Below are 55,850 nucleotides of genomic sequence, written 5' to 3' on the forward strand. Positions count from 1 at the left end.
GAGCGGCTCTCGCAGGTCGCCATCACCATGTCGGGCGGCGAGCAGCAGATGCTGGCGATTGCGCGGGCTATGGTGGCGCACCCCAAGCTCATCATGCTCGACGAGCCCAGCGAAGGGATCATGCCGGTGCTGGTGGACGAGATGTTCGAGCTGTTCGCGGCCTTGAAGCGAGGGGGCAAGACGCTGCTGCTGGTCGAGCAGAACGTGGAGCTCGCGCTGTCGATCGCGGACCGCGCCTACATCATCGACCAGGGGCGCGTGGCGCATCACGCGCGGGCCGATGTGCTGCTGGCAGACCGGGAGATCCAGGAGCGGTACTGCTCCGTGTAGCTACCCGGAGAGCGCGTGGCGCAGCCGCGCTCACATAGAACACCGCCGAACGATGTGCGCGCGCCACATTGGTTTCGCGCTCCGCTCTGCCCAGACTGTGGTCGCCCGCCGCCATTGCCTTGGAGGCCGGGTCAAAGACGGCCGGCAGCCGCGCTGACGGCCATGACAACAGAGACAAACGGAGACATCACCATGATTCGCCACTTGCGCGCCGGCACCGCCTGCGCCGTCCTTGCCCTGCTGCAGCTGAGCGCCTGCGGCGGCGGGGGGAGCAACAACCCCGTGTTCACGCCCATCCCTCCGGTCGCGACGACGCCTGCGACCAACCCGCCCCCCAGCGAACCGCCCCCGGTCTCGACCTCTGCCCTGCAGCGCGCCACCGTCTACGGCAGCGTGCTGGGCACCGACGATGCCGCGGCGACCGGCACCTACAGCTGGAAGGGCGTGCCCTTCGCCAAGCCGCCGGTCGGCGAGCTGCGCTGGAAGGCGCCGGTCGATCCGACGCCGTGGGCCACGGTGAAGACGACGCAGAAGCTGGGCAACGCCTGCGTGCAGACCGGCCGCCTCTACGGCCCGGGCCAGAACAACCAGTACGACGCGACCATCGGCGCCTCCATCGGCAAGACCACGGGCGCCGAGGATTGCCTGTACCTCAACATCTGGGCACCCTCGACGGCGGCGGCGACCGACAAGCTGCCCGTCATCGTCTTCGTCTACGGCGGCAGCAACATCACCGGCTACACGGGCGATCCGGTCTACGACGGCGCGGCGCTCGCGAAGGCGGCCAATGCGGTCGTCGTCACGGTGAACTACCGTCTTGGGATCATGGGGTTCCTGGCCTCGCCGCAGCTCAAGACCGGCGCCGATGCGAACGACGACTCGGGCAACTACGCGATCCTGGACCTCATCAAGGGCATGAAGTTCGTCAACGCGAACATCGCGGCCTTCGGTGGCGATCCGGGCAACGTCACGCTGATGGGCCAGTCGGCCGGCGCCGTCAACATCTACGCACTGATGGTCTCGCCGCTGGTGGCCAACGCCAAGCCGGCCCTCTTCCAGCGGCTGGTTCCGCTGAGCGGCGGCATTGCGACGGCCACGACCCAGCCGAACCAGGTCAATGCGCTCCTGAGCGCCCTCTTGGTGGCCGATGGCACCGTGCCGGACACCACCGCTGCGGCGACCTACATCGCCGGCCAGAGCAATGCCGATCTCGCCGCCTACCTGCGGTCCAAGAGCGCGGACACGCTGCTGCAGACGGTGCTGAAAAAACTGGTGCCGCTCGGCCTCTCGGCGTCCAACCCGTTGAACGACGGCACGGTGGTGCCGGTCGATCCGATCGCGGCGATCAACGCGGGCAAGTTCCTGAAGGTGCCGGTGCTGGCCGGCTACACGCGCGACGAGACCAAGCTCTTCCCGCAGAACCTGGCCACCTCGCCCGCGTTCGGCGGCATCAGCGGCCGGCTCATCGACGATCCGACCGTGTTCTCGATGGCCTACAGCTACGACCCGAACGCCGCGCCGACCACCTCGCTGGCGCAATGGATCCCCGGCCAGTACCTGCCCGTCACGACGCCGGTGACCGGCTTCAACGCGCGGACCGACCTGTACAACCAGTACTTCTTCATCGCGCTGCGCAAGCAGATCTTCCCGGTGCTGCAGGCGCAGAACGTGCCGCTGTGGTGGTACCAGTTCAACTGGGACAAGTCGCCCGCGCCGTTCAACGACATCTTCGGCGCGGCGCACACCTTCGACCTGCCGTTCGTGTTCGGCAACTTCGGCCCGTCGCTCTATTCGAAGTTCGCGAACTCGAAGGCCAACGAGCCGGGGCGGCTGGAGCTCTCTGACGCGATGATGAAGAGCCTCGCGGCGTTCGCCCGCGGCGGTGACCCCAACAACGCAGCGCTGGGGGTCAACTGGCCGCAGTACCCGGCGATGCTGAACTTCGACGCGTCGCTGACGGCCAAGGCGATCACGGTGCAGCCGTAACGCCCTACCGTTGCCGGCATCGTCAGGCCGGTGCCGGCGCGGTGTCCAGGCCGCTTTCTCCCGCGATGTCGTGGAACAGCTCGCGCGAGGCAAAGAGCCAACGCCCGCCGGCCTTCACCAGCCGGTCGGCGTAGGTGCCGGCCACCGCGATCACCGGCCCCGCGGCGCTGTCGCGCACCACGAGGAAATTGGAGCGCACCTGCGCGGACGCGCCCGCCAGGTCGATCACGATGTTGCAGGTCAGGTGCTTGCGCCGCGCGCCCTCGCGCGGCACGGGCACGAGGCCGTCGAGCAGCGCTTCGATGGCCGCCCTGCCCGCGGCGTGGCCGTTGCGGGAGATCCATTCGCCGTCTTCCGCGAAGAGCTGCGCGAAGGCGCCGAGGTCGCGCGCATCGAGCAGGAAGCAGTAGCGCGCAAGCAGTTCGCGGATCTCCTCGCGGTCTTGCAGTTCCATGAGCGTCATGGCGCGAATCCCTCCTTCGCGCCGACGGCATCGCGTGCCGCAACGTCATCGGCCGGCACGATGGGATGGCGTGTCATCGTGAGACACACCGTCACACCGATCAGCAGCAACGCGCCGGCGATGAAGAACGCCACGTCGTAGCTGCCGGTGAACGACACCACGTAGCCCGTGACGATCGGCGCGAGCACGCCGAACAGGTTGCCCCCCGTGACCAGGAAGCCGTGCGCCTTGCCGGTGTTGGCGGGGTTGGGCAGCAGGTCGCTCGCGAGCGCGATGTTCAGGCCCACGGAGCTCCCGATGCTCGTGAGCGACAGCGAGAACAGCGCGAGGATCAGCGTGATGTCGTTGATCCACGGCGTGGCCAGGATGCACGACGAGCACAGCAGCATGACTGCGACCAGGTTGCGCCTGCGGCCCGAATTGACCGGCGCGTTGCGCAGCAACCGGTCGCTGAGCCAGCCCACGAAGATCGTCCCGGGCACCGCGACCGCGTAGGGAATGGCGGTGTAGAAGCCGGTCTTGAGCACGCCCAGACCGCGCGTGGCCTGCAGGTAGCTCGGCAGCCACGAGAGGAACAGGTACACCGTGTACACCGCGCAGCCCTGCACGATGAACAGGCCCCACAGCGTGCGCGAGCGCATCAGCGCCGAGAGCGCGTCGCCCTTCGCCGCCTGCACCGAACCGCCGCGCTGCGCGAGGATCTGCGCGCGCTCTTCGGCGCCGATGAAGCCCGCCTCCTCCGGCGACCGGTACAGCAGCAGCCATGCAGCCACCCATGCGAAGCCGATGGCAGCAGCCAGGTAGAAGCCGCCGCGCCAGCCGAGCTCGCCGACCACGTAGCCCATCACGAGCGAACCCACGGCCGGGCCGGCGTAGCCGCCGCAGTTGAAGACGGTGGTCGCGAGACCCCGCTCGCGTGCCGGCATCCATTCGCGGATGGTGCGCGCGCCCGCCGGATAGGTCGAGGCCTCGCCGAAGCCCAGCACCAACCGCGAGAGGCACGCGCTGACGAAGCCGCCCGAGAGCCCCGTAAGCACCGTTGCAGCCGAGAAGATCGCCATGCCGGACGCGGTCGCGCGCCGCGTGCCGATGCGGTCCACGAGCGCGCCCCATGGCAACACGAACAGCAAGTACGACCAGAGGAAGGCCGAGAACAGATAGCCCAGCTGGATGGTCGAGAGGCCGAACTCCTTGGCGATCGGCTGCGCCGACACCGAGAGCACCACGCGGTCCACGTAGTTGATCGAGCAGCCGGTGAAGAGCAGCAGGTAGATGAGCACGCGGCCCGGTTTGAGCGTCACGGTGCGCCTCCTTCTTGGGCTTCGGCGACCACGCGGAACATGGTCCGCTTCGTGTTCGTGAAATGCGGCCGTGCGATGTCGCTCCACGCGGTGGCGCGCACCGCGAGCCAGGGCGGCGAGCCCAGCACGTCGTCGCGCAGCAGGTCGTAGCAGGCCAGCGACAGCGGGCCGGCGCCGTGGTTGAGAAAGCGCATCGCGCGCACGCAGCCGGGCACCGCGGCGAGCCCGGGCATGTGCTCGGTGTCGTACCAGCGCGAGATCTCGTCGAGCCAGCCCGTCTCGGGGTCGGTCTCGACGACGTAGTGAAAACGCGGGCGCTCGCCGGTGGAGGCGCCCGCGAAGTCGCGCATCGCCTCGAGCGGCGATGCGCGCAGCTCGCTCGCCCAATCGCATCGCGCCTGGAACGCCGCGGCGATCGCTTCGCCATCGGGCGCCTCGGCCGCGTGGGACTTCAGGTAGACGTAGGCCTGCGATCCATCGAGGCTCGTTGCCGCGCGGTGCAGCGCGAGCGCGGCGCCGTTGCCGGCACAGAACGCGCGCACATCCACATCGATGCGCGAAGCCGCAGCGGGCGCGGTGCACATCTGCAGGAGAACGAAATGAGGTTTGCTGTCTTGCATCGCCATCAATCGGGTTTGATCTTCTTGGCGCGAACCACGGCCGACCACTTGGCGCTGTCGCGCGCCAGCAGCGCACTCAGTTCGGCCGGGCTCGACGGCGCGGGCTCGGCGCCCGATGCCATGAGGCGGCTCTTCACGCCCTCGTTGGCGAGCGTGCGGCGCAGCGCCTGGTTCATCGCGTCGGCCACGCCGGCCGGTGTGCCCTTGGCCGCGAACAGCGCATACCAGTTGTCCGAATCGACGCCGGGAATGCCCATCTCCAGGAAGGTCTTGACCTCGGGCAGCAACGGGTGCCGCTTCGATGCGGCGATGCCGATGGGCTTGAGCTTGCGGCTGGTGATGAACGGCAGCAGGCCCGGGATATCACCGAAGAACCCGTCCACATGGCCCGCGAGCACGTCGGTGATGGCGGGCGCGGCGCCCTTGTAGGGCACATGCAGCAGCGGCGTCTTGGCGGCGTCGGAGAGCAGCTCCATCGCCAGATGCGGCACGCTGCCGGTGCCCGATGAAGCGAGCGTCAACGGCTGCTTGCTCTTCTTCGCGGCGGCCACGAATTCGGCGCCCGTGTTGTAGGGCGCGTTGGCGCCGACCACCAGCACCTCGACGTTGCGCACCACCAGCGAGATGGGCGTGAGGTCCTTCGCCGGGTCGTACATGAGCTTCTCGTACAGCGACGGATTGATGGCGACCGCGCCCACGCTGGTGAGCCACAGCGTCTGCGCATCGGGCGCCGAGCGCGACACGTACTCGGCCGCGATGCCGCCGTTGGCGCCCGCCCTGTTCTCGATGATGACCTGGTGGCCGGTTTCCTTGCCGAGCTGCTCGGCGATCGCGCGGGCCACGAAATCGACAGGCCCGCCCGGCGGAAACGCGACGACGATGCGCGTGATCTTGTCCTGCTGCGCGCGCACGGGAAGTCCCGTGGCCGTGAGCGCGGCGGCGGCCAGGCCGTGCAGGCAGTGGCGCCTGTGAACGAGCATGTTCTTCATTCGGTGTCTCCTGATCTTTTTAGGAATGTCAGTCGCAGCGCACGGACATGCCGCCGTCCACCACGATCTCGGTGCCTGTGACGAAGCGCGCTTCGTCCGAGGCGAGAAAGAGCGCCGCCGCGGCGGTGTCGCGCCCGTCGCCCATGAAGGGCAGCGGAATGCGCGCCTGGCGTTCCTTGAGCAGCGCCTGGACGTCGCCGCCCGCGCGCTGCCCGGCCAGCCGCGTCTCGACCATCGGTGTGTGAAGCTGCCCCGGCACCACCGTGTTCACGCGGATGCCCTGCCCCGCGTACTGCACCGCGAGCACGCGCGTGAACTGCATCACCGCGGCCTTGGTGGAGGCGTAGGCGATCTGCGCAGAGCCGGTCCAGCGCGTGGCCGACGTCGAGGCGAGGTTGACGATGGCGCCGCCGCCCTGCGCCAGCATGTGCGGCAGCACATGCTTGCAGGTGAGGAACACGCTCTTCAAGTTGTGGTCCACCTGCGCATCCCACACCTCCTCGGACATCTCGACCGGCCCGCCCTTGGCCGAGCCGCCCACGTTGTTGACCAGCACGTCGATGCGCCCGAAGCGCGCGATGCACTGCGCGACCATCGCCTCGATCGATGCGGCCTGCGTCACGTCGCAAGCACCCGTCGCGAACACGCCGCCGGCCTTCGCGATGAGTTCGGCGGTCTCGCGCATGCGGTCGACATCGCGGTCCACGCCGAACACCTGCGCGCCCTCTTGCGCGAAGCGCACCGCGATCGCGCGGCCGTTGCCCCATCCGGGGCCGACCGAGCCCGCGCCGGTGACGAGCGCGACCTTGCCTTCGAGGCGGCGCGCGGTGGGTTGGAAGAAATCTGCTGCTGTTGCTGTTGCTGCTGTGGTGGTCATGCGTCGAACCGGTAGAAGTCCAGGGGATTGCGCACCAGGATCTGTTCGCGCAGCGCCGCATCCGGCGCGATCTGCGCCAGTGCATCGACAAGCACGCCGTCGTCCGGCACGTGGTGATGGTTGGGGTGCGGCCAGTCGCTGCCCCAGAGGCACCGCTCGGGAAACTCGTGGGCCAGCAAGCGCGCGAGCGCGATGCCGGCGACGTAGTCCGCGCCAGCCGAGATGCGGTCGATGCCGCTCAGCTTCACGCGAAAGAGCGGGTTGCGCAGAAGCGCGCGCAGCGCCGCGAAGTCGGCATGGTCCGCGCCGAGCGAGGCATCGACGCGCCCCATGTGGTCGATGACCACCGGCACCGCGCTGCGTGCGAGCGGCGCGGCCAGCGTGTGCACCAGGCTGCTTTCGAAATGCACCTGCAGGTGCATGCCCAGTGGCGCGAGCCGGCGCGTGAAGGCGACGATGTCGTCCACGCCGGCGGAGGCGCCCAGGTGCTTCATGAAGTTGAAGCGCACGCCGCGAAAGCCCGCCGCGGCCAGGCGCGCGAGCTCGGCATCGGCCACATCGAGCGGCACCAGCGCCACGCCCAGGTAGCGCCCGCCGCCCGCGGCGATCGCGTCCTCGATCACGCGGTTGTCGAAGCCGTGCACCAGCGACTGGACGATCACGCAGCGGTCGATGCCCAGGTGCTTGTGCAAGGCGAAGAGTGCTTCCTTCGGCGCGTCGGCGGGCGTCCAGTTCAGCGATTCGGAAAAAGGGAATTGCGCGGCCGGTCCGAAGATGTGCACATGCGCGTCGCAGGCGCCCGGCGGCAGCCGCAGGCGCGGCGCCGAGGGCTGCGGGTTGTAGGTCAAGGTAGTTGGCATGTCGTTGTCTCTCGAATGAATTGTCTGGCGCTGCCTTTGGTCCGGGTCCTGCTCTTTTCGGATACCAGCTATCCGTAAAATGCATCGCACATGGACCTCTCGCGCCTCAACTATTTCGTCGCCGTCGTCGAGGCGGGCAGCTTCAGCCGCGGCGCCGCATCGCTGCACATGTCGCAGCCCGCACTGAGCCGGCAGATCCTGCTGCTCGAGGAAGAAGCCGGGCAGCCGCTGCTCGTTCGCACGGGTCGCGGGGTGGAAGCGACCGAGTCGGGCCTCGCGCTGCTGGCGCATGCACGTTCGATCCTGGAGATGGCCGAGCGGGCGCGCGCCGACATGCAGGAGCGCCGCGCGAGCCCGCACGGCCGCGTCGTGGTGGGCCTGCCGCCGCGTGTGGCGCACGTGCTCGCGGCCGACCTGGTGGAGCGCTTTCGCGAGAAGTTTCCCGATGCGGTCATCAGCGTGGTCGAGGGCCTGAGCATCCGCCTGCGCGAATGGCTGGTCGCGGGGAAGCTCGACCTTGCAATCCTGTTCGATCCGCCCCCCTCGGCACAGATGCAGGAGGAAACGCTGGCGCGCGAGCCGCTCGTCGTGATCGGCCCCGCGCCGCTGCCGCGCCGCATGAAGCTGGCCGACGTGGCCGCCCTGCCGCTGGTGATGCCCAGCGGCCCCAACGCACTGCGCCAGTTGCTCGAGCGCGAAACCAAGCCGCGCGGCATGCCGCTGTCCATCGTCGCGGAGGTCGATTCGGTGCAGACCGTGCTGTCGCTGGTGGCGCGCGGCGTGTCGTACACGGTGCTGCCGCAGAGCGCGGTGCGGTTGTGGACCTATGACCAGCCCCTGCATCGCGCGGCCATCCATGCGCCGGCCATCCGCAACCGCATCGTGCTGGCCATTCCGAAGGCGCGGCCCGCGACGCGCACCAGCCGCTGGGCGGCGCAGGTGCTGCGCGAGCTGGCGCTGGAACACTACGGAAGCACCAAGGCCGATTGAGGCTCAGTGCCCGATCTCGAGCGCCACGAGGAAGCGCGACACCATGTTGTAGGCGCCCACCGTGACCATCGCATCGACCACCTGCTGCGGCGTGAAGCGCGCGCTGACCTGCTGGTAGAGGGCAGCCGGCACCTCGATGCTGTTCGTCATCGCATCGGTGAGCTCGATGAGCAGCGCCTCGTCGGCCGACAGGCCCGGGCCGATGGACGCCGGGTCCGACAGCGCATCGACCGCCGCCTGCGAGGCGCCCGCCTGCAGCGCGATCGGCACGTGCGCGTCGTATTCGTAGCGCGCGCGGTTGAGCACCGCCACGCGCAGGATGACCAGCTCGCGCGCCGCCGCGGGCAGGCTGTTGTGGCGGCGCACGGCCGTCAGCAACTGCTCCCAGCCATGCGCCATCGGCGGGCTGTTGAGCAGCACCTGGTAGAGCGGCGAGACGCGGCCGCGCTGCCTGGCGATTTCCGCTTCGAGCGTGGCGAGTTCGGGGCGGCTTCCGGTTTCGACGGGAGAGATTCGCATGATGGTTTCGGTTCGAAGATGAAAAGGTAAAAAAGGTCTGCGCTCAGATCATGGGCGTGGCCGCGCCATCCATGGCGATGGTCGCGCCGGTCACGTAGCTCGCGCGGTCCGAGGCGAGAAAGACCACCATGTCGGCGATCTCGCGCGGCTCGGCGGGCCGGCCGATGGGAAGCGTCGCGCCCGGTGCGGCGGGCGCGGGCCGGCCTTCGAGCGCGGCCAGCCGCGCCTCGGCTTCCTGGCGCTGGCGCAGCCGTTCTGTAGCCACTTGGCCTGGGTTGAGCGCATTGATGCGCACGCCTTGCCGCGCATACGCCGCCGCCATGCCGGCGCTCGCGAGCAGCAGCGCGGCATTGGCGGCGCCGCCGGCCAGGTGCGTCGGGTTGGCGACCTTGCCGCCCGCGCCGACGATGTTGACCACGCTGCCCGAACCGCGCAACGCCATGCGCTGCACGGCCGGCGCCATGACGTGGATGTAGCTGAAGAACTTGGCCTGCATCGCGTCGCTCCACGCCGCGGCATCGAGCTCGTCCGGCGGCCTGCGCTTGGCGGCGCCGGCGCAGTTGACCAGCACGTCGAGCGGGCCCGACGCGGCCTCGATCCCATCGAGCGCGGCGAGCGCCGATGCGGGGTCGCGCAGGTCGGCCGCGTGCCATGCGACGCGGCCCTGCGTCTCCAGCGACAGCGCGGCCGCGCGCAAGGCGGTGTCGTTGCGCGACAGCATCGTCACGCGCGCGCCTTCGGCCAGAAAAGCCTGCACGCACGCGAAGCCGATGCCGCGGCTCGCGCCGGTCACGAGCACGTGGCGCCCGGCAAGTCCGAGGTCCACGCGCTCAGCCCCGCTTTTCGAGCAGCCCGCCGTCCACCGGCAGGATCACGCCCGTGATGTAGCGCGCCTCGTCGGACGCGAGGAACAGCGCCGCGTTCGCCACGTCCCACGCCGTGCCCATGCGGCCCATCGGCACCAGCGCCTCGCGCTCCGCGCGGATCACGTCGCGCGAGACGCCGCGCTCCTGCGCGCGGCGCTCGATGGCCATGGGCGTGTCGATCAGGCCCGGCAGGATCACATTGGCGCGGATGCCGTGGCGCGCGTTCTCCATCGCGATGTGCTGCGTCATCGTGTTGACCGCGCCCTTGCTGGTCTTGTAGGTGATGCTCGGCCGCGCCGCCAGCGACGAGGTCGATGAGATGTTGACGATGCAGCCCGACTGCCGCTCGATCATGTGCGGCAGCACGTGCTTGCAGGTCATGAACATGCCCTTCAGGTTCATCGCCATGATGGCGTCCCACGCGTCGGCGTCCATATCGACCGTCTTGCGGTCGCCCTTGGAGCGGCCCACGTTGTTGTGCAGGATGTCGATGCGGCCGTGGCGCTCGATGCATGCGGCCGCGATCGCCGCGCAGTCGGCCTCGCGCGTGATGTCCGCGCGCAGCACCGAGGCGCTGCCGCCCAGGGCGGCGACGGCATCGCGCGTGCTCTCGGCCCATTCTTCGTTGATGTCCACCAGCAGCAGCGTCGCGCCCTCTCGCGCGAAGCGCTCCGCGGTCGCGCGGCCGTTGCCCACCGTGTCGCCGGGCTGCTGCCCTGCGCCCACGATGATGGCGATCTTGCCTTCCAGTCTTCCTGTGCCCATGTCGTTCCTGTGTATGTGATTCGCCGCCTTGCTTGCAGCGGCGTTCAGTCGATCGTGATGTGGCCGTCGGTGACGACCTTGCGCCAGCGCGCTTCTTCCGCGCGCATGAACTTCGTCATCTCCTGCGGCGAGTTGACGGCCACGGTCAGGCCCTCGTTCGCCAGGCGCTCGCGGTACGCCGGCGCCTCGGCGGCCTTGCGCAGCGCGGCGTTCAATCGATCGAGCACCGCGGGCGGCGTGCCGCCCGGCGCGAAGATCGCGTACCAGACCTCCGCGCTGTAGCCGGGGATCGTCTCGGCGATGGTGGGCACGTTCTTGTAGGCGGCCGAGCGCTGCGGCGAGGTCACCGCCACGGCGCGCATCTTTCCGCTCTCGACGAACTTGGCGACACCGCCGGCCGTGCCGAACACCATGTCGATCTGCCCGCCGAGCAGGTCCGTGTAGGCCGGGCCCGCGCCGCGGTAGGGCACGTGCGTGATGTTGACCTGCGCCATGTTCTTGAAGAGCTCGCCGGCCAGGTGCACGGCCGAGCCGTTGCCCGAGGAGCCGTAGTTCAGCTTGCCCGGATTGGCCTTGGCCGCCTTGACGACATCGGCAATGGTCTTGTAGGGGCTGTTGGGCCGCGTGACCAGCACGTTGGGGCCGTGGCAGATGAGGCCCACTTCGGTGAAGCCCTTCTCGGTGTCGTAGGGCAGGCTCTTCACGAGCGAGGCGTTGATCGCGATCGCCGAGGTGGTGAGGAGCAGCGTGTAGCCGTCGGCGCTTGCCTTGGAGACGATGTCCGAGCCGATCACGGTGCCGGCGCCCGCGCGGTTGTCGATGACGACCGGCTGCCCCAGTTCGACCGCGAGCGCCTGGCCGAGCACGCGGCCGACCACGTCGGTGCCGCCGCCGGCGGTGAACGGAATCACGACGCGCAGCGGGCGCGACGGAAAGGCATCGGCGGCGCGTGCGGCCGTGGCGATGAAGAGGGCCGGTGCGCCGGCAATGGCCGTGCCGGCCGTGGCCATGCGCAGCACGGCGCGGCGCTGCAGGCTGGGGAATTTCAAAGTCGTCTCCTTGTTCTGTCTGGCGATGCCCTTCATGAAAGGCATCGTGGCGAACAGGAAGTCTAGGAACGCGGGCGCGCCCTGCTTTGACGATTCGGCAAAGCTCCTTTTCCGGCGCCTAGGCGCCCGGGCCTTCGCCGGACACCAGGTGCGCGAGAAATTCCTGCGCCGCCGGCGACAGCGCCGCACGGTCGCCGACGCACACCCACAGCTGCCGGTGCGCCCAGTCGTCTTCGAGTGGCAGCACCACGAGGCCCATGCGCGCCTCGTAGTTGCGCGCGATGCCCACCGGCACGATCGCCAGGCCCAGGCCCTCCCGCACCAGCTCGCACCGGGCCTCGGGGTTGGACACCTGCGCGCGCACCCGCAGCGGACGCGTCAGCGCGGGCGCGATGAGCTGCATGAACTCCTCCACGCTGTGGCGCGGGAAGTAGCCGAGGAAGTCGTAGTCGAGCGCGTCTTCGAGCCGCAGCGTTTCCCGCCGGGAAAGCGCGTGGCCCACCGGCACGACCAGCCCGACGCGGTCGGTGCGGTAGGGCATCGACACCACGCCGGCCGCCGGATGCGCCGCGTGATAGACGCCGATGTCCGCCTCGCCGTCGGCCACGATGCGCGGCACGTCGTAGCTGAAGGCCTCCATCAGATCGACGCGCGAGTCCGGCGCCTTGCGCGAGAAGCTGCTGATCTCCGACGGCAGGAACTGCTGCACCGCCGACGAATTGGCCACGAGGCGGATCTTGGGCACGCCGCTGGCCGAGTACGCGCCGAGCGATGTCTGCACCTGCGCGAGCGTGCGCAGGATTGCCTTGGCCTGCTGATAAAGCATCGCGCCCGCGGGCGTGGCCTCCACGCCCCGGCCGTGGCGGCGCAGGAGGCGGGTGCCCAGCTGGCGTTCGAGTTCGGTGATGCGCTTGCTCGCGGCGGAGGTGACGACATGCACCCGGTCGGCCGCACGCGAAAGGCTTTTCTCCTCAATGGCGGCCACGAGGATTTCGAGTGAGGCGATGTCCATCGCGCGATTTTCAGTCATCGGGCGGGCGGAGTTGACAGTGTTGAATTGAACATTCTTTAGCCTCATTAGAAGAATTCATTGAGTATTTTTCACAATCGTGTAACGCGCAAACAGCATCCTTTGGTTCCCATTTCGGGCGGCATCTCCCGGGCGATCAGCGCCTCGCGGCGTGCCGCCTTCATTCCAGAGGTTCACGGTGACGGCGACTCAAACATTCTCAAAACGCTTCCTGGTGGTGGCCTGCGCGGTCTTCCTCGCGTCATGCGGGGGAGGCTCGGGCAACGGCGGAGGTTCGTTCTTTCCGCTGCTCCCGCAGGGTCCGAATTCCGGCAATCCCGGCGGCCCGGCGACGCCGGACAATCCGCCCCCTTCCGGTGACGCGGGCGCCAAGCACACCGCGTCGGTGAGCGTGCAAGGCGACGGCAGCGGCGACGTGGAGTCGCTGGACACCGCCATCGCCTGCGACACGCAATGCAGCGCCGACTACGCCGCGGGCACGAGCGTCAAGCTCATCGCCACCGCCGCGCGCGGCTCCGTCTTCGCCGGCTGGCAAGGCGCCTGCGAAGGCACCACCGATGCCTGCGAGCTCACGATGGACGAGGCACGCAGCGTCGTCGCGAAGTTCTCGCTCGCCGAGAAAGCCGCGCCCACGGGCACCTGGTTCAAGGGCGACACGCACGTGCACGACGACCACTCCGACGACGGCAGCGCGCCGCGCCAGCTGAACCACGACATCGCCAAGGGCAACCTCTCGCTGGCCGACCAGATCGGCCAGGCCGGTCGCACGGGCCTGGACTTCATGCCCTTCACCGACCACCGCACCTACGACCAGCACTACGACCCGCTGTGGGAATCGTCGTCGCTGCTGCTCCTGCGCGGCGAAGAGGCCAACGGCAAGCCGCACGCCATCTCGCTGGGCGGCGTGGATTCGGTCGTGCAGGGCGCGATGCACCCCGACCGCGCGCAGTTCGCGCTGGTGCAGCAATCGATCTGGGACGCGCATGCGCAGGGCGCCATCTGGTCGATCGCGCATGCCGACGACGGCGAGATGAATGCCGACGGCTCGCCCAACATCAACGCCAGCGTGCAGGGCGTGAACCTGGTCGAGGTGTGGAACCGCTCCAAGAGCCCCGACAAGCAGATGGACTACGCAGAGAACCGCTGGAACGCGGGCTTCCGCTTCGGCGTTGCGGGCGCGAGCGACAACCACTTCCGCGAGTACTGGGGCGCGCCCTACCTCAACAGCCCCGGCATGCCCGTGACCAAGGTGCTGGCCAAGGCCTACAACGAGCGCGGCATCCTCGAAGCCATGCGCGCGGGCTACACGAGCCTGTCGATCAACCCGACCGGCCCCGCCGTCTCGATGACCTCCGACCTCAAGGGCGGCGGCTACACGGCCATGAGCGGCGACGAGGTCTTCGTTCCCGCGGGCACCGCCGGGCACCTGCGCATCAACGTGCAGCGCGCCGCGGGCATGGACGTGCTGGTGTTCCGCATGCCCGGCAAGAGCGCCGGCCCGTTCAAGACCTTCAAGCCCACCCGCGACGACGAGACCTACAGCGTGGACGTCACCGCCGGTTCGCAGCCCGACTGGTACCGCGTCGAAGTGCGCGGCCTCAACGTGCCGATTCCGCCGGCCGCGCAGGTCGTGGAGCTGAAGGCGGCCGTGTCGCCGATCTTCGTGTCGCCCGCGCCGGTCGAGGCGAAGGCGGAAGTGGCCGTGCCGAAGGAAGACAGCGTGGCCGACGGGGCCCTGCGCGTGGCGGGTGCGCGCGGCGATTTCGCGGGCTTCCCCGACATCGTGGCCGCGGAAGGCGTGGTGCATGCCGTGACCGAGATGCACGGCGATGCGAGCAGCACCGTCGTCTACCGCCGCCGCGATGCCAAGGGCGCCTGGAACGATGCCGGCCGGACGCTGAGCGGCAAGGGCATCGCGCGCTTTCCGCGCGTGGCCGTGCGCGGCACCGACGTGTGGGTGGCGTGGGAGGAAGACACCGTGCAGGTACCGCATCGCCCGGTCATCAACCTGCGCCATTCCGCCGACGGCGGCATGACCTGGGCATCGACCGAAACGGTGCGCTCGCTCGAAGGCCGCGCCGAGCATCCGGACCTCGCCATCGCAGCCAGCGGCAAGCCGGTGGTCACGTGGCAGGAAATCCAGAGCGGCCAGCCCTTCGACATCATGGTGCAGGAAGTCGGCACCGACGCGCAGCCGCGCAACCTCTCGCGCGCCGGCAAGTCCGTCGATGCCGGCGTGCTCGACGACACGCGCTCACCGCACTACCCCGCCTCGGTGCTGCCGAACGTGACGGTCGCGGCCGATGGCCGCGTGGCCGTGGCGTGGCAGGACAACCGCAACGACCAGGACCCGCTGTGGACCGGCGCGGCCGCCTACGGCGACGGCTCCAACCCCGACGACTGGCAGATCCAGGTCGCGGTGCGCGCCGCGGCCGGTGCATGGGCTGCGCCCGTGAGCCTCGGCGCCACGGACCGTGCCGACCGCCATCCCGACGTGGCCTTCGCGGGCAACGGCGACCTCGTCGTCGCCTGGGAAAGCAAGGAGCAGGAGCCGGCCGGCAAGAACCTCGCGGTGCTCGCGGCGGTATCGGGCGACGGCGGCGCGACCTTCTCGGCGCCGGCCGTGCTGGCCGCCGAGCCGACCACGATGAGCCAGCGCCCGCGCCTGGGCGTGGACACCGACGGCGCGGTGCGCGTGGTCTGGTTCGACTCGCGCTCGGCCGACTGGCGTTGGCGCGTGATGACGGCCGTCTACCGCAAGCCCGCGGGCTGGGATGCGGGGACGCTGCTGAAGGGCTCGGGCATCAACACGTGGCCTGTGACTTCGGGCGGCGTGATCGCGTTCGCGAGCACGCGCAATGCGACGCGGTTGCAGCGGGACCAGACGCAGCAGGTGTTCCTTCTGTCTGCGAAGTGACCTGCCATCGCGCATGAAAAAAGCCCCGCCATGGCGGGGCTTTTTTTCGTCCGGTTGGCGATGCCTGTCGATCACTCCGCCTCGATCTTCGCGGCCTCCACCACTTTGCCCCAGCGCACGTACTCGGCCTTGCTGAAGTCGGCGAGCTGCTTCGCATCCATGTAGTCGGCCGTCGCGCCGAGCTCGGCCGCCTTCTGCTGGAAGGCCGGCGTCGCCACGATCTTGGAGATCTCGGCGTTGAGCCGGTCGATGACGGGCTGCGGCGTCTTGGCCGGTGCGAACACCGCGAACCACGAGGTCGCGTCGAGGTTCGGCAGGCCTACTTCCGCGGCCGTCGGCACGCCCGGCAGCGACGCGACGCGCGTCTTGCCCGTGACGGCGATGGCGCGCAGCTTGCCCGACTGGATGAACGGCATGAACGGCGGCGGCGTGCCGAAGGTCATGTCGACCTGGCCGCCGAGCAGGTCCTGCAGCGCCGGCCCCGTGCCCTTGTAGGGAATGTGCGTGATGCGGATGCCGGCCTGCTGCTCGAGCATGGCGCCGGTCACGTGCTGCAGCGAGCCGGGGCCCGACGACGCGAAGGTGAGCTTGCCGGGGTGCGCCTTGGCGTAGGCGATGAGTTCGGCCATGTTCTTGACCGGCACGTCCGCGCGCACCACCACCACCTGCGGCGCGCTCAGCACGTTGGCCACCGCGCGCAGGTCTTCGGGCGCCCACTGTTTCTGCTTGATGACGTGCGGGGAGATGACGTGGTAGCCCGAGTACTGCATGAGCAGCGTCTGGCCGTCGGGCTCGGCGCGCTTGACCTGCACCGCGGCGATCACGCCGCTCGCGCCCGCCTTGTTGTCCACGATGACCGACTGGCCCAGCGCCTTGCCCAGCGGATCGGACAGCATGCGCCCCGCGATGTCGGTCGTGCCGCCGGCCGCGGCGCCCACGACCATCGTGACGGGGCGCGTGGGGTAGGTCTGCGCGAAGGCGCCGGTGCCGATCAGCGCTGCGAAAGCGGTCAACGCGCAGAGGCTGCGGCGTGACACGGATGAAGGTTTCGGATGCAGTTTCATGTCGTTGTCTCCTGGTTTTCTATGAAGTTGAAATCGATGGGAAATCAGTGATCGCGCGCCAGGGCCCGCGCACGCGTGGCTTCGAAATCGGCCGGCGCCGGATGCAGGTCGAGCCGGCGTCCGGCCTTCGCGATCTGGCTCGGCGTGTCGTGGCCGATGAGCGCCGGCAGGCGCCGCGCGGCCGCCAGCAGCGCCGGCACGTCGATGCCGGTGTCGTAGCCCATGAGCTCCAGCGCGTGCGCGATGTCCTCGCTGCACACGTTGCCCGACGCGCCCGGCGCATAGGGGCAGCCGCCGATGCCGCCGATCGACGCGTCGAAGCAGTGCGCGCCCGCGTCGATGGACGCGAGCACGTTCGCCAGGCCCATGCCGCGCGTGTTGTGGAAGTGCAGGGTCAGGTCGGTGGCGGGCCAGCGCGCGATGAATGCGCGCACCATGCCTGCCACTTGACCTGGATACGCCATGCCCGTGGTGTCGCACAGCGTGATGCCCGTCGCGCCGATCTCGTCGATGAAGCGGCCGCACCATGCGAACACGTCGCTCTCGGCGAGGTCGCCTTCGATCGGGCAGCCGAAGCTGCACGAGAGCGACACATTGACCCCCACGCCGGCTTGCCGCGCGAGCGCCGCCACTTCGGCGAGGCCGCGCAGCGACTGCTCGCGCGTCAAGCGCAGGTTGGCGAGGTTGTGGCTCTCGCTGGCCGACATGACGAGGTTCATTTCGTCCGTCCGCGCATCGATGGCGCGCTCGGCGCCGCGCACGTTGGGCACGAGCGCGCTGTAGACGACGCCTGGCACGCGCTCGATCTCGCGCAGCACGATCTCCGCATCGGACAGCGCGGGTATCGCCTTCGGCGAGACGAAGGCCGTGACCTCGATCTTTGCCATGCCCGCGCGCGAGAGCGCGTTGACCAGCACGATCTTGTCCTCCGTCGGCACGAAGGCCGCGACGGCCTGCAGGCCGTCGCGGGTGCCGACCTCGTACATCCTGATGCGCTGCGAAGCGCCGTTCCAGACCGCGTTCATGCGACCACCTTTCTGCCGCGCAAGGCGGCGATGTCATCGGCGGTGAAGCCGAGTTCGTCGAGCACCGAATCCGTGTCGTCGCCCAGGCCCGGCGCCGACGAGCGCACCGTGCCCGGCGTGCCCATGAGCTTGGGCACCACGCCGGGCACCTCGATGTCGTGGCCGTCGCGCGTGCGTTGTTGCAGCAGCATGTCGCGCGCGCGGTAGTGCGGGTCTTCGCAGATGTCCCTGGCGGTGTAGACCTTGCCGGCGGGCACGCGCGCCGCGCCGAGCACGTCGAGCACCTCGGCCACCGAGCGCCCCTGCGTCCAGGCCTCGATGGCCCGGTCGAGTTCTTCCACGCGCGCCACGCGGCCCGCGTTGTCGGCGAGCGCCGCATCGGCGCCGAGGTCCTCGCGCCCGATGGTCTGCATCAGCCGCTTGAAGATGCTGTCGCCGTTGCCCGCGATCAGCACGAAGCCGTCGCTGCAGCGGTAGGCGTTCGAGGGCGCGATGCCTGGCAGCGCGCTGCCCGCGGGTTCGCGCACCGCGCCGAACGCGCTGTACTCGGGCACGAGGCTTTCCATGACGTTGAACACCGCCTCGTTGAGCGCGACGTCGATCACCTGCCCCTTGCCGCCATTCACCTTGCGGTGGTAGAGCGCCGTGAGCACGCCGATGGTGCCGTGCAGTGCGGCCAGCGTGTCGCCGATGGAGATGCCGCAGCGCACCGGCACCTGGCCCGGCTCGCCAGTGAGGTGGCGCAGCCCGCCCATCGCCTCGCCGATGGCGCCGAAGCCCGGCAGGTCGCGGTAGGGGCCGGTCTGTCCGTAGCCGGAGATGCGCAGCATCACAAGGCCCGGGTTGAGCGCCGAGAGCACGTCGTAGCCCATGCCCCAGCCTTCCAGCGTGCCGGGACGGAAGTTCTCGATCAGCACGTCGGCCTCGGCGATGAGCTTGCGCGCGATGTCCTGGCCTTCGGTGCTGCGCAGGTCCAGCGCGATGGAGCGCTTGTTGCGCGACTGCACCTGCCACCAGACCGAGGTGCCCTCCTGGATCAACCGCCAGTTGCGCAGCGGGTCGCCGCTGCCGGGCGGCTCGATCTTGACGACGTCGGCGCCGAATTCGCCGAGCGTCTTGCCCGCGAAGGGGCCGGCGATGAGCTGGCCCATCTCGATGACGCGCACGCCTTGCAGGGCGCTGGGCGTTGGTGTGGGGATGGGGAACGTAGAAGCCATGTGTTGTCTCCGGGTGGAGTGCAGACGGTGTGCTGCATCCGATGCCCGGATTCTGGGCAGCGGGCTCTCTGGAGGGAACGACAAAGGCGCGCACCCAGCTTTCGCGGATCACGAAAGCTGGAAGGGGTTAACCCGCGCAGAGGTGGTCGATGAGCGTTCGCACGTGGCGCGGCACCGCGCCCGCGTCGCGCAGGCCGATCACCAGGCGACGGCGGGTCCAGTCGTCTTCGAGCGTGATCTCGCGCAGGTTCATCGAGCGCAGGTGCGGCTGGATCGCCTCGCGCGGCAGCACCGCCACGCCCATGCCCGCGGCGACCATCTGGCACATCGCATCGAAGCTGCGCACCTGGATGCGCAGCTTCAGGCGCCGCCCGAGCGTCTCGGTCGCGGCCTGCAGGCGCTGCGCGAGCGAGGTCGCGCCCGAGAGGCTCACGAAGTCGCAGTCGCAGGCCTCCTCGAAACGCACGCTCTTGCGGCGCGCGAGCGGGTGGCCGCGCGGCACAACCAGCACGAGGCGGTCTTCGCGGTAGTTCACGATGTCCAGGCCCAGCGTGGGCGTGCGGTCCGCGAAGATGCCCACGTCGGCGCGGCCGTCGAGCACGGCCAGCACGATCTCGCTGCTGTTCTGCTCCTCGAGCTCGATGCGGATGCCGGGGTTGGCGGCCACGAAGCTCGCAAGCTCGCGCGGCAGGAACTGCGTCACGGCCGAGGTGTTGACCCACAGGCGCACCACGCCCACCACGCCCGAGGCGTAGTCCGACAGGTCGGCCGAGAGCTGCTCGACGTCGTTCAGGATGCGCTGCGCATGCCGGCGCAGCGCATCGCCCGCGACGGTGAGCGTGACGCCGCGCGAATGGCGCTCGAAGAGTTCGGTGCCCACCGCGGCCTCGAGGTCGGAGATGCGCTTGCTGGCCGCACCCACCGCCAGGTGCGCGAGTTCGGCGCCCTTGCTGATGCTGCCGGTGCGCACCACGAGGTTGAAGAGCGAGAGCGAGACGAGGTCGAGGCGGTGCAGGTTCACGGCTGCGTGCAGTGCTTGGATGCGGAGTGAAAAGCGGGGTGCCATTGTGCGCGCCGGAACCTGATCGGCCCCTCAACGCTTTCCCTTTCCCCTTCGCTTTTGTTAGGCCCGAATGAGCATCCGAGCACGCTGCCTGGTTATTGCAGCAGGCGAAAACACGCGAGGTTTCGATCCGTAAGATCGCGCCCCAACGCCGCGAGGCGCAACGAGAGCTCGCATGAAATTCAGGTTATGGATGGCAACGCTGGCCGTCATCGCGGCTGCGGCCGTCGGCGCCGGCGCCTATGCATGGCAACCGTCCATCGACGCCCTGCCCGACCGCCCCGTACCGAGCGACAACCCCGCGCTGCTCGCGCAAGGCGCACGCATCGCGGCGCAGGGCGACTGCATGGTCTGCCACACCAGCGCCCATGGCAAGCCCTACGCGGGCGGCCTGCCGCTGAAGACGCCCTTCGGCACGATCTACAGCACCAACATCACGCCCGACACAGCCACCGGCATCGGCAGCTGGTCGCTCGCGGCCTTCGAGCGCGCGATGCACTCGGGCGTCTCGCGCGACGGGCACCTGCTGTATCCGGCCTTTCCCTACGCGCACTTCACGCGGATGACGCAGGAAGACGTCGGCGCGCTCTATGCATACCTGATGGCGCGCACGCCGGCCGAGTCCAAGCCGCCGGCGAACGAACTCGTGTTTCCGCTCGGCTTCAGGCCGCTGGTGGCGGGATGGAACCTGCTGTTCCTGCAGCGCGGGCCACTGCCTGCACCGGCAACGCAGCAGTCGGCCGAATGGCTGCGCGGCCAGTACCTCGTCGAAGGCGCGGGGCACTGCGCGGCCTGCCACACGCCGATGAACACGCTCGGCGCCGAGAAAAGCGGCCAGGCCTTCGCGGGCAACCTGATCGATGGCTGGGAGGCGCCGCCGCTCAATGCGCTGGCATCGAAGTCGCCCAAGCCGTGGACGCGCGAGCAGCTCGTGGCGTACCTGCGCACCGGCCTTTCGAGCGAACACGGCGCCGCCTCCGGCCCGATGCGTCCGGTGACTCAGCACATGGCCGATGTGCCCGAGGACGATGTGCGCGCGATCGCGACGTACATCCTCGCGCTCGACACCAAGGCGCCGGCACCATCCGCATCGACAACGCCCGCACCTGCACCCGCACCGGCCGTCGCAACGGCAGGCCAGCGCGTCGACAGCGGCGCAGCCCTGTTCGCCGGTGCGTGCGCCGGCTGCCACGCCGCCACCGCCCCGATGGGCACGATCGGCGAGCGGCCTTCGCTGGCCCTGAGCACCGCCATCAACGCCGACAGCGCACGCAACGCGATTCGCACCGTGCTCGGCGGCAATCCATGGAACGGCTCCACGGCGGCGCATTTCATGCCGCCCTTCGCCGACGCACTGAGCGATGCGCAGATCGCCGAAGTCCTGACCTACGTGCGCGCCAGTTCCACGCAGCGGCCGCCCTGGCCCGACCTGGAAAAGGACGTCGCCCACATCCGCAACGAGGCATCGCCGAAATGATCACCCTGACCGTCAACGGCACCGACCATGCGCTGGACATCGACCCGTCGATGCCGCTGCTCTACGCGCTGCGCAACCACCTGAAGCTCAACGGCGCGAAGTACGGCTGCGGCCTGGGCCAATGCGGCGCCTGCACCGTCATCGTCGACAAGCGCCCGGTGTTCTCGTGCCTCATGCCGGTGTCGGCCGTCGGCCAGCGCGCGGTGCGCACCATCGAAGGCCTGGGCAGCGCCGAGAAGCCCGCGCCGATCCAGAAAGCATTCATGGACCAGCAGGCCGCGCAGTGCGGCTACTGCATCGCGGGCATGGTGATGCGCGCGCAGGCGCTGCTCGACGAGCAGCCCGGTGCGAACGAAGAAGAAATCCGCCGCCACATGCAGCCCAACCTCTGCCGATGCGGCACGCACATGCGCATCGTCGCGGCGATCGTGCAGGCCTCGCAGACGATGGCGCGCAAGGGAGCGGCTGCATGAGTGCACAACCCTTAGAGACCGTTCGCGGTCCGTCGCGCCGCCACTTCCTCGCGGCCGGCTCGCTGACGGTGAGCTTCGCGCTCTGGCCCACCGCTTCCGCACTGGCGCAGCAGGCTACCGAGGCCGCCGCACCCGTCGCTGTCGATGGCGGCGCGGCCAAGCTGCCGGGCGACCTCGGCAGCACGCCAATGCTCGATGCGTGGATTCGCATCGACGAGAAAGGCGCGATCACCGTCTTCACCGGCAAGGCCGAACTCGGCACGGGCATCCGCACCGCGTTCATCCAGATCGCGGCCGAGCAACTGGGCGTGCTGCCGCCGGCCATCCACCTCGTCACCGCCGACACGGGCGCGACGCCCAACGAGGGCTACACCGCTGGCAGCCACTCGACGGCCGACAGCGGCACGGCGATCCTGCATGCGGCCGCGCAGGTGCGCGCGCTGCTGCTGGACACGGCAGCTACCAAGCTCGGCGTGGCGGCCGATCAGCTCACGGCGCGTGACGGCAAGATCACTTCGGCCGACGGGCGCAGCCTGAGCTACGGCGATGCCGTCAGCGGCCTCGACCTGCACCGCCGCGCCGAGCCGCGCTCCGATCTGGTCGCGCCTGCGAAGCACCGCGTCATCGGCCAGTCGCTGCGCCGCGTCGACATTCCCGGCAAGGTCACGGGCGGCGCGAGCTACGTGCAGGACATGCGCCTGCCGGGCATGGTGCATGCGCGCATCGTGCGGCCGCCGTCGTATGGCGCGACGCTCACGGCGCTCGACAGCGCGGCCGTCGAGAAGATGCCGGGCGTGCTGAAGGTGGTGCGCGACGGCAGCTTCGTCGCAGTCGTCGCCGAGGACGAATGGCAGGCCATCCAGGCGATGCGTGCATTGACCGGCGCCGCGCGCTGGCAGCCGCAGGCCGCGCCGCTGCCCACGCCCGCCACCATCGCCGACACGCTGATGAAGCTGCCGGCCCGCGAGATCCACGTCGGCGACCGGCATGGCACCGCGGCGCCCGCCGCGAAGACGCTCCACGCGCGCTTCACCAAGCCCTATCTCGCGCACGCGTCGATCGGCCCTTCGTGTGCGGTCGCGCAGTTCGATGTCGAGGGCGCCAAGCTCAGCGTCTGGACCCATTCGCAGGGCGTGTTCCCGATGCGCGCGGCGCTGGCCGAGCTGTTGTCGATGAAGCCCGAGGACATCCGCTGCATCCACGTCGAAGGCTCGGGCTGCTATGGCCACAACGCCGCCGACGATGCGGGCGCCGAGGCAGCGCTCATCGCGCGCGCCCTGCCCGGCAAGCCGGTGCGCGTGCAATGGATGCGCGAAGACGAATTCACCTGGGAGCCCTTCGGCCCCGCGATGGTCACCGACGTGAAGGCCTCGCTCGATGCCGACGGGCGCGTGGTCGACTGGCAGTACGAGATCTGGAGCAACTCGCACAACCAGCGGCTGGACAACGCCGGGCGCTTCATCTCCGCGCAGTACCTGGCCAAGCCCTTCGTGCCCGCGCCGCCCAAGCCGATCCCGATGCCCGAGGGCGGCGGCGACCGCAACAGCCTGCCGCTGTACAACTTTGCGAACTACGAGGTGCAGCACCACTTCCTGCCCGACATGCCGGTGCGCGTCTCGGCGATGCGGGGCCTGGGCGCGTTCATGAACGTCTTCAGCATCGAGAGCTTCATGGACGAGCTGGCCGCGGCCGCGGGCGCCGACCCGGTCGCGTTCCGGCTCAAGCACCTGGACGATCCGCGTGCGCGCGACGTGGTCAACCTGGCCGCGCAGCGCTTCGGCTGGGATGCGAAACGCAAGCGCGTGCCCCACCGCGGCGTGGGCTTCTCGTTCGCGCAGTACAAGAACCTCATGAGCTACCTCGCGCTCGCGGTCGAGATTTCGATCGTTCCCGAGACCGGCGAGGTGCGCATCGAGCGCGCGGTGGCGGCCATCGATTGCGGGCAGGTGGTCAACCCCGACGGCGTGCGCAACCAGGTCGAGGGCGGCATCCTGCAGTCGTCCAGCTGGGCGCTGTTCGAGCAGGTGCAGTACGACAGCCAGCGCATCCGCAGCCACGACTGGAGCGGCTATCCGATCATGCGGTTTTCCGAGGTGCCGCGAAAGGTGGAGGTGCACCTCATCGACCGCCCAGGCGCGCCGTTTCTCGGCACCGGCGAAGCCTCGCAAGGGCCCGCGCCCGCGGCGATGGCCAATGCGATCGCCGATGCCACAGGCCGGCGCCTGCGCACGCTGCCGCTCGCGGCCGAGGGCCGGCTCAAGGAATACCGCACGGGCTGAAGTGCGCATCAACTCGCAGTCACGCACAGTCACGCGCATCACGTAGCATCGCGGCCCATGAGCTACACCGTGAAACTGATCGACTTCCCCGACGCGCCGCACGACGTCATCGCCACCGCCGAGACGCGCTTTCGCCGCGAACTGGACAAGCTATTGGGCGACAACGTCGAGCCCGCACTGAAGGCGTTCGAGAACGCCAGCGAGTCCAGCGCCGACGAACTCACCAAGGACGAGATCGCGCTGGCCGCGAGCTGGGCCAAGGCCTACGAAGCGGCGAAGACAGCAGGCTTTCGCGCGCTCGGCGAGGCCGACGAGGCGTACTTCGAAGTCCGCGTGGAATGATGCCGCGCTGATTGCGCTTCAGGCGCTGCGCACGGGCGGCGCGCCGGTGTCGATGGCCTTGTAGTTGACCAGCCCGCCCAGGTCGAGCACCGTCAAACCCCGCTTCTCCAGGCGAATGAGCTGCAGTGCCTGCAGGCGTTGCAGCGCCACGTTCACACGCTGCCGAGACACATTTGCCAAAAGGCCGATCTCGACCTGCCCCACCTCCAGGAAGCGCGGGGCGTCCGGGTACAGGTCGGGGTTGAAAAGGCTCGCGAGGCAATTGGCGACGCGCGCATCGGTATCGAGCAGCCGCTCGTGCGCGAGCGCGCCGATGAAAAGGCTCAGCCGCGCATTCAGCAAATCCTGCAGGTAGTGGTTGAACGGCACGCTGGTGCCGCGCAGCCATTCGAAGGTGCGGCGCGGCATCAGCGCCACGCGCGTGGGCCGCAGCGCCATCACGTCGTAGCGGCGCGCCTCGTGCTTGAAGAGCGAGCCCTCGCCGAACCACACGCCGGCCGAGACGCCGGTGAGCGTGGAGACGCGCCCGTCTTCCGAGGCCACCGACATCTTGGCGAAGCCGTCGATGAGCCCCATCCAGTGCTCGACCATCTGCCCCGCCCGCGCGATGCAGGCGCCGCGCGCGAACTGCCGTTCCTGCATGCTGCCGAGCACATGCTCGACGTCGGCGGGCGAGAGCCCCGCCGCCCAGCGCGAGTGCCGGACCATGTCTTCCATCGCATGCGCGGTCGGCGCCGGTGCGGAATCAGGGATTACCTCTAGCGATTGGCGCCTCATGTGTCGTCGCGACGACCGCAGCGTGGAACGTCCATCCTTAATCTTCCAATACACATAACAGAAGGAGACATCCATGCTCGCTACACCTCGCCGCCCGCACAAGCGGGTTTCTCCGTGGCCCCGTGTCCAGGTCGCCGCCGCAGGCATCGCGATGGCCGGCGCGCTGCTCGTCGCAGGCTGCGGCGGCGGGTCCGATGGCGGCTCGGTGTTTCCGTTCATTCCCGGCGCGAGCCCGCCGCCCGCCACGCAGACGCCTGCCGCGTTCCAGGTCAAGACGCTCTCTTCGGCGCCCGACATGGTGAGCGGCGGCGACGCGCTCGTCGAAGTGACCGCGCCCGTGGGCGTCGCGCTCGACAAGGTGCGCGTGAGCCTCAACGGAAAAGACGTGACCTCGCAGGTGCCCGTGGTCAACCCCACGACGCGCGTGCTGCGCGGCCTGGTCACCGGCCTCACGACCGATGCGGCCAGCACCACCGGCAGCGTCAACACGCTGGTGGTGAGCAATGCCGACGTGGCGGCGCAGCGCACCGAGGCCAAGCTGGTCAACTACCCCATCACCGGGCCGATCCTCTCGGGCCCGCACATCTCGCCCTACGAATGCCGCACGGTGCAGAACGGCCTGGGCACGGCGCTCGATGCCGACTGCTCGGCCGCGACGCAGGTGGTCTGGTACTACCGCACCAACACCAACGTCTTCAAGCCGCTGGCGGACCCCACCGGCGCGCGCCCGGCAGATCTTGTGACCACCACCACCAACGACGGCGCCACGGTGCCGTACATCGTGCGCGTGGAGTCGGGCACCATCAACCGCGGCGTGTACCGGCTCGCGGTGCTCGACAACCCGACCAAGGATTCGCCCGCCGCGTGGAAGCCAGGCCCGGGGTGGAACAAGAAGCTCGTCGCGTACTTCGACTGCTGCGGCTCTGCGCAATACAACCAGGGCGTGCACCCGATCGAGACGATCCTGGGAGACGTTGGCCACATCCAGCTCTCGCGCGGCTTCGCCTTCATGAATTCGACCGAGCTCTGGAACAACCAGCACGCCAACCCGCACCTGCAGGGCGAGACGCTGATGATGATGAAGGAGCACGTCATCGAGGAATTCGGCGAGGTGCCCAAGTGGACCGCCGGCTTCGGCGGCTCGGGCGGCGCGATCCAGCAGTACCTGATCGCGCAGCTCTACCCGGGGCTGCTCGATGGCATCCAGCCCATCGTGTCGTTCCCTGAGACGCTGATGCCCGAGGTGATGGAGTGCCGGCTGCTCAACAACGTCTACAAGCTGGACGCCGCCTGGACGCCGGCCAAGCAGAACGCGGTGAACGGCTTCAACACGAACACCTGCCTGTCGTGGGACGCGGCCTTCGCGAGCATCATCAAGTCGGACAACGCGGCGGGCTGCGGATTCATCGAGCCGGCCAACGTGGCGAACGTCTTCAACCGCGCGACCAAGCCGACCGGCATCCGCTGCGACCTGTTCCAGACCAACGTGAACCTGCTGGGCAAGCGCCCCGGCACGCAGGAGGCGCGCCGGCCGCTGGACAACATCGGCCTGCAGTACGGCCTGGCGGCGCTGAACAGCGGCGCGATCTCGGTGAAGGAATTCCTCGACCTGAACGAGAAGGTCGGCGGCTACGACGGCGACGGCAACCCGCAGGCCGCGCGCTCCGAAGCCGACCCCGATGCGCTCAAGCTCACCTACGCGGGCGGCTTCAAGAATGGCTTCAGGGGACCGGGCCTGGCGAACATCCCGATCATCTCGCAGCGCGGCAACGCCGATGCGGTGGGTGACATCCACGACACGACGCAGGACCTGATCATCCGCGCCCGCCTGCAGCGCGCCAACGGCCGCAGCGACAACCAGATCATCTGGACGCTGGGTTCCACCTCGGGCTACGACTACATGAGCGGCTCGATCGACCTCCTGAACAAGTGGCTGGACAACATGGCGGCCGACCCCGCGCCCGCCTCGATCGACAAGGTGGTGCGCAACAAGCCCGCGGGCGCCAACGACGCCTGCTGGAACAAGACCGGCACGCGCATCGACGAGCCCGCATCGATGGACCCGGCGGCCAGCTGCAACACGGTGTACCCGCGCTTCACGACGCCGCGCCTGGTGGCCGGCTCGCCGATGGTGAACGACGTGCTCAAGTGCCAGCTCAAGCCGGTCAACGCCGCCGACTATTCGGTGACGATCGCCGGTGCCGACCTTGCGCGGCTGCAGACGATCTTCCCGAGCGGCGTGTGCGACTGGAGCAAGCCCGGCGCGGGCCAGGAGCTGCTGCGCGGCACCTACCTGCGCTTGCCGCTCGTCAACTGACGAGGGCTCCTTCCCGGCAGTTGCGCCACGCGCTCTGCCAGGAAGTCCACCAGCACGCGCACGCGCAGCGGCTGGTGGCGGCGCGGCGCATAGAGCAGGTGCACCTCCTGCGCCGGGCCGGTATGGCGCGCGAGCACGCGCACCAGGCGGCCATCGGCCAGGTGGTCGGCCACCATCCACGTGGGTTGCAGCGAAATGCCGGCGCCGCCGAGCACGCTGTCGAGCATGGCCACCGCGTTGTTCACGCGGTAGCGGCTGCGCACCGGCACGGTCACCACGCCTTCCGGGCCTTGCAGCAGCACGCCGTCGTCGCCGGCGGCGTAGCGGATGTAGTCGTGCGAGAGCAGGTCCTTCGGATTGCGGGGCTTGCCGCGCGCGGCCACGTAGCCGGGTGACGCGACGAGCACGCGCGGCCATGCGCCGAGGTGCTTGGCAACGAGGTCCGGCGGCAATGCGCCGCCGACGCGCAGCGACACGTCGATGCGCTCCTCGCGCGGATCGACGAAGCGGTCGTCGAGCACCAGCTCGAGTTCGATGTCCGGGTACAGCCGCAGGAACTCGACCGCCATCGCGTTGAGATGCCGCTGCCCCATGGTGACCGGCGCGCTCACGCGCAAGAGGCCCTGCGGCTGCTGCACCTGCTCGCGCGCATCGGCGACCGCATCGCCGTAGTCCTCCAGCACGCGGCGGGCGCGCTCGTGAAAGCGCTGGCCCTCCTCGGTGAGGCTCAGGCCGGTGGCGGCGCGGCGCAACAGGCGCACACCGAGCGATCGCTCCAGTCCCGCGACCAGCTTGCTGATGGTGGGCTGCGTGGTGTCCAGCGCGCGCGCCGCGCCCGAGAGGCTGCCGAGTTCTACGCTGTGCACGAAGGCTGTAAGCGCACGCAAGGTGTCCATGGCGTATTCGATTTAGGAATGGTATGGATGCAATTTTGCCATCTACCCATCCGAACTTGCATGGCAGAAAGTCGAGGCCTCGCTTCACTTTCAAGGACACCACATGAACGCCTCCACCCTCGGATCGATCCTCAAGTACGGCGCCGCGGCGCTGACCCTCGCGGGCATGGCTGCCGCATCGGCGGCGCCCGCTTATTGGAGCCCCAGCTGGATGGCCAGCACCCAGCCGATCTGGGGCGGCGACTTCGTGCTGCCGAGCGGCCTGCCCTTCCAGTTCAACCAGCAGACCATTCGCCAGGTGGCGCGCCTGAGCATCGGCGGCGCGAAGCTGCGCGTGGTCATCAGCAACGAAGGCGGCACGGCGCCGCTGTATATCGGCGCGGCGCGCGTGGCGCGGCATGGCGAAGGTTCGGCCATCGTCGATGGCACGGACCGCGCATTGCGCTTCGGCGGACAGGCCGAGGTGACCGTGCCGCCCGGTGCACGCCTTGTCAGCGATCCGGTCGACCTGCCGCTGCCCGCGCTCAGCGAGGTCGCGGTGTCGCTCTATCTGCCGAAGCCGAGCCAACCCGCGGGCTTTCATTTCGATGCGCGCGAGACGGCGTACGTCGCGAGCGGCGACCTGACCGGCGCTGCGCGGATGCCGGCTGCGGCCTCGCAATGGCGCACGCGCGTCTACGTCAGCGGCCTCGTCGTCGAGACGCCCACGCCGCCGGCCACCGTCGTTGCGCTCGGCGATTCGATCACCGACGGCAACGGCGCCACGCCCGGCGCCAACACGCGTTGGCCCGATGCGCTGGCCGAGCGGCTTGCGTCGCGCGGCGTCGGCGTGCTGAACGCCGGCATCTCCGGCGGCCGACTGATGAAAGACGGCATGGGCCGCGCCGGGCTCGAGCGCGCGGCGCGCGATGCGTTCGCGCAGCCGGGCGTGCGCGCGGTGATCGTGCTGCTGGGCACCAACGACATCGGCTGGCCCGGCGGCCCGTTCGCGCCGCAGGAGCCGGCGATGCGCGCGGAAGACCTCATCCAGGGATTCCGCCAGCTGATTGCGATGGCCCATGCCCACAACGTGCGCATCGTGGCCGGCACGATCACGCCCAACGAACGCGCACTGGAAGGCACGCCGCTCGAAGGCCACCATTCGGCCGAGAAGGACAAGGTGCGCCAGGCCGTGAACCGCTGGATTCGCGAGAGCGGCGCGTTCGATGTGGTGGTCGATTTCGACGCGCTGCTGCGCGATCCGGCGCGCCCGACGCGCCTCAAAGCAGCGATGGATTCGGGCGATCACCTGCACCCGGGCGATGCGGGCTACAAGGCGATGGCGGCCGCGATCGACCTCGATGCCCTCTTGGGTAACGATTCAAAATAGGCCGCAAATATACTGTACATAAGTACAGTATTTTCTCTAGAATGGATCGTCTCCAAGAACAACTTCGAGGCGACTCCATGACCACCGCCAATCCGCCTGCGCCCTCTGCGCAGGTTCTTTTTCTCTTCCGCCCGGCGGCATCCGATGCAGCCGCGGCAACGCGCAGGCCGCATCTCCACCTGGCCCTTCCGCGTGGTCCGGGAACACGGCCACGGCGACAGCAACGAGAGGGATGACGTCCGCGTTCAGGCGGCGCGCGTCATCCGCACGACGGCCGAGCATTGGTGGCCGTCGGAGTCTTGAGGACGCACCATGACGGAAAGGCGGCTTCTCATCGGGCTCTTTCCCGACCGGAGGGTGCAGACTCAGATCGGCGAACACCGCAATGACTGGTGGTGGCCAAGGCACTGCACTTTCCCACCCGAAGAGCGACTGCATCTGACGCTCCAGTACCTCAATGACCTGAACGCAATCGCTGAGCAGCGCCTGCGCGATGCACTGGCCGAAGTCACCATGCCGCCTCTGGAACTCATGCTGGACCGTTCGGGCACCTGGCCGAACGATGTCTCTGTTATTCAGCCGGCCGAGCATGAAGGACTGCGCATGCTGCACAACGATATGCAGCGTGCTCTGCTTCGAGCCGGCTTTGGCTTTGTCTCCCGTGTTCGAAAGTGGAAGCCGCACATCACGATTGCCAGGAATACAGAGCATGCGGCATGCCCGCTGTTACCGCCGATCCGCTGGCGACCGCAGGAGTTCAGGCTGGTGCGCTCACACTTCGAGCGCCCCTTTCGCCATGAGTTGTTGGCGTCCTACCCCGTGCGCAAAGAAACCGAGGCTACATTTCCTGAATGCTGACGCCCCCTGACATTGCCCACGACATCATTCAAAAGTGCCTCGCCGAAACCTACGGCCTCCAGGCGACGCACACCGAATTTCTCCCTCTGGGCGCTGACGTCCATTCCGCGGTTTTCCGCGTGCAGGCGAACGACGGCACGGCGTACTTCCTGAAACTGCGCAGCGGCGATTTCGACACGGCGGCCGTTGCCGTGCCGGCCTTTCTTCATCACGACAAAGGCATCGCCGCGGTGATGGCGCCGCTGCCGGCAACGGACCGCCAACTCGGCGTGCGGCGCGACGGCTTCGACTGGATGCTCTATCCCTTCTTCGAAGGCCGTAACGGCTTCGAGCGCGCGCTGACGGCCGCGCAATGGACCGCCCTCGGCGCAGCCTTGAACGCCATTCATCGCACCGATTTGCCGCCGGCCCTTCTCGCCAGCATCCCCAAGGAAACCTACGCGCACCACTGGCGCGAAGGCGTCAGGCGCTACCAGCGCCGCTTCATCAACGGCTTCGGGGGCGACGCCATCGTCCAGCGGTTCCAGGCCTTCTGGGCGCAGCATGACGAGGAGATCGACACGCTGGTCTATCGCAGCGAGCAGCTTGCGTCGATCCTGCTGGAGAAGGCATTGCCGCAGGTCGTGTGCCACGCCGACATCCACGCAGGCAATGTGCTCTTGGGCGATGAGGACCGGCTGGCCATCGTCGATTGGGACACGCTCGTCCTCGCACCGAAAGAGCGCGACCTGATGTTCATCGGCGGCGGTGTCGGCCACGTGTGGAACCAGCCGCAGGAAGAGGCGCAGTTCTACCAGGGCTACGGCGCCGCGGACATCGACCCGGTCGCGCTCGCCTACTACCGCCACGAGCGCATCGTGCGCGACATCCTCGAGATCAGCGACCAGGTGTTCGATGCGTCCGCGAGCACCGAAGACCGCGAAGAGGCCATGCGCCAGATGGCGAGCCAGTTCCAGCCCGGCGACGTCGTCGCCATCGCGCACCAAAGCTACGAAGCGGTCACCTGATCCGGTGCTGATCCCGTGCGGGTCCTCTAGATCAGCATGTCCTGCACGTCGTCGTCGAAGCCCGCAATGGGCTGCGCCTTGGCCAGCGCGAGCCACACCCCGAACGGAATGCGCTCGATCGGCCGGTGCACCGCGGCGCGCGCCACCACGAGGCGTTCGCCTTCGAGCACCAGCACGCCGCACTCGGCCGGAATCTCCTCGGGCGTGGCGATGCAACGGCCGCGCGCATCGTTGCCCAGCACGTACCAGCACTCGCCGCCCAGGTCGAGGTAAGCGGCGCGCTTGTCGGGCTTGCGCAGGTCGCCCAGCAGGTCGGCGCGGCTGACCTTCACCTCGTGGACGATCGGGTGCGCATAGGCTTCGACGCTGGTGTTGCGGATCGAAAACACATCGGGCCGCGCCATGCACCAGCGCGGCTTGCCGCCCTCACCCTTACCCTTTCCCTTTCCTTTTTCATCTTCCAGCGGCGGCAGGCGCGCGCGCAGGCCCAGGCCCCGCCATGCGATGCGGCCGCCGCGCGTCATCTCGCGCGCGACGCGTTCGACCAGCGCCTCGTGCGGCGTCAGCGCCGCGCGGTTGAGGGTGAGCGTGGTCGCGATGCGGGCGATGCCGGCATCGGTCACGCGCAGGGTCTCGTGGCCATGCGATGTGCGCACGCGTTCGAGAAAACCGCCGGCCAGCAGCTCGACCTCGATGCCGTCGCAGCAGGGCCAGCCGGCCGAGCGGTAGATCTCGCGCAGGCGCCGCGCATGCAGCTTGCCGAAGGGCACCGCCGCATCGGGCGCCGCGGTCTGCATCGGCGGCGGCTCCACCACGGGCGGTGGAAATCCGGGGTCGGTGACCGGTGGCAGGGCCGGCGGCGGATCGCCTTCGGGCGGAGGCGGCGGTGGTGGCTGCGGCACCGGATTCGGAACGTCCGGCGCGGGCGGCGGCGGACCGATCGGCATGGCAACGAGGGGGGCGATGGGATCGAGTGCGAGTGCGGACATGGGGGAACAGGTTAGCGAAAAGTCGTGGGGCGCGCGAGGCGTGGAACGATCGGTTGCATCCGTCGCCCTCGCCCTTGTCGTGGCCCGCTCGGTCAATGGAAATCCCGGCTGGTGTTGCTCTGCGCGAGCCGGCCCATCAGCGGCGTCAGGTCCTTGAAGCCGGTGGCCACCAGGTGCTGCACCTTGCCGCCGCTGTCGTCGTCGCGCTGCCAGGTGCCCTGCACCGCGAGCAGGTGCGACTTCAGCAAAGGCTCGCGCCACGCGTCGATGACATGGTTCCAGACGATCACGTTGACGTTGCCCGTCTCGTCCTCCAGCGTGACGAAGATCGTGCCGTTGGCCGTTCCGGGCCGCTGGCGCCCCTTGACGATGCCGCAGGCGCGCACGGTGCGGCCGGTGGGCTGCGCGCGCAGCTCCTCCGCGCTCATGAGCTTCATGCGCGCCAGACGCGGGCGCAGCAGCGCGAGCGGATGGCGGCGCAGCGTGAGGCCGAGCGATGCGTAGTCGCCGACGATCTCCTCCCCCTCGGGCGCCGCGGGCAGCAGCAGCACCTGCTCGTTGATCGGCACGCCCTTGAGCAGGGCCGGCGCGCGGCTCCCCATGCCGCGCGTGGCGGTGGCGTCCCACACCTGCTGGCGGCGGTGGCCCGAGAGCGACATCAGCGCATCGGCCGCGGCGAGCGCGGCCATGTCCTTGCTGTCGAGTTCGGCGCGCAGGGCGAGGTCTTCGGTGCTGGTGAAAGGCGCCTGTTCGCGGGCTTTGAGCAGGCGTTCGACGCCGCCCTTGCTGAGGCTGGCGATGCGGTTCAGGCCGAGCCGCACCGCGGGCTGGTTCTCGTTGCCCAGGCGCTCGGCGTAGCGCGCGTCGGTGCCCGGCGGCACGCGCGGCGCATCGGGCGCGCGGGGTTCGAGCGTGGTGTCCAGGTCGCTGCACGTGACATCGACCGGGCGCACTTCGACGCCGTGCCTGCGCGCGTCCTGCACCAGTTGCGAGGGGCTGTAGAAGCCCATGGGTTGGGAGTCGAGCAATGCGGCGAGGAAGCAGGCGGGCTCGTAGTTCTTGAGCCAGCTGCTCACGGTGACCAGCAGTGCGAAGCTCGCGGCATGGCTTTCAGGGAAGCCGTAGTCGCCGAAGCCGAGGATCTGCTTGAAGATGGCTTCGGCGAACCCGAGCTTGTAGCCGTTGTCCGTCATGCCCTTGACGAGCTTCTCCTGGAATTTTTCGAGCCCGCCCTTGCGCTTCCATGCCGCCATCGCGCGGCGCAACTGATCGGCCTCATCGGCCGTGAACTTGGCCGCGATCATCGCGATCTGCATCACCTGCTCCTGGAAGATCGGGACGCCCAGCGTGCGTTCGAGTGCGGGGCGAAGTTCGTCGTTCTCATAGACGATCGGCAAGCCCTTGGCCACCCGCTCGCGCTGCTTGAGGTACGGATGCACCATGCCGCCCTGGATGGGACCGGGCCGCACGATCGCCACCTCGATCACCAGGTCTTCGTAGCAGCGCGGCTTCAGGCGCGGCAGCATCGACATCTGCGCCCGGCTCTCGATCTGGAACACGCCGATGGTGTCGGCGTCGCAGATCATGTCGAACACCTTCTGGTCGTCGTTGGGGATGTGGTGCATCTGCACCATCGAGCCTCGCCAACGGTTCATGTGGTCGAGCCCGCGACGGATCGCGCTGAGCATGCCGAGCGCGAGCACGTCGACCTTGAGCATGCCCATGGCTTCGAGATCGTCCTTTTCCCACTGGATGACGGAGCGGTCTTTCATCGACGCCTTCTCGACCGGCACGAGCCGCGTGAGCTTGGTGTGCGTGAGCACGAAGCCGCCCACGTGCTGACTCAGGTGGCGCGGAAAGCCCTTGAGCCGCTGCGTCATCTCGATCCATTGCACGAGCTTGAGTTCGTCCTCCTTCACGCCGGCGCGCGCGCATGCGGCATTCAACTGCTCGCCGAGCACGGCATCGTCGAACCAGTAGTGGTCCTTGGCGAATTCATCGACCAGCCGCTCGTCGATGCCGATGGCCTTGCCCACGTCGCGCAACGCGCTGCGCGAGCGATAGCAGATGACGACGGCGGCGATGGCGGCGCGCTCGCGGCCGTATTTCTCGTAGATGTACTGGATGACTTCTTCGCGGCGCTGATGCTCGAAGTCCACATCGATGTCGGGCGGTTCGTTGCGGTGGCGGCTCAGGAACCGCTCGAACAGCAAGGTGCCTTTGTCGGGATCGATCGCGGTGATGCCGAGGCAGAAACACACCGCCGAATTGGCCGAGGACCCGCGTCCCTGGCAGAGGATGTTCTGCGAACGCGCGAAGTTCACGATGTCTTCCACCGTGAGGAAGAACATCTCGTACTTGAGCTCGACGATCAGCGCGAGCTCCTTGTCCACCTGCGCGCGCACCTTCTGCGGAATGCCGTTCGGATAGCGCCTGGCGGCACCTTCCCAGGTCTTGCGCACCAGCGTCTGCACGGGCGTCTCGCTGTTGCCCACGGTTTCGAGCGGGTACTTGTAGTTCTCCCGGATCACCGCCGGATCGAACCTGCACCGCTCGGCCACCACCAGCGTATTGGCCAGCATCCCGGGCAAATAAAGCTCGGCAAGTTGCATCCGCAATCGCAGATGCCGCTCCGCATTCGACTGCAACGCAAAGCCGCACTCGGCCACGGTCTTGCCTTCGCGCACGGTCGTCAGCACGTCGTGCAAGGGCTTGCAGCTGCGCGCGTGCATGTGCACATCGCCGGCCGCCACGAGCGGCACGCCGGCCTGCTCGCCCGCCTGCAGCAACGTGACGAACCACAGGTCGTCATCGAGTTCGTTGAGCATCTCCACGGCCAGCCAGAGGCTCTCGCCATAGAGCGCCTTGGCGGCCAGCAGGTCTTCCAGCAGCGTGGCGGCATCCATCGCGCCGCCCGGGTTGCGATGCGGCACGAAAAGAATCTGGCAGCGCTGCAGCGAGGCCACGTCGCTGTCCTCCCAGCTCACGCGGTACTCGCCCTTGGGCAACTCGGTGTTGCGCGCGGCGGTGATGAACTCGCAGAGGTTGCCCCAGCCCTCGGTGTCGTTCGCGATCACCACGAGCCTGAAGCGCTCGAAGCGGAACTCGCTGCCGTACAGCAGGCGGAAATCGAGGTTGCGCGGGATCGGCGGCTCGTCGGGGTTCTCGCGTTCGTATGCGTCGAGCGTGCGTTCCATGTCTCGCCTGCAGACGTACGCCCGCACGATGCCGGCCACCGAGCACTCGTCGGTGATCGCCAGCGCCGCATACCCCAGCTGGTACGCGCGCTCGACCACTTCCTCGGGCGTCGATGCGCCGCGCTGAAAGCTGAAGTTCGTGAGGCAGTGCAGCTCGGCGTAGTCCGGCAATGCCGCCACGGCTTTCTTGCGCAACGGCACCGGCAGCGCATGCACCTTGGCGGGCTGGCGCTTGCGTTCCTGTTTGTCGCTGAGCTCAGGCATAGAGCCCCTGCAGATACCAGCGCACCTCGCCCGAAGAAAACCGCGCCGAGGGTCGTTCGCGAAAGATCCACACGAGCCCGGCTTCGGGGCTTTCGGCGACGTAGTAGTCGCGAACCGCCGGCTGGCCGCCGTCTTCCTTGCCGCCCCACCAGCCGGCCTCGACGCGCTGCGGCCCGACGAGCTTGCTCAACGGGCCGCGGTAGCACGGGCGCTCGCCGTCCATCTCGAGCAAGAGCGGTTCGGGCAGCAGCCACGGCGGGTAGATCGCATCGGGCTGCTGCGACTGAGACTGCGCCGCGGCCTTCGATTCTTTCGTCTCCTTGCGGGCCTTGGCCGGCGCCTTGTCTTTCTGCAGCGCGGGCCGCCAGGCCTGCTTGCGCTCGGGCCGGTGGTCGGCCTCTGCGCAGGGCACCACCACCTGGTGCGCGCCGAGCCGCACGCTCAGGCGCTCGACCATCTCGTGCAGCTTGTCGCCCTTGCGGTTGTCCTCGGGCAAAAAACTGGTGCTGGCACCGGCCCATGCGTCGGTCTCGAGCGTGCGCAGCTTCAGCCAGCTCGCGGGTGCCGCGAGCGTGGTGAGGGCCAGTTTCTCGGACAGCAGCCGGCGCAGGTGCGCCAGGTCCTGCGTGGGCTCGGCCGTGCGCACGGTGACCTGCTGGTGCGGCGGCAGGTTCACGCCGTTGAAGCGCTTGAGGTCGAGCGTCCACTGCAGCTCGAGCGCGCGCGCGCCGCGCTGGCGGGCGCGCAGCCAGATCTGCAGCGCCGAGAGCAGGCGGTTGGCCGACCACATGAGTTCGGGCGCGGTCTCGGCGAGCGCGGGCAGCTCCAGTTTCTGCTCGAACACGTCGGGCAGCGTGAGCCAGTCGTGGCTCTCGGGGCGCAGGCCCCAGGCCGTGTCGAGCGCCGTGCGCAACTCGGTGCCGAAGCGCCGCGTGAGGCCGCCGCGCGGCAAGGCGGCCACCTCGCCCCAGGTGCGGCAGCCCAGGCGCGCGAGCAGGTCGAGGTGGGGGCGCGCGGCGGTCAATGTATCCAGCGGCAGGCCGGCCGGGATGTCCTTGGGCCGCGGCTCGTTGCCCTCGAACAGGCGCAGCCGCGCGAGCGCGATGAGGCTCGTGGCGCCTTGGGCGCCGAGCATGCGCACATCGGGCGCGGGATTGACGGCGACCAGCTGGCGCATCAACTGCAGCCGCCCGCCCCACAGGCGCTCGCAGGCCGAGACTTCGAGCATGAGCGCCTCGTCCTGCCAGGCGACGTGCGGCGTGTATTCCAGCGCCCACCAGCCGAGCGCCTCCGGCGTGGGCAGCTGCGGTGTGTCAGGCGCATCAGGCGTGTCGGCGTCAAGCGACCACCGCAATGCGATCCAGTGCATGGGGGCCTCCTTTCCACGCATCGATGCGCACCACGGTCGCGGACGTTGCCGTGTCACCGACCGGCACCGTGCCCTGCTGCTGCAGGCGCAGCTTGCGGCGCAGCCGGGCGGCGGCCAGCAGCGCGGTCATGCGGTCGTTCCGCGCCGGCAGCATCACCGGCGAAGCCAGCGGCGGGCCGCGGCGCTTGAGGATGCGCAATTCGATCTGCGAGGCATCGGCCTCGCAGGTCTCCACCTGAAGACGCAGCCGCGCGGGAGACGCGCCCCGCGCGGCCGATTCGGGCCGGCATACGATAAGCAGCACGTCATGCTGCGCGGCCGCCAGCTGCAGACGCCGCAACTCGCCCACCCGCGCCTGCGGCAACCACGCCAGCACGGCGGCCACGTCCGCGCAGCGCAGCGCCTGCTCGCAGGCCCAGAGGCGCGCGGCGGGCGCATCGCTCCTGACCCACATCAGCGCCTCCACCGGCAGCCCCTGCGCCGCGAGCGACGGTCCGCAGGGCTCGTAGGGCGCGCCGATCAGCACGACCGGCCCGCCGCGCGCCTCCACGGCCTGCGCCAGCGCGGGCAGCAGCAGCCGCCAGACATGCGCTTCGGGCGCGCCCTGCAGCAACTCCGTCATCGCGCCGACCGGCCAGCCGCCGCCGGGCAACTCGGCATCGAGCGCGGCGTGGCCGGTCGCGACGACCTGCGCGTCGGCCAGGCCGAGTTCGTCGGCATGCCAGACGCCACGGCCCGCGGCGGCGGAAAAGGAGTCGAGGAAAGGGAGGCCCATGATGCAACTGTTAACTGTATTTTTATACAGTATTTCATGGCCTGGCAAGACGGAAGAAGGCTTTCTTCGCGGCAGGCCTTTTCATATTCCTTTGGCTCATGCCAAGGCGCGCAGAAGTCGTTTGAGCCGGCACCGCGCTTTCGCTCCAATGCCCTGAGGAAAAGGAGCCCCGCATGAACCACCCCACCGTCACCGCCGGCCTGAACTACCTGCAGCCTTGCGCGCTGCGCCCCTTCAGCTACACCTTCGCGCCGCCGCCCGGCACGCCCTGGGAAAGCGGCACCTACGAGCTGCGCGCCACACCGATCGCGGATGCACGCGCGGCCGCCACGCCGCCCGACATCGAGCGCGAAGGCTTCGTGCTGCGCGATGCGCCCACGGCCATCTCCGATTTCCTGGACGACGCCCAGGTCACCGCCATCTACCACCGCGAAGTCGCCGAACTGGCGCTCGCGGTCACGGGGGGCACACGGGCCCATGTGTTCGACCACCTGGTGCGCCGGCGCGAGGCCGATCGCACCGCCCTGAGCTTCGGGCGGCGCGCCACCGACGGCAAGGCGGCCGCCAACGGCCGCATCCACAACGACTACACCGAGGACTCCGGCCGCCGCCGGCTGGCCATGGTGCTGACCGACCCCGCCGAAGCCGCGGCCGTGCGGCGCTACTGCATCGTCAACATCTGGCGCTCGATCAAGGGGCCGGTGCTCGATACGCCGCTGGCCGTCTGCGATGCGCGCTCGGTGATGGCGAAAGACCTGGTGAATGCCGAGGTGCGCTACCCGCGCCGCACCGGCGAGATCTACCTGGCCACGCATTCGCCCGCGCACCGCTGGTCGTACTTTTCCGCGATGGACCGGCACGAGGCGCTGGTCTTCAAGCAGTACGACTCGCAACTCGGTGGCGTTTCGCGCTACACGCCGCACGCCGCTTTCGACCACCCCGATGCGCCCGCCGACGCGCCGCTGCGCGAGAGCATCGAGGCCCGCTGCCTGGTGGTGTTCGAATGACGCCGCGCGCCCTCCCCGTGCTCGATTTCTGGTTCGACTTCGGCAGCAACTACAGCTACCTGAGCGCGATGCGCATCGAGGACGAAGCGGCCCGCCACCACGTGCGCATCCGCTGGCAGCCGTTTCTGCTCGGGCCGATCTTCCGGTCCTTCGGCTGGGCCTCGTCGCCCTTCGTGCTGCAGAAGGAAAAAGGCGACTACACGTGGAAGGACATGGCGCGCCAGTGCCGCAGGTACGGCCTGCCGTGGCGGCAGCCCACGCAATTTCCGAGGTCCGCCGTGCTGCCGCTGCGCATTGCGCTCGTGGGCGCGGCGCAGCCCTGGATGGGCGAGTTCTGCAGGCGCACGATGGCCATGAACTTCGCCGAAGACCGCGACATCGATTCGCCGCAGGCCATGCGCGACCTGCTGGCCGCGCTCGGCCTGCCCGCGCACCGGATCATCGAGGAGGCGCTGTCCGACGCGAACAAGGCGCGGCTGCGGCGCCAGACGGACATCGCGGCAGAGAAAGGCATCTTCGGAGCGCCCACTTTCTTCGCCGGCGACGAGATGTTCTGGGGCAACGACCGCCTCGACGAAGCGATGGCATTCGGCTCAGGGAACGGCGCCCACGGCCTCGCGTGACTGCCGCGCCTCGGCCACCAGCCAATCGGCCACGTGGCGCACCTCTTCGCGCGGCGCGTCTTCGGCCTGGATCAGCCAGTAGGCGTGTCCCGAGGCCTGCGCGGGCGCCGGCGAATCCACGCGCACCAGGCGCTTTTCGTCGAGCAGCGGCTGGATCAGTTCGAGCCGCCCCAGCGCCACGCCCTGCCCGGCCAGCGCGGCCTGGATCAACTGGTCGTACTGGTTGAAGTGCAGCACGGCCTGCGGTTTCGCCTCGGCCCACCCGACCGCGGCCAGCCAGCCATTCCATTGCAGCCACGGGTGCTGCGGATCGTCGAAGTCGAGCAGGCACAGGCGCGAGACGGCCTCGGCCGCGCGCAGCGTCTTCAGGCGCAGCGAGGGATGCGCCACCGGCGCCACCGTTTCCCCGAAGAGCCGCAGCGCCCCGGCCGGTGCCAGCGCGGGCGTGGTGTAGCGGATCGCGAGGTCGATGCCCTCGCGGCGCAGGTCGGCGAGCCGGTTGTTGGCCGAGACGCGAACGTCCACGCCCGGATGCAGCTTCTGCACCCGGCTGAGCCGCGGCAGCAGCCAGAGCCCCGTCATGCCGATGCTGGCGCTGAGCGTCACGGGACGCTGCTCGCCTGCCTGGCGGATGCCGCCCATCACGTCCTGCAGTTGCTGCACCGCGCCGTCCGCGCTGCGAAAGAGCCGCTCGCCCTCGGCGGTGAAAGAGATCGAACGGTGGCCGCGCACCAGCAGCTTCACGCCCAGCTGCTCCTCGAGCGCATGGACCTGCTTGCTGACCGCCGACTGGGTGAGGCACAGGTCCTGCGCCGCGAGTGAGATGCTCATGCGCCGTCCCACCGCGACAAAACCCCGCACGAGGTCCAGCGAAGACAGTCGGAGGAGCGAGAGTGGCATTCCCATGGTGAATATGAGGCCGGATTCTGATGCCGCGCGTGCTGCACCGCAACCAAAGAGCGATTTACCCGGAAGGTCTCGCGCTTTAAGATGACTTTATTAACAGTTTGTGACCATGACACACAAAAAGATTCATCTGCTGGCCTCCGCCTTTGCCGCCTCCGTCCTCGCTGTCTTTCTCGGACTGTCTGCTTCGGCGCATGCCCAGACCGGCAAGCCCCTGCTGATCGGCCAGACCTACGTGCAGACCGGCCCGCTCGCGTCGCTCTCGACCGAGCCGCTGGTGGGCATCCGTGCCATGTTCACCGCGCTGAACGCGAACGGCGGCATCAACGGACGGCCGGTCGAGTTGCGCCAGCTGGACGACGCCTACGACCCCGCCAAGGGCGCCGAGAACGTCAAGACCTTCGCGAAAGACGGCGCCATCGGCGTGCTGATGCCCATCGGCACCTCGTCGTCGGTCGGCGCGATCAAGGCGGCCAACGAACTGAAGATTCCCGTCGTCGGGCCGTACACGGGCGCGGGCCCGGTGGTGAAGTTCACCGAATACGGCTTTCCGGTGCGCATCAGCTTCGACGAGGAATACAGCCGCATCGTGAACCACCTGTTCACCATCGGCCTCTCGCGCATCGCCTTCGCGCACAACGACAACCCGGGCGCGCGCTCGGCGATGGAGAGCACGCAGAAGTTCATTGCCGAGCGCGGCGAGAAGATGGTCGGCAGCGTCGCCATCAAGAACGACGGCTCCGACGCCGCCGAGCGCGCGGCCGAGCTGGCCAAGCTCAAGCCCAAGGCGGTGGTGCTGTCGGCCACCAACGACGTGGCGGCCAAGTTCATCACCGCCTACCGCGCGGCGGGCGGCGAGACGGCGTTCTATTCGTTCTCTTTCCTCAATGGCCAGAAGCTCTTCCAGGACATCAAGAAGGACGCGGCCGGCGTGGTCATCTCGCAGGTCGTGCCCTATCCGTGGAACAGCGCAATGCCCGTCATCGCCGAGTACCAGGCCGCGATGAAGAAGATCGGCGTGAACGATTTCAGCTACGCGAGCCTGGAGGGCTACGTCACGGCCAAGGTCATGGTCGAGGGCCTGAAGCGCGCGGGCGCGAACCCGACGCCCGAGTCGCTGCAGAAGGGCCTGGAGTCGTTCAAGACGCTGGACATCGGCGGCATCGCCGTCTCGTACCGGGCGGGCGAGCACCGCGGGCTGACCTTCTCGGAGCTCTCGATGCTCAAGGCCGACGGACGCTACCTGCGCTGAGGCCTTTCGCCCGGGGGCCTGGCGGGCGCAGAATTTCGTTCGTGACGACGCCCATCACGAACGAGCCCCACCTTCCTGCAGTGACGCGCGCGCAGTTGCTGCGCCTCGGCGCGGCGCTCTGCGCAGGCGCCGCGCTCCCCTCCTTCGCCCAGCAACCAGGCAGGCCCGCGATGCAGATGACCACCCGCCCCATTCCCTCCACGAAGGAAGCCCTGCCGGTCATCGGCTGCGGCACCTGGATCGGCTTCGACCAGCGCCCGGGCACCGACGAGTACAAGCGCCTGCCCGGCGTGCTCGAGGCGCTCTTCGCGGCCGGCGGCACGGTGATCGACAGCTCGCCGATGTACGGCCGCTCCGAGGAAACCACCGGCGAGTTGCTGGCCACGGCCAAACCGCGCACGGATTCGCGCACCAGTCCCTTCCTCGCCACCAAGGTCTGGACCTCGGGCCGCGAGGCCGGCATCGCGCAGATGGAGCAGTCGTTCGCACGGCTGCGTACGAAAGAGCTGGACCTGATGCAGGTGCACAACCTCGTCGACTGGCGCACCCACCTGACCACCCTGCGCGGCTGGAAGGACAAGGGCCGCGTGCGCTACATCGGCATCACGCACTACACCGCCTCGGCCTACGACGAGGTCGAGGCCGTGCTGCGCGCCGAGAAGCTCGACTTCCTGCAGATCAACTACTCGCTCGACGCGCGCGATGCCGAACAGCGCCTGCTGCCGCTGGCGGCCGAGCGCGGCGTGGCGGTGATCGTCAACATGCCCTTCGGCGGCGGCGGTTTGCTGCGGCGCCTGCGCGACAGGCCGCTGCCCGCCTGGGCCGGCGAGATCGGCTGCACGAGCTGGGCGCAGGTGCTCTTGAAGTTCGTGCTGAGCCACCCGGCCGTGACCTGCGCGATCCCCGGTACGAGCCGCGCCGAGCACATGGCCGACAACGCCGCAGCCGGGGCAGGCACCTTCCCCGACGCGGCCTTCTGGCGCCGCGAAGCCGCCGCTATTCGAACTTGACGTTGTGCTCCCGCACCGTCGCGCCGAAGGCGTCGTACTGCGCGCGGAAAAACTCCGCGAACTTCGCGGGGCTCATGCCGTAGCCCTCGAAGCCCTGCTGCACCAGCTGCGCATGCACGTCGGGCCGCTTGAGCGTGTTCTGCAGCTCCTGCGAGAGCCTGTCGGTGATCGCCTGCGGCAGCCCCGGCGGCCCGAAGAAGCCGGCCCACGGCGTGATGGTGAGCTTGCCCAGCCCGAGTTCGCCGCCCGTGGGCACATCGGGCAGCAAACCGCTGCGCTGCGGCAGCAGCGTGACCAGCGCGCGGATGCGCCCCTCCTTCACGAAGCCCGGCGCCAGCGTGCCGGTGGTGAACATCATGTGGATCTGCCCGCCCAGGAGGTCGGTCATCGCCTGCATGTCGCCCTTGTAGCGCGCGTTGACCACCTTGCGCTCGCCCAGCAACTGCAGCATCGCGAGCTCCGAAGCGCTGTTGCTCGATGCGGAGTTATAGGCGCCGGGCTTGGCCGCCACCATCGCCAGCAGCTCGTTCACGCTCTTTGCGGGCAGGCTCGACGGCACCACGAGGAACATCGAGAACTGCCCCGCCGAGCTGATCGGCGTGAAGGCCTTGAACGGGTCGTAGGGCGAGGTCGGCCGCAGCGTGGGCGCCGCGACCATCGCGGTGTTGGTGCCCATCAGCAGCGTGTAGCCGTCGGGCTTGGCCGACGAGGTGGCCTGCGCCGCGAGCACGCCGTCGGCGCCCGGGCGGTTCTCCACGATCACCTGCTGGCCGAGCTGTTTCGAGAGCCCCTCCGCGATGATCCGCGTGAGCGAATCGGCGCCGCCGCCGGGCGCGAAGCCGACGATCAGCCGCAGCGGCTTGTTCGGATAGGCGTCGGCGCTCCACGCTGCCGTGCCGGGCAGCACCGTCGTTGTGAGGGCGGCAACGGCCGCGAGGGCCAGGTCTCTGCGTCGCATGAAAGGCTCCTTTCAAAAGAGATCAGAAGAGATGCCGCACACCGAACTCCCACCCCGACGAGCGCCGTCCGCCCGCCGGCGCCACGCCGCCGCTCACCACGTAGCGCGCCTGCCCGCTGTTCATCAGCCGCGCGTAGGTGCCGTAGAGCGCGGTGCGCTTGGAGAGGTTGTGCACGTAGCCGATGCCGAACTGGCGCGCGTCGTCGCGGTTGCGCGGCATGCCGTTGGCGTTGCGCAGGCTCTCGTCGCTGCGGTCGTCGAGATACGCGTAGCTCACGCGGATGCGGCCGACCTCGAAGGCCGGGATGTGCGCGCCGATCTCGGCGGTGTTCTTGCGCACCGTGCCGCCGGCGATCTTCACCGTCACCTTGTTGTAGAGCGCGAAGAACTTCGCGAAGCCCGCGTCCCACGAGCCGCCGATGTTGGCGTGCGTGTAGTTGCCGATGGTGGAGGTGGCGTTGAAGTGCGAGCGCGTCACGGCCGCCGCGATGTCGAACGCGCCCGAGGCGAAGCCGAAGCGCGCGCCGCCGAAGTTGCCGTCGTCGCGGTTCGGCGCGGTGGAGTCGTTCTCGCCCGTGCCGACCATCGCCATGCCGTAGAAGCCGCCCAGCTTGGCCGGCAGCCAGTAGCTCACCGTGTTGCTGCCGGTGATGGCCGTGGGCAGCGGCCCGGTGCCCGCGCCCGCGAACGTGAGGTTGCCCGCGCGCGCCACGCCGTTGGCGTTGAAGGGATCGAAGTAGATGCTGTTGTAGTGCGTGGGAATGAAGTCGTGGCCCAGCCGCACTTCGCCCAGCGAATCGTGCGAGAGGCTCACGAAGGACATGCGATCGAAGCTGATCGGCCCCGCCGCGCCCGCGCCGCTCGTCTGGTTGTTGCTGTTGCTCGGCCGGCCGGTGCCCAGGTCCGGGTTCAGGCTGCCTTCGAGCCAGAAGCCCGCGCGCAGGCCTCCGCCTAAATCTTCCGTGCCGCGAAAGCCGATGCGGCTGGTCGAGAGGCCGCCGTTCGACAGCGCCTTGACCGAGCCACCGCCCTCGCCCTTGGTGTACTGCACGCCCAGGTCCATCACGCCGAACAGCGTGACGCTCGATTGCGCATGCGCCGCGCCGCTGCTGGCAAGGCCGAGGGCCGACCACATCAAAAGTCTCTTCATGGTTTCTTGTCTCCTGCTCTTTTCTTCGTTGAAAACTCTGGAATCACTCGGAACTGGCGCGCAGGGCTGCGCCACCGGGTGCGCACGGGGGTGCGCACCGGTTGGCGAAGCCGGGGGTGAAAAAGGTCTAGCTGGCGGGCTGCGGGCGCTCGGTGCGCACCAGCACGGCGCCCTTGGACAGCGGGCTCACGTTGCGCCGGTACTGCTGCAGCCAGCCGGTGTCGAAGGCCGGCGGCGGCGCCTGCCAGTCGGCGCGGCGGGCGGCCAGCGCTTCATCGGTCAATGCGATGTCCAGGCGTCGCGCATCGAGGTCGATGGTGATCACATCGCCGTCGCGCACGAGGCCGAGCGGCCCGCCGAGCGCGGCTTCGGGCGACACCTCCGCCACCACGAGCCCCTTGCACACGAGGCCCGAGAGATGCCCGTCGGTCAGCAGTGCGACCTGGTCGCCCAGGCCCGCGCCATCGACCGCGAACACCACGCGCGATGCGCCGCCGCCCATGGCCGGCCCGCCGCACGCGCCGGCGCCGCGCATCACGACCACCTGGCCGGGAACGATCTCGTTGTTCTTGATCGCGGCGATGGCGGCGTCGGACGTCCAGAAGCACACGGCCGGTCCGGTGAATCGCCGCACCTTGCGCTCGGCGATGCCGGTCTTGATGAGGCCCGACTCGGGCGCGAGGTTGCCGCGCAGGAGCACGATGGCCGGCAGCGGCGCGACCGGGCGGTCGATGGGGCGGATCACCTCGGCGTCCATCACTTCGGCGTCGCGCAGGTTGTAGTCGACGGTGCCGCCGGTCACCGTGAGTGCGCCTGTATCGAGCAGCGGCGCGAGCTGCTTCATCAGCGCGCGGCAACCGCCCGCCGCCTCGAAGGCTTCGATCGAATGCTCACCGATGGGCCGCACGCCGGCCAGCACCGGTGTCGTCGGCCCGAGGCTTTCGAAGAGGCCGTACACGTCGACGCCGCATTCGCCTTCGGTCGATATCGCCTGCAGGTGCTTGGCCGTGTTGAGCGAGCCGCCCACCGACAGCACCGCGCGCACCGCGTTGGCGAAGGCGCCGGGCGAGAGGATGTCGCGCGGCTTCAGGTCGTCCAGCACCATCTGCACGATGCGCGTGCCTGCGGCGCGCACGTCGGCCATCATCTTCGGGCTCAGCGCGGCCACGGGCGCGCTGCCGGGCAAGGCCATGCCGAGCGCCTCGCAGACGATGTGCATCGAGTTCGCCGTGCCCAGGCCCGAGCACACGCCCGGCCCGCGGATCGCCTCGCGGCTCATGCCCACGAGTTCTTCGATGGGCAGGTTGCCGGTGACCGCGTGCATCGCGCCGATGAACACCTCCTCGATGTCCATGTGCTTGCCGCGGTACTCGCCGCTGGGCTGGTAGCCGCAGGGCACGAGCAGCGTAGGAATGTTGAGCCGCGCGGCCGCCATGAGCTGTCCCGGCACGGTCTTGTCGCACGAGGTGAGGCAGACCATGCCGTCGAGTTGCGCGCCTTCGACGGCCACTTCGATGTCGTTGGTCACGAGGTCGCGCGCGCCGAGCATGTAGGCGCCGCGCGCGCCCGCGCCGGTGATGAAGTCGCTGGGCGCCGCGGTGCGGATCTCGAACGGCACGCCGCCCGCCGCGCGGATCGCGGTCTTGATCTCCGCCGCCACCTTGTCCAGGTGGCTGAAGCATGCGGCCAGCTCCGAGGAGCTGTTGACGATGGCGATCTTGGGCTTCTCGCAATCGGCTTCGGGAATGCCGAGCGCGCGCCAGTGCGCATTGCGCACCGACCACAGATAAGAGCCGCGCGGGAAGTTGCTGCGCAGGGGGCGATTCATGAGCGGTCTCCGGTTCTGTTGTTCTTCTTGGTGATCTCGATCACGCCGCGGTCGGCGTCCACGCGCACCCAGTCGCCGGTCTCGATGCAGGCGAGCGGGTCGCGCTCGAAATCGGTCATCGAGGGCGCGTGCGTCACCACGGCGCCCAGCGCCATCTTGGTGGTCATCTCGTTGAACAGGAACGCCGCGGGCGCCGAGTTCATGAGCCGCGTCATGTGGAACATCGCCGACCAGCCCGACGAGCCCTTGGCCCCCGGAAACACCAGCACCTTGCCCGCGAAGCTCTGGCCGCGCAGTTCGTGGCGCGTCTCGATGACGGTGCCGGTGCGCGGGTCGATGCCGCCCCAGCCCGAGATGCGGTCGCGCGTGACCAGCGCCTCGCCCTCCGCGACGCCGCCCACCACCTTGCGGCCGCGGATGACGATGGTGTTTTCTTCGGTCATGACTGCGTCGCTCACTGGAATACCTCCGTGCTTCGCACTGCGGTGCGAGCTTGCTTGGGGCGGCCCGGCGCGGCGCTCATGCGTAGCCCCCGTTCCAGCGGCCGGTGCAGGCCGCATCGATGCATTCGGCCGTGGTGCCGAACCAGGCCTGCACGCCGAGGATGGCGGGCAGGTAGTGCGCCTGCTTGGCGGAATCGAGTGCCACGGTCTTCGTGCCCTTGGGCACGGCGCGGCTCATGGCCGAGCAGCTGTCGGTCATGAGGATGCCGCCGGCGTCCTCGATGATCTTCGTGTACCCATTGCGGTCGGCCAGCGACTTGATGGCGCGCGGCGTGAAGATCCACAGCTCGCAATCGGGGTGCACGCGGCGGCCCTCGATGAGCTGCGCGGCCTCCCAGATCTGCTCGATGGTGTAGTGCGGGCAGCCCAGCATCACGTACTGCACTTCCGCGTCCTTGCCCGTCACATTGATCTTCTCGTAGGTCGCGCGGCGCTCGGCCTCGCCGTAGCGCAACACCTCGACGGGCGCCTTGCCGCCGAGCGCCTGCTCCAGCGTCAGCGCCTCGGGTGTGATGCCGGCGATGTGGTACATCTCCACGCCGCCCGAGGACGACGCGGCCGCGCCGAAGTGCTTGAGCCGCGGCAGGTTCGGCACGCGGCCGATGCCGCGCTGGCTGTGCACCACCGGCACGCGCTCCTGCACGTGCTCGCCGATGTAGTAGCCGAGCAGGCCCCAGTCCTGCACCGACTCGACTTCGATGTCGAGCTCGATCACATGCGTGGCACGCCGGTTCTCGTCCAGGTGATAGCCCCAGTACGGAATGCGGCCGGTGAGCATCGCCGCGCCCGTGCTCTCGCGGCCTTCGGTGTTGGTGCGTGCGCCCAGCACCGAATTGCAATACACCACCGCCGACGATTCCATCCACGCGCAATGCTCGCCGCGCGTCGGGATGTTGCCCACCTGGTAGGGCGTGCAGGTGTTCATGATCTGCGCGCCGAGGCCGGCCGCATGGCGCTCGCTGCGGTTGTAGAACTGCACGATCTCCTCGCTCACGCCCATGCGCTCGGGCTGGCCCGGGTCGAAGCCCAGCTGCAGGTGGCTGGTGAAGACCTTGAACTTGGGGATCTCGACCGTCTCCTGGCTGTCGAGGCTGAATTCGGAGAACACCGCGTCCATGCCGCCGCCCTTGGCGAGCGCGAAATCGCGCTGGAAGGGCGTGGTCGAGGTGATGGTGGCGCAGACGTTGCGCGTCTCGACCAGTCGCTCGGCGCCCAGGGCTTCGCCGTAGCGCATCAGGAGGTCCATCGCCTTCTGCACGGCCGGTCCGTCGCGGCCGTCGTACATGGCTTTTTCTTCATCGCTCAGGTGCATGACCTGTGTCTCCGTTTTTCTGTCGTCGTGGGGAAAGGTCCCCGGCCGGGCGGCTAGCCCGGCGAGGGTGATGGCACGTGCCCGCCGATGTCGCGCGCGATCGTGAGCGCGATGTCGTGCAGGCGCGGTGCGAGTTCGTTGCGCAATCTGTCTTCGGTGAACACGAAGGCGGCGCCTCCGCCGTTCAGCGCCATCACCTCGCCGTCGGGACCGATGAGCGGCACCGACACCGAGTTGATCTCGCGGTGGAATTCACCGAGCGAGAGGCAGTAGCCCAGGCGCCTGGCCTCGCCGATGGCGCGCGTCATCGGCACCGCGATGCCGTCCCATTCGGGGCCGCGCAGGAGGCGCATCGAATCGACCAGCTGGTTGCGCTGCGCATCGGGCAGTGCCGAGAGGTATGCACGGCCGAGCGCCGAATTCGGCAGCGGCGCGCGCGAGCCCACATCCAGCCGCGCCGAGAGCATCGACGAGCGCGGCCGGCAGGCTTCGATCAGCACCATCTCCATGCCGTCGCGCACCGCGAGGTAGACGGAGGCGCCCACCTCCTCGGCCATCGCCTGCATGCTGGGCCGCGCGGCGGCGCGCACATCGAGGCTGCCGAGGAACACGCGCGAGAGCGACACCACGCCCGGCCCGAGCATGAAGCGGTCGGGCGCCTGCGCGGGCTTGAGCATGCCCAGCGAGAGCAGCGTCGCGACCAGCCGGTTGACCGTGGGGCGCGGAATGCCGGTGATGCGCGCCACGTCGGCGTGGCCGAGCACCGGGCGCTCTTCGCTGAAGCAGCGCAGCACCGAGATGCCGCGCTCCAGCGCGCTCACGGTGTCGGAACGTTCGCCGCGCGCATCGGAGGCGTCGGCCGCGGAAAGAGAGCTGTCGTTTTTGTCGTTGGACATGAAGGGACCCTTTGAACGCTTTGCAAGACTCTGCAATGTAGAGGCTCGCGAAAGGAGGTCGGCCGGGTTCATGGCGAAGAGAAGTGAGTTCAGACGCTGCCTTCGGCCGCGACGGATGCCGCGCCCTGCCCAACTCCGCCTTCGCCGCCGGTCCGCAGGTACACGCCCTGCGCCAGCAATTCGGACTGCAGCGCGCCGGTGTCCACGAAGCGCGGCGCAATGCCGCCGCGCGAGGCCAGCGCCGCCGCCACGCCCGCGGCCTGGCCGGTGATCCAGCACTGCGGAATCTCGCGCATGAAGCCGTGCGAATTGCGGTCGCACGAGATGTGGCGTCCGCAGGCCACGAGGCCGTCGAGTTGCTGCGGCACCAGCGCGCCGTAGGGGATGGAGATGTTCGGGAATTTCGGCGACACCGCGGGCGACACGCCGATCTCGTCCGCGAGCGCCACGCCGTCGGGCCACTGGCTGCGCAGCACCGCGCCCACGCCCGAGAGGCGCCGCGCATGGCGCACGCCGATCTGCGGCGCGCTCAGCATCAGGTACGCGTCCTCGAAGCCGGGCGCGTGGGCCTTGAAGTAGTCCAGGTGCGCGGCCATGGCGCGGTGCGAGCGCACTTCGACGGCCGTGAGGTCGTCCACGTCGAGCGCCGAGTAGCCCGACTGGCGCGGCCCCATGAAGAGCGCCACGTCGTTGCGCCACGAGACGAAAGGCCGCTCGAAGAGCCCCAGCTGTTCGCGCCCCCGCGCCATGAAGCCGGCGAAGGCCTCGGGCTGGCTGGCCTTGAATTCGATCCAGCGGTTCATGTCCACGCCGCCGAAGAGCCACGAGGTGTTCATGCAGTGGTGCACGTCGGCCTCTTCGATGTCGTTCACGTAGGCCGCGCCGGCGCGGGCGAACAGGTCGCCGTCGCCGGTGGCGTCCACCACCACGTCGGCCATGATGGCCATGCGGCCTTCCTTGCTCTCGAAGACCACGCCCTTCACGGCGCCGTCCTGCACGATCGGAATCGCGGCCCACGAGTGGTAGATGAGCTTGACCTTGCGCTCCAGCACGATCTCCTGCGAGAGCAGCTTCAGCCGCTCGGGGTCGATGGTGGGCGACCAGGTGACCACGCCGTGGTAGGCGGCGGTGCGCTGCGACCAGTGCGCGGCCTTGGCCACATCTTGCGAGCCCCAGTCCTCGCGCTGCGGGCCGGCGATGGCGTCGGCGGGCAGGCGATCGAACAGCTCTTCGGCAAAGCCGCGGATCACCAGCTTGCCTTCCCAGTCGGTCATGCGGTCGATCCAGATCACGAGGCCGCCGGTCGAGAGGCCTCCCAGGTGGTTGTAGCGCTCGAGCAGCGCCACGTCGGCGCCCGCGCGGGCCGCGGCTGCGGCGGCCGCGGTGCCCGACGGGCCGCCGCCGACCACCAGCACGCCGCAGCGGTGATAGACCGGAATGTTCTTGCCGGGCTCGGCCCAGCTGCCGTGGTCAGGGCGCTTGACGCGGCTGTCGCGGTCGAAGATGTCGGAGGACAGGATGCGCTCGTCGGTGCGGACGACAGTTTTCATGGATGGTTGTCTTGGATGGGCTGTTTCGTCGTATTTTGATTTCAATGTTCATTTTGTCAAACGCAAAAGGTCATAAAAGCCATTTCTTTGGGGTATTCCCTAGTTAATGTGGATTTTTATGATTTTCTAAATCAATATAAGAAGAACATTCCAACGGAGACATCGATGAAGACACCCAACGGCACCCGCCGTGCATTCGGCGCGGCCCTCGGCGCCGCGGCCTTGCTGGGCCTGGCGCCGCTCGCGTTCGCGCAGGACTTTCCGTCGCGCAGCAAACCGATCCGCATCGTCGTGGGCTTCACCGCCGGCGGCGGCACCGACGCGCAGGCGCGCATCGTGGCGCAGAAGCTCGGCGAGGTGCTGGGCACCAGCGTGATCGTGGACAACCGCCCCGGCGCGAGCACCATGCTCGCGGCCAACGAGGTGTCGCGCGCGCTGCCCGACGGCTACACGCTGCTGTACGCGCCCTCCTCCACGATGGCGCAGAACCCGCACACCTTCGCGCAGGTGCCCTACGACCCGTTCAAGGACTTCACCGCCATCTCGATGGGCGGGCGCGGGCCGCTGGTGCTGTCGGTCAGCACCACGGTGCCCGCCAACAACGTGAAGGAGCTCGTGGCCTACGTGAAGGCCAACCCCGGCAAGGTGAGCTACGCCTCGTTCGGCGCGGGCACCTCGTCGCACATCTACGGCGAGGCCTTCGTGAAGAAGACCGGCGTCGATGCGGTGCACATCCCCTACAAGGGCGGCTCCGACGCGGCGAAGGATTTGATCGGCGGGCGCGTGCAGTACATGTTCGACTCGGCCTCCTCGGCGGTCATCACCTCGGCCTCGGGCAAGGTGAAGATCCTGGCGATCGCGGCGAACGCGCGCATCCCGGCGCTGCCCGACGTGCCCACCTTCGCCGAGCAGGGCATCGCCGGCCTGGACCTGCCCAGCTGGCTCGGCTTCTACGGGCCGGCGCACATGCCGGCACCGGTGGTCGCCAAGCTCAACGCGGCGCTCACGCAGGTGCTGGCGATGCCGCAGGTGCGCGAGTTCTATCGCACGGGCGGCTACGAAGCGGGCGCGACAACGCCGGAAGAATTCGCCGGCATCACCCGCTCGACCTACGAGCGCTGGGGCGCGATGGTGCAGCAGGTAGGCTTGGCCAAGCAATGAGCGCTTCTTCTTTCTTCATCACCCGGCGCAGCGCGGCCGCATGGCTCGCGGTCGGCACGATCGGCGCGGTCGCCTTGCCGCTGTCTTCGCTCGCAGCCTCGCCCGCGGCCTTTCCCGAAAAGGGCCGCAACATCCGCATCGTGCTCGGCCTGGCGGCGGGCGGCGCCTCCGATTCGCAGGCGCGCTTCGTCGCCAACAAGCTCGGCGAGGTGCTGCAGACGCCGGTCATCGTGGAGAACCGGCCGGGCGCGAGCTTCATCCTCGCGACCGAAGAGGTGATCCGCGCGGCGCCCGACGGCTACACCTTCATGTACGCGCCCTCCTCTGTCGTCGCGCAGAACCCGCAGACGCTGGCGCAGGTGCGCTACGACCCGTTCAAGGACCTGACGCCCATCTCGCTCGGCGCGCGCGGGCCGCTGGTGCTCACGGTGCACGCGAGCGTGCCGGCGCGCAACGTGCAGGAATTGATCGCCTACATCAAGGCCAACCCCGGAAAGATGAGCTACGCCTCGTTCGGCACCGGCACCTCGTCGCACATCTACGGCGAGGCCTTCGCGCGGCAGGCGGGCCTGGACGTGGTGCACGTGCCCTACAAGGGCGGCGCCGATGCGGCGAAGGACTTTCTCGCGGGCCGCGTGCAGTACTACTTCGACGCGGCGCCCAACGCCATCCAGAACACGGCCACCGGCAAGGTGCGCATGCTGGCGGTGGCAGCGCCCAAGCGCAGCGCGATGCTGCCCGACGTGCCCACGATGACCGAGCAGGGCGTGAGCGGCGTCGACATGGCCAGCTGGCTCGGCTTCTACGGCCCGGCGCGCATGCCGGCGCCGGTGGTCGCCAAGCTCAATGCGGCGCTCTCGCAGGTGCTGGCGATGCCGGCCACGCGCGACTTCTTCCGCCAGGGCGCGTACGAAGCCGAATCGTCGACCCCCCAGCAGCTGGCCGACCTGACGCGCATGACCTACGACCAGTGGGCCGAGACCATCCGCAAGCTCGGCCTCACGAAGCAGTAGCTCGCGCGCAGTTCAGCCGAAGAACTTCACGAGCCGCGCGTTGGTCTCGGCGGCGCGCTCGTACTGCACCCAGTGCCCCGCGCCGTCGACCACCACGCCTTCGCGGTTCGGCCCCTCGCTTGCGAGCAGCGCCACCAGCGGGCGCGGATCGGCCGTGACGTCGTATTCGCCCCAGAGCAGCAGCGTCGGCACGCCCAGCGTGTCGATCGCCTTGCGAAGGCCGCCGGCCTGCGACACCTCCTTGCTGCGAAAGCGCGTGCCGTGGCACGAGATGTCGTGGATTTCGAAGGCCAGCGGGTCGACGGCCGTGGTGTCGTGCAGCATCAGCGCGCCCAGGTTGTGCAAGAGCGCGGCGCGCTCGGCCTCGCGGTCGGGGGCGGTGCGCCAGTTGATCATCTGCGCGGTCATGCGGCGCAGCGTGCCGTGGCCGCCGCTGCCCAAGAGCGCGAGCTTGCGCACCGCGCCGCGTTGCACCGCGAAGCGCGCGGCGGTGAGCCCGCCGAACGAGAAGCCACCCAGGTCGATGGGTGTGCCCGCGCCGACGAGCGCATCGAGCGTGCCGCCGAGGGCGTTCAGCAACGGCAGCAGCGAGTCTTCGCCGGGTGCCACGCGCGGCGGCGCATCGGAATCATGGAAACCCGGCATGTCGGGCAGGAGCAGCGTGCGTTCGGCCGACAAGGCCTCGGCATTGCGCAGCCAGTGCATCCAGCTGCCGTGGCCGCCGTGCAGCAGCACGATGGGCGGCTTGGTCGTGTCGGTGCCGAAGCGGCGCCAGCGCACGCGCACGCCGTCGTGCACGGGGTCGTGGTGGGTGGCGAGCGCGTCGATGCGCGCGATTTCGTTGCGCGCCGTGGACGCTTCAGGGGTGTCAGGGCTGTCGGGGGTCAGAGGCATCCCCCGATTTTGCCGCGCGGCCTTCCGCGCCGCAGCGGGCCGCCGGGATGCCCTGCATAGAATCCGCCGCAGCGCCCGCCGAACAGGTCGCCCGCCCTTCAACGAATAAAAAAGCAGAGAGGCCAACGGCCTGCCCCCGATGGGTGGCGCAGGCCGCCCCATCCATGACCCTGTTGAATCGCCGCCAGCTCGCGCTGCTCGCCCTGTCGCAGCCCCTCGTCCAACCGCTCGCCGCCTGGGCGCAGGACCCCACCGATCTTTCCACCGCACTCGAACAACCCGACGGCGCCGAGGCGCTGGCCTGGGTGCAGGCGCGCACGGCCGAGGCCCGGCAGCTGATCACCGGCCTGCCCGACTACACGCGCCGCTACGAGGACACGCTGTCGGCCGTGTCCGCGCGCGACAGCAACATCCAGTTCGTGCGCCCGCACCGCGGCCACCTCTACAACTTCTACAGCACGGCCAGCCAGCCGAGCGGCGTCTGGCGCCGCACCACGCTGGAGGAATACCGCAAGGAGCGGCCCTACTGGCAGGTGCTGATCGACCTGGACAAGCTCGGCCAGCAGGAGGGCCGCGCCTGGACCTTCTCCTCCTACGTGCTGAGCCCGAACGGCGAACGCGCGCTGGTCTACCTCTCGCCCGGCGGCGCGGACCGCACCGAGGTGCGCGAGTTCGACCTCGCCTCCCGGCAGTTCGTCGCGGCGGGCTTTCGCCTGCCGCTGGCCAAGCAGTGGGCCGACTGGTACGGCGACGACGAGGTGCTGGTGGCCACCGAATCCGCCGGCGGCGCGCTCAGCCGCAGCGGCTACCCGCTGACCATTCGCCGCTGGCGCCGCGGCAGCGCACTGGCCGAAGCGCCCGAGCTGGTGCGCGGCGAGGCGGCCGACATGAGCATGTCGATCGACACCCTCGACCCCAGGGACGGGCGGCCCGCCGCCGCGCTGGTCGGGCGGCGCCTGAGCTTCTTCCAGAACCGCTACCAGCTCTTGCAGGGCGACACGCTCTCGCCGCTGCTGGACCTCCCGCTCGATGCGACCACCTGGCTGAGCGAAGGCTGGCTGGTGCTCTGGCTGCGCAGCGACTTCGACGACGGCAGCGCGCGCCACCCCGCGGGCAGCGTGCTCGCCACGCCCATCGCCACTGCGACGCAGCCGCAGCGGCGCTTTCACGTGCTGCTGTCCACGGCACCGCGCCAGCGGCTGATCCGCTGGGAGCGCGTGCGCGACGGCTTCGCCATTGCATGGTCCGACAACCTGCAGCCGCGCCTCTTGTTCCTGCGCTGGACCGGCGAGACCTTCGAGCCGCGCGAAGTGGCGCTGCCGGACACCGGCGTGGTCGGCATCCGCGCCGACCGCTCCGACCAGAACGACCTGGTGTGGCTCACCACACAGGCGCCGCTCGTGCCGCAGACCTTCGGGCTGTTGGACGTCGCCGAGCCCCAGCCGTGGGCGCCGCTCAAGCGGCAGG

General features: G+C 69.0%; 49 protein-coding genes (2 of these 49 running past the window's edge). 19 read left to right on the top strand and 30 right to left on the bottom strand.

Annotated elements, in window-relative coordinates; all coding sequences use genetic code 11:
* Together ACZYRS_RS20850 and ACZYRS_RS20855 are read left to right on the top strand one after the other, a co-directional pair.
* Nucleotides 1-330, top strand: the final stretch of a protein-coding gene (locus ACZYRS_RS20850) for an ABC transporter ATP-binding protein (protein ID WP_463420776.1). The gene continues 402 nt to the left of window position 1, outside the view; 330 of the gene's 732 nt are visible here — the last part of the coding sequence; its start codon lies beyond the left edge, outside the window; its stop codon occupies nucleotides 328-330.
* A gap of 192 nt (nucleotides 331-522) precedes the next feature.
* Nucleotides 523-2,316, top strand: a complete 1,794-nt coding sequence (locus tag ACZYRS_RS20855; RefSeq protein WP_463420777.1) for a carboxylesterase/lipase family protein — start codon at nucleotides 523-525, stop codon at nucleotides 2,314-2,316.
* A gap of 22 nt (nucleotides 2,317-2,338) precedes the next feature.
* On the opposite strand, the gene ACZYRS_RS20860 is transcribed toward ACZYRS_RS20855, so the two are convergent.
* From ACZYRS_RS20860 to ACZYRS_RS20885, 6 genes are read right to left on the bottom strand one after another with little or no spacing between them, the layout of a single operon-like run.
* Nucleotides 2,339-2,779 (bottom strand): nuclear transport factor 2 family protein, encoded by a 441-nt coding sequence (locus ACZYRS_RS20860; protein WP_463420778.1) that lies wholly within the window; start codon nucleotides 2,777-2,779, stop codon nucleotides 2,339-2,341.
* Nucleotides 2,776-4,080: an MFS transporter gene (locus ACZYRS_RS20865; RefSeq protein WP_463420779.1), complete on the bottom strand. Its 1,305-nt coding sequence runs from the start codon at nucleotides 4,078-4,080 to the stop codon at nucleotides 2,776-2,778. Before ACZYRS_RS20865 ends, ACZYRS_RS20860 begins: the two co-directional genes overlap by 4 nt.
* The gene (locus ACZYRS_RS20870) at nucleotides 4,077-4,700 is read right to left on the bottom strand and encodes a hypothetical protein (protein WP_463420780.1); all 624 of its coding nucleotides are present in this window, start codon (nucleotides 4,698-4,700) and stop codon (nucleotides 4,077-4,079) included. The genes ACZYRS_RS20865 and ACZYRS_RS20870 overlap by 4 nt, the downstream gene beginning before the upstream one ends.
* Before the next feature lie 5 nt (nucleotides 4,701-4,705).
* Nucleotides 4,706-5,689, bottom strand: a complete 984-nt coding sequence (locus tag ACZYRS_RS20875) for a Bug family tripartite tricarboxylate transporter substrate binding protein (RefSeq protein ID WP_463420781.1) — start codon at nucleotides 5,687-5,689, stop codon at nucleotides 4,706-4,708.
* 28 nt (nucleotides 5,690-5,717) lie between these two features.
* On the bottom strand, nucleotides 5,718-6,566 hold the full coding sequence (locus tag ACZYRS_RS20880; protein WP_463420782.1) for an SDR family NAD(P)-dependent oxidoreductase: 849 nt from the start codon (nucleotides 6,564-6,566) through the stop codon (nucleotides 5,718-5,720).
* The gene (locus ACZYRS_RS20885; protein WP_463420783.1) at nucleotides 6,563-7,426 is read right to left on the bottom strand and encodes an amidohydrolase family protein; all 864 of its coding nucleotides are present in this window, start codon (nucleotides 7,424-7,426) and stop codon (nucleotides 6,563-6,565) included. The genes ACZYRS_RS20880 and ACZYRS_RS20885 overlap by 4 nt, the downstream gene beginning before the upstream one ends.
* Nucleotides 7,427-7,516: 90 nt before the next feature.
* Here ACZYRS_RS20885 and ACZYRS_RS20890 point away from each other — a divergent pair, with 90 nt between their 5' ends.
* A complete protein-coding gene (locus ACZYRS_RS20890) occupies nucleotides 7,517-8,416 on the top strand; it encodes a LysR family transcriptional regulator (protein ID WP_463420784.1) in 900 nt (299 codons plus the stop codon).
* Nucleotides 8,417-8,419: 3 nt separating this feature from the next.
* Here ACZYRS_RS20890 and ACZYRS_RS20895 read toward each other — a convergent pair whose 3' ends face one another.
* From ACZYRS_RS20895 to ACZYRS_RS20915, 5 genes are all read right to left on the bottom strand, one after another.
* Nucleotides 8,420-8,935, bottom strand: coding sequence for a carboxymuconolactone decarboxylase family protein (locus ACZYRS_RS20895; RefSeq protein ID WP_463420785.1), 516 nt, complete (start codon nucleotides 8,933-8,935; stop codon nucleotides 8,420-8,422).
* Between the two features lie 43 nt (nucleotides 8,936-8,978).
* Nucleotides 8,979-9,761: an SDR family NAD(P)-dependent oxidoreductase gene (locus tag ACZYRS_RS20900; protein ID WP_463420786.1), complete on the bottom strand. Its 783-nt coding sequence runs from the start codon at nucleotides 9,759-9,761 to the stop codon at nucleotides 8,979-8,981.
* A gap of 4 nt (nucleotides 9,762-9,765) precedes the next feature.
* Nucleotides 9,766-10,566 (bottom strand): SDR family NAD(P)-dependent oxidoreductase, encoded by an 801-nt coding sequence (locus tag ACZYRS_RS20905; RefSeq protein ID WP_463420787.1) that lies wholly within the window; start codon nucleotides 10,564-10,566, stop codon nucleotides 9,766-9,768.
* A gap of 44 nt (nucleotides 10,567-10,610) precedes the next feature.
* Nucleotides 10,611-11,615: a tripartite tricarboxylate transporter substrate binding protein gene (locus tag ACZYRS_RS20910; RefSeq protein ID WP_463420788.1), complete on the bottom strand. Its 1,005-nt coding sequence runs from the start codon at nucleotides 11,613-11,615 to the stop codon at nucleotides 10,611-10,613.
* A 118-nt stretch (nucleotides 11,616-11,733) separates the two neighbouring features.
* Nucleotides 11,734-12,627, bottom strand: coding sequence for a LysR family transcriptional regulator (locus ACZYRS_RS20915; RefSeq protein WP_463420789.1), 894 nt, complete (start codon nucleotides 12,625-12,627; stop codon nucleotides 11,734-11,736).
* A gap of 403 nt (nucleotides 12,628-13,030) precedes the next feature.
* Here ACZYRS_RS20915 and ACZYRS_RS20920 point away from each other — a divergent pair, with 403 nt between their 5' ends.
* Nucleotides 13,031-15,562: a CehA/McbA family metallohydrolase gene (locus ACZYRS_RS20920; protein WP_463420790.1), complete on the top strand. Its 2,532-nt coding sequence runs from the start codon at nucleotides 13,031-13,033 to the stop codon at nucleotides 15,560-15,562.
* A gap of 71 nt (nucleotides 15,563-15,633) precedes the next feature.
* Here the strand turns inward: ACZYRS_RS20920 and ACZYRS_RS20925 are convergent, their stop codons facing one another.
* From ACZYRS_RS20925 to ACZYRS_RS20940, 4 genes are all read right to left on the bottom strand, one after another.
* Nucleotides 15,634-16,626, bottom strand: a complete 993-nt coding sequence (locus ACZYRS_RS20925; protein WP_463420791.1) for a Bug family tripartite tricarboxylate transporter substrate binding protein — start codon at nucleotides 16,624-16,626, stop codon at nucleotides 15,634-15,636.
* Between the two features lie 44 nt (nucleotides 16,627-16,670).
* A complete protein-coding gene (locus ACZYRS_RS20930) occupies nucleotides 16,671-17,651 on the bottom strand; it encodes a hydroxymethylglutaryl-CoA lyase (RefSeq protein WP_463420792.1) in 981 nt (326 codons plus the stop codon).
* The gene (locus tag ACZYRS_RS20935; protein WP_463420793.1) at nucleotides 17,648-18,868 is read right to left on the bottom strand and encodes a CaiB/BaiF CoA transferase family protein; all 1,221 of its coding nucleotides are present in this window, start codon (nucleotides 18,866-18,868) and stop codon (nucleotides 17,648-17,650) included. Before ACZYRS_RS20935 ends, ACZYRS_RS20930 begins: the two co-directional genes overlap by 4 nt.
* 127 nt (nucleotides 18,869-18,995) lie before the next feature.
* Nucleotides 18,996-19,889 carry a LysR substrate-binding domain-containing protein gene (locus ACZYRS_RS20940; protein ID WP_198784417.1) on the bottom strand — a complete coding sequence of 298 codons (894 nt, stop codon included), beginning with the start codon at nucleotides 19,887-19,889 and terminating at the stop codon, nucleotides 18,996-18,998.
* Between the two features lie 217 nt (nucleotides 19,890-20,106).
* Between ACZYRS_RS20940 and ACZYRS_RS20945 the strand changes: the two genes are divergently transcribed.
* Genes ACZYRS_RS20945 through ACZYRS_RS20960 form a run of 4 tightly spaced genes read left to right on the top strand, consistent with a single transcriptional unit; the run spans nucleotide 20,107 to nucleotide 24,502 of the window.
* Complete coding sequence (locus ACZYRS_RS20945; RefSeq protein ID WP_463420794.1) at nucleotides 20,107-21,408, top strand: c-type cytochrome; 1,302 nt, start codon at nucleotides 20,107-20,109, stop codon at nucleotides 21,406-21,408.
* Nucleotides 21,405-21,881 carry a (2Fe-2S)-binding protein gene (locus ACZYRS_RS20950; RefSeq protein WP_463420795.1) on the top strand — a complete coding sequence of 159 codons (477 nt, stop codon included), beginning with the start codon at nucleotides 21,405-21,407 and terminating at the stop codon, nucleotides 21,879-21,881. Before ACZYRS_RS20945 ends, ACZYRS_RS20950 begins: the two co-directional genes overlap by 4 nt.
* Entirely contained in the window at nucleotides 21,878-24,160 is a 2,283-nt protein-coding gene (locus tag ACZYRS_RS20955) for a xanthine dehydrogenase family protein molybdopterin-binding subunit (protein WP_463420796.1), read from the top strand. The genes ACZYRS_RS20950 and ACZYRS_RS20955 overlap by 4 nt, the downstream gene beginning before the upstream one ends.
* Nucleotides 24,161-24,217: 57 nt before the next feature.
* Nucleotides 24,218-24,502 carry a hypothetical protein gene (locus tag ACZYRS_RS20960; protein WP_463420797.1) on the top strand — a complete coding sequence of 95 codons (285 nt, stop codon included), beginning with the start codon at nucleotides 24,218-24,220 and terminating at the stop codon, nucleotides 24,500-24,502.
* Nucleotides 24,503-24,520: 18 nt separating this feature from the next.
* Here ACZYRS_RS20960 and ACZYRS_RS20965 read toward each other — a convergent pair whose 3' ends face one another.
* Complete coding sequence (locus ACZYRS_RS20965) at nucleotides 24,521-25,219, bottom strand: Crp/Fnr family transcriptional regulator (RefSeq protein ID WP_463420798.1); 699 nt, start codon at nucleotides 25,217-25,219, stop codon at nucleotides 24,521-24,523.
* 133 nt (nucleotides 25,220-25,352) lie between these two features.
* Here ACZYRS_RS20965 and ACZYRS_RS20970 point away from each other — a divergent pair, with 133 nt between their 5' ends.
* Nucleotides 25,353-27,596 (top strand): DUF6351 family protein, encoded by a 2,244-nt coding sequence (locus ACZYRS_RS20970; protein WP_463420799.1) that lies wholly within the window; start codon nucleotides 25,353-25,355, stop codon nucleotides 27,594-27,596.
* On the opposite strand, the gene ACZYRS_RS20975 is transcribed toward ACZYRS_RS20970, so the two are convergent.
* Nucleotides 27,569-28,492, bottom strand: coding sequence for a LysR family transcriptional regulator (locus tag ACZYRS_RS20975; protein WP_463420800.1), 924 nt, complete (start codon nucleotides 28,490-28,492; stop codon nucleotides 27,569-27,571). The genes ACZYRS_RS20970 and ACZYRS_RS20975 overlap by 28 nt on opposite strands.
* Before the next feature lie 103 nt (nucleotides 28,493-28,595).
* Here ACZYRS_RS20975 and ACZYRS_RS20980 point away from each other — a divergent pair, with 103 nt between their 5' ends.
* The 3 genes from ACZYRS_RS20980 (at nucleotide 28,596) to ACZYRS_RS20990 (ending at nucleotide 31,726) form a co-directional block, all read left to right on the top strand.
* Nucleotides 28,596-29,861 carry an SGNH/GDSL hydrolase family protein gene (locus ACZYRS_RS20980; protein ID WP_463420801.1) on the top strand — a complete coding sequence of 422 codons (1,266 nt, stop codon included), beginning with the start codon at nucleotides 28,596-28,598 and terminating at the stop codon, nucleotides 29,859-29,861.
* Nucleotides 29,862-30,173: 312 nt separating this feature from the next.
* On the top strand, nucleotides 30,174-30,719 hold the full coding sequence (locus ACZYRS_RS20985) for a 2'-5' RNA ligase family protein (protein WP_463420802.1): 546 nt from the start codon (nucleotides 30,174-30,176) through the stop codon (nucleotides 30,717-30,719).
* Nucleotides 30,713-31,726: a phosphotransferase enzyme family protein gene (locus ACZYRS_RS20990; protein WP_463420803.1), complete on the top strand. Its 1,014-nt coding sequence runs from the start codon at nucleotides 30,713-30,715 to the stop codon at nucleotides 31,724-31,726. Before ACZYRS_RS20985 ends, ACZYRS_RS20990 begins: the two co-directional genes overlap by 7 nt.
* Before the next feature lie 26 nt (nucleotides 31,727-31,752).
* Here ACZYRS_RS20990 and ACZYRS_RS20995 read toward each other — a convergent pair whose 3' ends face one another.
* From ACZYRS_RS20995 to imuA, 4 genes are all read right to left on the bottom strand, one after another.
* The gene (locus ACZYRS_RS20995; RefSeq protein WP_463420804.1) at nucleotides 31,753-32,715 is read right to left on the bottom strand and encodes a hypothetical protein; all 963 of its coding nucleotides are present in this window, start codon (nucleotides 32,713-32,715) and stop codon (nucleotides 31,753-31,755) included.
* A gap of 92 nt (nucleotides 32,716-32,807) precedes the next feature.
* Nucleotides 32,808-36,176: an error-prone DNA polymerase gene (locus ACZYRS_RS21000; protein WP_463420805.1), complete on the bottom strand. Its 3,369-nt coding sequence runs from the start codon at nucleotides 36,174-36,176 to the stop codon at nucleotides 32,808-32,810.
* The gene (locus ACZYRS_RS21005; RefSeq protein ID WP_463420806.1) at nucleotides 36,169-37,545 is read right to left on the bottom strand and encodes a Y-family DNA polymerase; all 1,377 of its coding nucleotides are present in this window, start codon (nucleotides 37,543-37,545) and stop codon (nucleotides 36,169-36,171) included. Before ACZYRS_RS21005 ends, ACZYRS_RS21000 begins: the two co-directional genes overlap by 8 nt.
* Nucleotides 37,514-38,320, bottom strand: coding sequence for a translesion DNA synthesis-associated protein ImuA (gene imuA / locus ACZYRS_RS21010; protein ID WP_463420807.1), 807 nt, complete (start codon nucleotides 38,318-38,320; stop codon nucleotides 37,514-37,516). The genes ACZYRS_RS21005 and imuA overlap by 32 nt, the downstream gene beginning before the upstream one ends.
* A gap of 173 nt (nucleotides 38,321-38,493) precedes the next feature.
* Between imuA and ACZYRS_RS21015 the strand changes: the two genes are divergently transcribed.
* Together ACZYRS_RS21015 and ACZYRS_RS21020 are read left to right on the top strand one after the other, a co-directional pair.
* Nucleotides 38,494-39,327 (top strand): CmcJ/NvfI family oxidoreductase, encoded by an 834-nt coding sequence (locus tag ACZYRS_RS21015; protein ID WP_463420808.1) that lies wholly within the window; start codon nucleotides 38,494-38,496, stop codon nucleotides 39,325-39,327.
* Complete coding sequence (locus ACZYRS_RS21020) at nucleotides 39,324-39,950, top strand: 2-hydroxychromene-2-carboxylate isomerase (RefSeq protein WP_198784433.1); 627 nt, start codon at nucleotides 39,324-39,326, stop codon at nucleotides 39,948-39,950. The genes ACZYRS_RS21015 and ACZYRS_RS21020 overlap by 4 nt, the downstream gene beginning before the upstream one ends.
* Here ACZYRS_RS21020 and ACZYRS_RS21025 read toward each other — a convergent pair.
* Nucleotides 39,921-40,850: a LysR substrate-binding domain-containing protein gene (locus ACZYRS_RS21025; protein ID WP_463420809.1), complete on the bottom strand. Its 930-nt coding sequence runs from the start codon at nucleotides 40,848-40,850 to the stop codon at nucleotides 39,921-39,923. The two genes, ACZYRS_RS21020 and ACZYRS_RS21025, sit on opposite strands and share 30 nt — an antisense overlap.
* A 115-nt stretch (nucleotides 40,851-40,965) precedes the next feature.
* Between ACZYRS_RS21025 and ACZYRS_RS21030 the strand changes: the two genes are divergently transcribed.
* The gene (locus ACZYRS_RS21030; RefSeq protein ID WP_463420810.1) at nucleotides 40,966-42,108 is read left to right on the top strand and encodes an ABC transporter substrate-binding protein; all 1,143 of its coding nucleotides are present in this window, start codon (nucleotides 40,966-40,968) and stop codon (nucleotides 42,106-42,108) included.
* A gap of 80 nt (nucleotides 42,109-42,188) precedes the next feature.
* Entirely contained in the window at nucleotides 42,189-43,118 is a 930-nt protein-coding gene (locus ACZYRS_RS21035) for an aldo/keto reductase (RefSeq protein WP_463422516.1), read from the top strand.
* Here the strand turns inward: ACZYRS_RS21035 and ACZYRS_RS21040 are convergent.
* From ACZYRS_RS21040 to ACZYRS_RS21070, 7 genes are all read right to left on the bottom strand, one after another.
* The gene (locus tag ACZYRS_RS21040) at nucleotides 43,105-44,076 is read right to left on the bottom strand and encodes a Bug family tripartite tricarboxylate transporter substrate binding protein (protein ID WP_463420811.1); all 972 of its coding nucleotides are present in this window, start codon (nucleotides 44,074-44,076) and stop codon (nucleotides 43,105-43,107) included. The genes ACZYRS_RS21035 and ACZYRS_RS21040 overlap by 14 nt on opposite strands.
* A 22-nt stretch (nucleotides 44,077-44,098) precedes the next feature.
* On the bottom strand, nucleotides 44,099-45,226 hold the full coding sequence (locus ACZYRS_RS21045) for a porin (RefSeq protein ID WP_198784436.1): 1,128 nt from the start codon (nucleotides 45,224-45,226) through the stop codon (nucleotides 44,099-44,101).
* 127 nt (nucleotides 45,227-45,353) lie between these two features.
* On the bottom strand, nucleotides 45,354-47,054 hold the full coding sequence (gene ilvD, locus ACZYRS_RS21050; protein WP_463420812.1) for a dihydroxy-acid dehydratase: 1,701 nt from the start codon (nucleotides 47,052-47,054) through the stop codon (nucleotides 45,354-45,356).
* A complete protein-coding gene (locus ACZYRS_RS21055; protein WP_463422517.1) occupies nucleotides 47,051-47,497 on the bottom strand; it encodes an aconitase X swivel domain-containing protein in 447 nt (148 codons plus the stop codon). The genes ilvD and ACZYRS_RS21055 overlap by 4 nt, the downstream gene beginning before the upstream one ends.
* Nucleotides 47,498-47,573: 76 nt before the next feature.
* A complete protein-coding gene (locus ACZYRS_RS21060) occupies nucleotides 47,574-48,869 on the bottom strand; it encodes an aconitase X (protein WP_463420813.1) in 1,296 nt (431 codons plus the stop codon).
* A 53-nt stretch (nucleotides 48,870-48,922) separates the two neighbouring features.
* The gene (locus ACZYRS_RS21065) at nucleotides 48,923-49,765 is read right to left on the bottom strand and encodes an IclR family transcriptional regulator (RefSeq protein WP_463420814.1); all 843 of its coding nucleotides are present in this window, start codon (nucleotides 49,763-49,765) and stop codon (nucleotides 48,923-48,925) included.
* A gap of 89 nt (nucleotides 49,766-49,854) precedes the next feature.
* On the bottom strand, nucleotides 49,855-51,315 hold the full coding sequence (locus ACZYRS_RS21070; protein WP_463420815.1) for an FAD-dependent oxidoreductase: 1,461 nt from the start codon (nucleotides 51,313-51,315) through the stop codon (nucleotides 49,855-49,857).
* Nucleotides 51,316-51,480: 165 nt separating this feature from the next.
* Here ACZYRS_RS21070 and ACZYRS_RS21075 point away from each other — a divergent pair, with 165 nt between their 5' ends.
* On the top strand, nucleotides 51,481-52,476 hold the full coding sequence (locus ACZYRS_RS21075) for a Bug family tripartite tricarboxylate transporter substrate binding protein (RefSeq protein WP_198784442.1): 996 nt from the start codon (nucleotides 51,481-51,483) through the stop codon (nucleotides 52,474-52,476).
* Entirely contained in the window at nucleotides 52,473-53,489 is a 1,017-nt protein-coding gene (locus ACZYRS_RS21080) for a Bug family tripartite tricarboxylate transporter substrate binding protein (RefSeq protein ID WP_463420816.1), read from the top strand. The genes ACZYRS_RS21075 and ACZYRS_RS21080 overlap by 4 nt, the downstream gene beginning before the upstream one ends.
* A 12-nt stretch (nucleotides 53,490-53,501) precedes the next feature.
* Here the strand turns inward: ACZYRS_RS21080 and ACZYRS_RS21085 are convergent, their stop codons facing one another.
* Nucleotides 53,502-54,383, bottom strand: coding sequence for an alpha/beta fold hydrolase (locus ACZYRS_RS21085; protein WP_463420817.1), 882 nt, complete (start codon nucleotides 54,381-54,383; stop codon nucleotides 53,502-53,504).
* Nucleotides 54,384-54,547: 164 nt separating this feature from the next.
* On the opposite strand from ACZYRS_RS21085, the gene ACZYRS_RS21090 reads away from it, so the two are divergent.
* On the top strand, nucleotides 54,548-55,850 hold the 5' portion of the coding sequence (locus ACZYRS_RS21090) for a prolyl oligopeptidase family serine peptidase (RefSeq protein ID WP_463420818.1). Its footprint extends 842 nt past the window's final position; only the first 1,303 of its 2,145 coding nucleotides appear in the window; its start codon is at nucleotides 54,548-54,550; the stop codon falls past the right edge of the window.

This window comes from Variovorax sp. AC194 (assembly GCF_979257995.1).

Bases quoted from the DNA above. Each gene is read 5' to 3' on its own strand.
- ACZYRS_RS21085 (WP_463420817.1), bottom strand. From the start codon at position 54,383: ATGCCTCTGACCCCCGACAGCCCTGACACCCCTGAAGCGTCCACGGCG.
- imuA (WP_463420807.1), bottom strand. From the start codon at position 38,320: ATGGGCCTCCCTTTCCTCGACTCCTTTTCCGCCGCCGCGGGCCGTGGC.
- ACZYRS_RS21005 (WP_463420806.1), bottom strand. From the start codon at position 37,545: ATGCACTGGATCGCATTGCGGTGGTCGCTTGACGCCGACACGCCTGAT.
- ACZYRS_RS20990 (WP_463420803.1), top strand. From the start codon at position 30,713: ATGCTGACGCCCCCTGACATTGCCCACGACATCATTCAAAAGTGCCTC.
- ACZYRS_RS20890 (WP_463420784.1), top strand. From the start codon at position 7,517: ATGGACCTCTCGCGCCTCAACTATTTCGTCGCCGTCGTCGAGGCGGGC.
- ACZYRS_RS21070 (WP_463420815.1), bottom strand. From the start codon at position 51,315: ATGAAAACTGTCGTCCGCACCGACGAGCGCATCCTGTCCTCCGACATC.
- ACZYRS_RS20895 (WP_463420785.1), bottom strand. From the start codon at position 8,935: ATGCGAATCTCTCCCGTCGAAACCGGAAGCCGCCCCGAACTCGCCACG.
- ACZYRS_RS21075 (WP_198784442.1), top strand. From the start codon at position 51,481: ATGAAGACACCCAACGGCACCCGCCGTGCATTCGGCGCGGCCCTCGGC.
- ACZYRS_RS21065 (WP_463420814.1), bottom strand. From the start codon at position 49,765: ATGTCCAACGACAAAAACGACAGCTCTCTTTCCGCGGCCGACGCCTCC.
- ACZYRS_RS20870 (WP_463420780.1), bottom strand. From the start codon at position 4,700: ATGCAAGACAGCAAACCTCATTTCGTTCTCCTGCAGATGTGCACCGCG.
- ACZYRS_RS20975 (WP_463420800.1), bottom strand. From the start codon at position 28,492: ATGGACACCTTGCGTGCGCTTACAGCCTTCGTGCACAGCGTAGAACTC.
- ACZYRS_RS21000 (WP_463420805.1), bottom strand. From the start codon at position 36,176: ATGCCTGAGCTCAGCGACAAACAGGAACGCAAGCGCCAGCCCGCCAAG.
- ACZYRS_RS21055 (WP_463422517.1), bottom strand. From the start codon at position 47,497: ATGACCGAAGAAAACACCATCGTCATCCGCGGCCGCAAGGTGGTGGGC.
- ACZYRS_RS20930 (WP_463420792.1), bottom strand. From the start codon at position 17,651: ATGAACGCGGTCTGGAACGGCGCTTCGCAGCGCATCAGGATGTACGAG.
- ACZYRS_RS21045 (WP_198784436.1), bottom strand. From the start codon at position 45,226: ATGAAGAGACTTTTGATGTGGTCGGCCCTCGGCCTTGCCAGCAGCGGC.
- ACZYRS_RS21060 (WP_463420813.1), bottom strand. From the start codon at position 48,869: ATGCACCTGAGCGATGAAGAAAAAGCCATGTACGACGGCCGCGACGGA.
- ACZYRS_RS20880 (WP_463420782.1), bottom strand. From the start codon at position 6,566: ATGACCACCACAGCAGCAACAGCAACAGCAGCAGATTTCTTCCAACCC.
- ACZYRS_RS20935 (WP_463420793.1), bottom strand. From the start codon at position 18,868: ATGGCTTCTACGTTCCCCATCCCCACACCAACGCCCAGCGCCCTGCAA.
- ACZYRS_RS20950 (WP_463420795.1), top strand. From the start codon at position 21,405: ATGATCACCCTGACCGTCAACGGCACCGACCATGCGCTGGACATCGAC.
- ACZYRS_RS20860 (WP_463420778.1), bottom strand. From the start codon at position 2,779: ATGACGCTCATGGAACTGCAAGACCGCGAGGAGATCCGCGAACTGCTT.
- ACZYRS_RS20970 (WP_463420799.1), top strand. From the start codon at position 25,353: ATGCTCGCTACACCTCGCCGCCCGCACAAGCGGGTTTCTCCGTGGCCC.
- ACZYRS_RS20995 (WP_463420804.1), bottom strand. From the start codon at position 32,715: ATGTCCGCACTCGCACTCGATCCCATCGCCCCCCTCGTTGCCATGCCG.
- ACZYRS_RS21080 (WP_463420816.1), top strand. From the start codon at position 52,473: ATGAGCGCTTCTTCTTTCTTCATCACCCGGCGCAGCGCGGCCGCATGG.
- ACZYRS_RS20980 (WP_463420801.1), top strand. From the start codon at position 28,596: ATGAACGCCTCCACCCTCGGATCGATCCTCAAGTACGGCGCCGCGGCG.
- ACZYRS_RS20875 (WP_463420781.1), bottom strand. From the start codon at position 5,689: ATGAAGAACATGCTCGTTCACAGGCGCCACTGCCTGCACGGCCTGGCC.
- ACZYRS_RS21030 (WP_463420810.1), top strand. From the start codon at position 40,966: ATGACACACAAAAAGATTCATCTGCTGGCCTCCGCCTTTGCCGCCTCC.
- ACZYRS_RS20905 (WP_463420787.1), bottom strand. From the start codon at position 10,566: ATGGGCACAGGAAGACTGGAAGGCAAGATCGCCATCATCGTGGGCGCA.
- ACZYRS_RS21025 (WP_463420809.1), bottom strand. From the start codon at position 40,850: ATGCCACTCTCGCTCCTCCGACTGTCTTCGCTGGACCTCGTGCGGGGT.
- ACZYRS_RS20965 (WP_463420798.1), bottom strand. From the start codon at position 25,219: ATGGAAGACATGGTCCGGCACTCGCGCTGGGCGGCGGGGCTCTCGCCC.
- ACZYRS_RS20945 (WP_463420794.1), top strand. From the start codon at position 20,107: ATGAAATTCAGGTTATGGATGGCAACGCTGGCCGTCATCGCGGCTGCG.
- ACZYRS_RS20955 (WP_463420796.1), top strand. From the start codon at position 21,878: ATGAGTGCACAACCCTTAGAGACCGTTCGCGGTCCGTCGCGCCGCCAC.
- ACZYRS_RS21040 (WP_463420811.1), bottom strand. From the start codon at position 44,076: ATGCGACGCAGAGACCTGGCCCTCGCGGCCGTTGCCGCCCTCACAACG.
- ACZYRS_RS21015 (WP_463420808.1), top strand. From the start codon at position 38,494: ATGAACCACCCCACCGTCACCGCCGGCCTGAACTACCTGCAGCCTTGC.
- ACZYRS_RS21020 (WP_198784433.1), top strand. From the start codon at position 39,324: ATGACGCCGCGCGCCCTCCCCGTGCTCGATTTCTGGTTCGACTTCGGC.
- ACZYRS_RS20915 (WP_463420789.1), bottom strand. From the start codon at position 12,627: ATGGACATCGCCTCACTCGAAATCCTCGTGGCCGCCATTGAGGAGAAA.
- ACZYRS_RS20960 (WP_463420797.1), top strand. From the start codon at position 24,218: ATGAGCTACACCGTGAAACTGATCGACTTCCCCGACGCGCCGCACGAC.
- ACZYRS_RS20985 (WP_463420802.1), top strand. From the start codon at position 30,174: ATGACGGAAAGGCGGCTTCTCATCGGGCTCTTTCCCGACCGGAGGGTG.
- ACZYRS_RS20855 (WP_463420777.1), top strand. From the start codon at position 523: ATGATTCGCCACTTGCGCGCCGGCACCGCCTGCGCCGTCCTTGCCCTG.
- ilvD (WP_463420812.1), bottom strand. From the start codon at position 47,054: ATGAATCGCCCCCTGCGCAGCAACTTCCCGCGCGGCTCTTATCTGTGG.
- ACZYRS_RS20925 (WP_463420791.1), bottom strand. From the start codon at position 16,626: ATGAAACTGCATCCGAAACCTTCATCCGTGTCACGCCGCAGCCTCTGC.
- ACZYRS_RS20885 (WP_463420783.1), bottom strand. From the start codon at position 7,426: ATGCCAACTACCTTGACCTACAACCCGCAGCCCTCGGCGCCGCGCCTG.